At 47.9% G+C, this 57,671-nt stretch carries 54 protein-coding genes and 1 pseudogene (2 of these 55 running past the window's edge); 33 read left to right on the top strand and 22 right to left on the bottom strand.

The genetic code is table 11. The features are described from left to right. From V3C10_21125 to V3C10_21110, 4 genes are all read left to right on the top strand, one after another. A protein-coding gene (locus tag V3C10_21125; protein WVP61777.1) for a hypothetical protein crosses the window boundary here: on the top strand, positions 1-88 show its final stretch. Its footprint begins 212 nt before the window's first position; the window shows 88 of its 300 coding nt (coding positions 213-300); the start codon falls outside the window, past its left edge; its stop codon occupies positions 86-88. A 622-nt stretch (positions 89-710) separates the two neighbouring features. Further along, the gene (locus tag V3C10_21120; GenBank protein WVP61776.1) at positions 711-944 is read left to right on the top strand and encodes a permease of phosphate ABC transporter; all 234 of its coding nucleotides are present in this window, start codon (positions 711-713) and stop codon (positions 942-944) included. Positions 945-1,323: 379 nt separating this feature from the next. Continuing rightward, entirely contained in the window at positions 1,324-1,785 is a 462-nt protein-coding gene (locus tag V3C10_21115) for a MaoC/PaaZ C-terminal domain-containing protein (protein WVP61775.1), read from the top strand. Beyond that, positions 1,782-3,059, top strand: coding sequence for a CoA transferase (locus V3C10_21110; protein ID WVP61774.1), 1,278 nt, complete (start codon positions 1,782-1,784; stop codon positions 3,057-3,059). Before V3C10_21115 ends, V3C10_21110 begins: the two co-directional genes overlap by 4 nt. Here the strand turns inward: V3C10_21110 and V3C10_21105 are convergent. Then, positions 3,054-3,959 (bottom strand): LysR family transcriptional regulator, encoded by a 906-nt coding sequence (locus V3C10_21105; protein WVP61773.1) that lies wholly within the window; start codon positions 3,957-3,959, stop codon positions 3,054-3,056. The two genes, V3C10_21110 and V3C10_21105, sit on opposite strands and share 6 nt — an antisense overlap. 177 nt (positions 3,960-4,136) lie before the next feature. On the opposite strand from V3C10_21105, the gene V3C10_21100 reads away from it, so the two are divergent. Further along, positions 4,137-5,441: a citrate:proton symporter gene (locus V3C10_21100; protein WVP61772.1), complete on the top strand. Its 1,305-nt coding sequence runs from the start codon at positions 4,137-4,139 to the stop codon at positions 5,439-5,441. Between the two features lie 861 nt (positions 5,442-6,302). Here V3C10_21100 and trpA read toward each other — a convergent pair. From trpA to V3C10_21050, 10 genes are all read right to left on the bottom strand, one after another. Beyond that, the gene (trpA, locus tag V3C10_21095; GenBank protein WVP61771.1) at positions 6,303-7,088 is read right to left on the bottom strand and encodes a tryptophan synthase subunit alpha; all 786 of its coding nucleotides are present in this window, start codon (positions 7,086-7,088) and stop codon (positions 6,303-6,305) included. Beyond that, on the bottom strand, positions 7,081-8,265 hold the full coding sequence (gene trpB, locus V3C10_21090; protein WVP61770.1) for a tryptophan synthase subunit beta: 1,185 nt from the start codon (positions 8,263-8,265) through the stop codon (positions 7,081-7,083). The genes trpA and trpB overlap by 8 nt, the downstream gene beginning before the upstream one ends. Next, positions 8,262-8,873, bottom strand: coding sequence for a phosphoribosylanthranilate isomerase (locus V3C10_21085; GenBank protein ID WVP61769.1), 612 nt, complete (start codon positions 8,871-8,873; stop codon positions 8,262-8,264). Before V3C10_21085 ends, trpB begins: the two co-directional genes overlap by 4 nt. Then, a complete protein-coding gene (gene trpC, locus V3C10_21080; GenBank protein WVP61768.1) occupies positions 8,870-9,679 on the bottom strand; it encodes an indole-3-glycerol phosphate synthase TrpC in 810 nt (269 codons plus the stop codon). Before trpC ends, V3C10_21085 begins: the two co-directional genes overlap by 4 nt. Positions 9,680-9,707: 28 nt before the next feature. Further along, positions 9,708-10,718, bottom strand: a complete 1,011-nt coding sequence (gene trpD / locus V3C10_21075) for an anthranilate phosphoribosyltransferase (GenBank protein ID WVP61767.1) — start codon at positions 10,716-10,718, stop codon at positions 9,708-9,710. Positions 10,719-10,760: 42 nt separating this feature from the next. Further along, a complete protein-coding gene (locus V3C10_21070) occupies positions 10,761-11,330 on the bottom strand; it encodes an aminodeoxychorismate/anthranilate synthase component II (GenBank protein ID WVP61766.1) in 570 nt (189 codons plus the stop codon). Continuing rightward, entirely contained in the window at positions 11,327-12,814 is a 1,488-nt protein-coding gene (gene trpE, locus V3C10_21065; GenBank protein WVP61765.1) for an anthranilate synthase component I, read from the bottom strand. The genes V3C10_21070 and trpE overlap by 4 nt, the downstream gene beginning before the upstream one ends. 623 nt (positions 12,815-13,437) lie before the next feature. After that, complete coding sequence (locus tag V3C10_21060) at positions 13,438-13,839, bottom strand: DUF2752 domain-containing protein (protein ID WVP61764.1); 402 nt, start codon at positions 13,837-13,839, stop codon at positions 13,438-13,440. Beyond that, complete coding sequence (locus tag V3C10_21055; GenBank protein WVP61763.1) at positions 13,832-14,176, bottom strand: DUF4234 domain-containing protein; 345 nt, start codon at positions 14,174-14,176, stop codon at positions 13,832-13,834. Before V3C10_21055 ends, V3C10_21060 begins: the two co-directional genes overlap by 8 nt. Before the next feature lie 120 nt (positions 14,177-14,296). Next, positions 14,297-14,761 (bottom strand): methylglyoxal synthase, encoded by a 465-nt coding sequence (locus V3C10_21050; protein ID WVP61762.1) that lies wholly within the window; start codon positions 14,759-14,761, stop codon positions 14,297-14,299. 412 nt (positions 14,762-15,173) lie between these two features. On the opposite strand from V3C10_21050, the gene V3C10_21045 reads away from it, so the two are divergent. Next, positions 15,174-17,336, top strand: coding sequence for an ATP-binding protein (locus tag V3C10_21045; GenBank protein WVP61761.1), 2,163 nt, complete (start codon positions 15,174-15,176; stop codon positions 17,334-17,336). Between the two features lie 97 nt (positions 17,337-17,433). Here V3C10_21045 and V3C10_21040 read toward each other — a convergent pair whose 3' ends face one another. Continuing rightward, positions 17,434-17,859 (bottom strand): zinc ribbon domain-containing protein, encoded by a 426-nt coding sequence (locus tag V3C10_21040; protein ID WVP61760.1) that lies wholly within the window; start codon positions 17,857-17,859, stop codon positions 17,434-17,436. A 414-nt stretch (positions 17,860-18,273) separates the two neighbouring features. Here V3C10_21040 and V3C10_21035 point away from each other — a divergent pair, with 414 nt between their 5' ends. The 13 genes from V3C10_21035 to V3C10_20975 all read left to right on the top strand — a co-directional run bounded on the left by V3C10_21035 (position 18,274) and on the right by V3C10_20975 (position 33,827). Further along, the gene (locus tag V3C10_21035; GenBank protein ID WVP61759.1) at positions 18,274-19,629 is read left to right on the top strand and encodes an ABC transporter ATP-binding protein; all 1,356 of its coding nucleotides are present in this window, start codon (positions 18,274-18,276) and stop codon (positions 19,627-19,629) included. A gap of 13 nt (positions 19,630-19,642) precedes the next feature. Beyond that, entirely contained in the window at positions 19,643-20,569 is a 927-nt protein-coding gene (locus V3C10_21030) for a class I SAM-dependent methyltransferase (GenBank protein ID WVP61758.1), read from the top strand. Positions 20,570-20,574: 5 nt separating this feature from the next. Then, positions 20,575-23,709: a glycosyltransferase gene (locus V3C10_21025; protein WVP61757.1), complete on the top strand. Its 3,135-nt coding sequence runs from the start codon at positions 20,575-20,577 to the stop codon at positions 23,707-23,709. Positions 23,710-23,726: 17 nt separating this feature from the next. Further along, positions 23,727-24,182: an Lrp/AsnC family transcriptional regulator gene (locus V3C10_21020; GenBank protein WVP61756.1), complete on the top strand. Its 456-nt coding sequence runs from the start codon at positions 23,727-23,729 to the stop codon at positions 24,180-24,182. 302 nt (positions 24,183-24,484) lie between these two features. Next, positions 24,485-26,062 (top strand): ABC transporter substrate-binding protein, encoded by a 1,578-nt coding sequence (locus tag V3C10_21015; protein ID WVP61755.1) that lies wholly within the window; start codon positions 24,485-24,487, stop codon positions 26,060-26,062. A 52-nt stretch (positions 26,063-26,114) separates the two neighbouring features. Further along, complete coding sequence (locus tag V3C10_21010; GenBank protein ID WVP61754.1) at positions 26,115-27,056, top strand: ABC transporter permease; 942 nt, start codon at positions 26,115-26,117, stop codon at positions 27,054-27,056. A 12-nt stretch (positions 27,057-27,068) separates the two neighbouring features. Next, complete coding sequence (locus tag V3C10_21005; protein ID WVP61753.1) at positions 27,069-27,908, top strand: ABC transporter permease; 840 nt, start codon at positions 27,069-27,071, stop codon at positions 27,906-27,908. Positions 27,909-27,926: 18 nt separating this feature from the next. Next, the gene (locus V3C10_21000) at positions 27,927-28,907 is read left to right on the top strand and encodes an ABC transporter ATP-binding protein (protein WVP61752.1); all 981 of its coding nucleotides are present in this window, start codon (positions 27,927-27,929) and stop codon (positions 28,905-28,907) included. After that, complete coding sequence (locus tag V3C10_20995) at positions 28,897-29,844, top strand: oligopeptide/dipeptide ABC transporter ATP-binding protein (protein ID WVP61751.1); 948 nt, start codon at positions 28,897-28,899, stop codon at positions 29,842-29,844. Before V3C10_21000 ends, V3C10_20995 begins: the two co-directional genes overlap by 11 nt. A 19-nt stretch (positions 29,845-29,863) precedes the next feature. Beyond that, complete coding sequence (locus V3C10_20990; protein WVP61750.1) at positions 29,864-30,532, top strand: DUF1028 domain-containing protein; 669 nt, start codon at positions 29,864-29,866, stop codon at positions 30,530-30,532. Positions 30,533-30,566: 34 nt separating this feature from the next. Next, entirely contained in the window at positions 30,567-31,748 is a 1,182-nt protein-coding gene (locus tag V3C10_20985; GenBank protein WVP61749.1) for an amidohydrolase, read from the top strand. Between the two features lie 73 nt (positions 31,749-31,821). Beyond that, the gene (locus tag V3C10_20980) at positions 31,822-32,691 is read left to right on the top strand and encodes an AraC family transcriptional regulator (protein WVP61748.1); all 870 of its coding nucleotides are present in this window, start codon (positions 31,822-31,824) and stop codon (positions 32,689-32,691) included. A gap of 941 nt (positions 32,692-33,632) precedes the next feature. Next, the gene (locus V3C10_20975; protein WVP61747.1) at positions 33,633-33,827 is read left to right on the top strand and encodes a hypothetical protein; all 195 of its coding nucleotides are present in this window, start codon (positions 33,633-33,635) and stop codon (positions 33,825-33,827) included. A gap of 142 nt (positions 33,828-33,969) precedes the next feature. Here the strand turns inward: V3C10_20975 and V3C10_20970 are convergent, their stop codons facing one another. From V3C10_20970 to V3C10_20955, 4 genes are all read right to left on the bottom strand, one after another. Next, a complete protein-coding gene (locus tag V3C10_20970) occupies positions 33,970-35,838 on the bottom strand; it encodes a M56 family metallopeptidase (GenBank protein ID WVP61746.1) in 1,869 nt (622 codons plus the stop codon). Further along, positions 35,835-36,194 carry a BlaI/MecI/CopY family transcriptional regulator gene (locus tag V3C10_20965; GenBank protein ID WVP61745.1) on the bottom strand — a complete coding sequence of 120 codons (360 nt, stop codon included), beginning with the start codon at positions 36,192-36,194 and terminating at the stop codon, positions 35,835-35,837. The genes V3C10_20970 and V3C10_20965 overlap by 4 nt, the downstream gene beginning before the upstream one ends. Before the next feature lie 240 nt (positions 36,195-36,434). Then, positions 36,435-37,598, bottom strand: a complete 1,164-nt coding sequence (locus V3C10_20960) for an FprA family A-type flavoprotein (GenBank protein ID WVP64679.1) — start codon at positions 37,596-37,598, stop codon at positions 36,435-36,437. 259 nt (positions 37,599-37,857) lie between these two features. After that, complete coding sequence (locus V3C10_20955; protein WVP61744.1) at positions 37,858-38,754, bottom strand: LysR family transcriptional regulator; 897 nt, start codon at positions 38,752-38,754, stop codon at positions 37,858-37,860. A gap of 201 nt (positions 38,755-38,955) precedes the next feature. On the opposite strand from V3C10_20955, the gene V3C10_20950 reads away from it, so the two are divergent. The 6 genes from V3C10_20950 (at position 38,956) to V3C10_20925 (ending at position 46,788) form a co-directional block, all read left to right on the top strand. Continuing rightward, positions 38,956-39,780 (top strand): enoyl-CoA hydratase-related protein, encoded by an 825-nt coding sequence (locus V3C10_20950; protein ID WVP61743.1) that lies wholly within the window; start codon positions 38,956-38,958, stop codon positions 39,778-39,780. Between the two features lie 28 nt (positions 39,781-39,808). Next, positions 39,809-41,107 carry an acetyl-CoA hydrolase/transferase C-terminal domain-containing protein gene (locus tag V3C10_20945; protein WVP61742.1) on the top strand — a complete coding sequence of 433 codons (1,299 nt, stop codon included), beginning with the start codon at positions 39,809-39,811 and terminating at the stop codon, positions 41,105-41,107. Between the two features lie 33 nt (positions 41,108-41,140). Then, positions 41,141-42,574, top strand: coding sequence for an aldehyde dehydrogenase family protein (locus tag V3C10_20940; GenBank protein ID WVP61741.1), 1,434 nt, complete (start codon positions 41,141-41,143; stop codon positions 42,572-42,574). Positions 42,575-42,587: 13 nt separating this feature from the next. Continuing rightward, a complete protein-coding gene (locus tag V3C10_20935; protein WVP61740.1) occupies positions 42,588-43,766 on the top strand; it encodes an iron-containing alcohol dehydrogenase in 1,179 nt (392 codons plus the stop codon). Between the two features lie 40 nt (positions 43,767-43,806). Further along, positions 43,807-45,177: a sodium:solute symporter family protein gene (locus V3C10_20930; protein WVP61739.1), complete on the top strand. Its 1,371-nt coding sequence runs from the start codon at positions 43,807-43,809 to the stop codon at positions 45,175-45,177. 501 nt (positions 45,178-45,678) lie between these two features. Continuing rightward, positions 45,679-46,788, top strand: a complete 1,110-nt coding sequence (locus V3C10_20925) for a hypothetical protein (protein ID WVP61738.1) — start codon at positions 45,679-45,681, stop codon at positions 46,786-46,788. A 211-nt stretch (positions 46,789-46,999) separates the two neighbouring features. Here V3C10_20925 and V3C10_20920 read toward each other — a convergent pair whose 3' ends face one another. Beyond that, positions 47,000-47,551, bottom strand: a complete 552-nt coding sequence (locus V3C10_20920; protein WVP61737.1) for an XRE family transcriptional regulator — start codon at positions 47,549-47,551, stop codon at positions 47,000-47,002. Between the two features lie 167 nt (positions 47,552-47,718). Here V3C10_20920 and V3C10_20915 point away from each other — a divergent pair, with 167 nt between their 5' ends. From V3C10_20915 to V3C10_20895, 5 genes are all read left to right on the top strand, one after another. Next, entirely contained in the window at positions 47,719-48,405 is a 687-nt protein-coding gene (locus V3C10_20915) for an AzlC family ABC transporter permease (protein ID WVP64678.1), read from the top strand. Then, the gene (locus V3C10_20910) at positions 48,402-48,728 is read left to right on the top strand and encodes an AzlD domain-containing protein (protein WVP61736.1); all 327 of its coding nucleotides are present in this window, start codon (positions 48,402-48,404) and stop codon (positions 48,726-48,728) included. Before V3C10_20915 ends, V3C10_20910 begins: the two co-directional genes overlap by 4 nt. A gap of 47 nt (positions 48,729-48,775) precedes the next feature. Next, positions 48,776-49,189: a GNAT family N-acetyltransferase gene (locus tag V3C10_20905; protein ID WVP61735.1), complete on the top strand. Its 414-nt coding sequence runs from the start codon at positions 48,776-48,778 to the stop codon at positions 49,187-49,189. 154 nt (positions 49,190-49,343) lie between these two features. After that, positions 49,344-49,661, top strand: coding sequence for a CD3324 family protein (locus V3C10_20900; protein ID WVP61734.1), 318 nt, complete (start codon positions 49,344-49,346; stop codon positions 49,659-49,661). Between the two features lie 78 nt (positions 49,662-49,739). Next, complete coding sequence (locus V3C10_20895; protein ID WVP61733.1) at positions 49,740-50,498, top strand: alpha/beta hydrolase; 759 nt, start codon at positions 49,740-49,742, stop codon at positions 50,496-50,498. 221 nt (positions 50,499-50,719) lie between these two features. On the opposite strand, the gene V3C10_20890 is transcribed toward V3C10_20895, so the two are convergent. The 3 genes from V3C10_20890 to V3C10_20880 all read right to left on the bottom strand — a co-directional run bounded on the left by V3C10_20890 (position 50,720) and on the right by V3C10_20880 (position 52,905). Beyond that, entirely contained in the window at positions 50,720-51,805 is a 1,086-nt protein-coding gene (locus tag V3C10_20890) for a DUF4179 domain-containing protein (GenBank protein ID WVP61732.1), read from the bottom strand. Continuing rightward, positions 51,798-52,352: a sigma-70 family RNA polymerase sigma factor gene (locus V3C10_20885; GenBank protein WVP61731.1), complete on the bottom strand. Its 555-nt coding sequence runs from the start codon at positions 52,350-52,352 to the stop codon at positions 51,798-51,800. The genes V3C10_20890 and V3C10_20885 overlap by 8 nt, the downstream gene beginning before the upstream one ends. A 475-nt stretch (positions 52,353-52,827) precedes the next feature. Further along, the gene (locus tag V3C10_20880; protein ID WVP64677.1) at positions 52,828-52,905 is read right to left on the bottom strand and encodes a putative holin-like toxin; all 78 of its coding nucleotides are present in this window, start codon (positions 52,903-52,905) and stop codon (positions 52,828-52,830) included. A 173-nt stretch (positions 52,906-53,078) separates the two neighbouring features. Between V3C10_20880 and V3C10_20875 the strand changes: the two genes are divergently transcribed. Next, positions 53,079-53,564 (top strand): low molecular weight protein-tyrosine-phosphatase, encoded by a 486-nt coding sequence (locus V3C10_20875; protein ID WVP61730.1) that lies wholly within the window; start codon positions 53,079-53,081, stop codon positions 53,562-53,564. 90 nt (positions 53,565-53,654) lie between these two features. On the opposite strand, the pseudogene V3C10_20870 reads toward V3C10_20875, so the two are convergent. Both V3C10_20870 and V3C10_20865 read right to left on the bottom strand, forming a co-directional pair. Beyond that, a pseudogene (locus V3C10_20870) lies at positions 53,655-53,939 on the bottom strand (flavodoxin family protein). Between the two features lie 77 nt (positions 53,940-54,016). After that, on the bottom strand, positions 54,017-55,921 hold the full coding sequence (locus V3C10_20865; protein ID WVP61729.1) for a sigma 54-interacting transcriptional regulator: 1,905 nt from the start codon (positions 55,919-55,921) through the stop codon (positions 54,017-54,019). Positions 55,922-56,360: 439 nt separating this feature from the next. Here V3C10_20865 and V3C10_20860 point away from each other — a divergent pair, with 439 nt between their 5' ends. Further along, on the top strand, positions 56,361-57,338 hold the full coding sequence (locus tag V3C10_20860) for a hydroxyacid dehydrogenase (GenBank protein WVP61728.1): 978 nt from the start codon (positions 56,361-56,363) through the stop codon (positions 57,336-57,338). A 29-nt stretch (positions 57,339-57,367) separates the two neighbouring features. Next, positions 57,368-57,671, top strand: partial view of an RraA family protein gene (locus V3C10_20855; GenBank protein ID WVP61727.1) — the 5' portion only. The gene runs 401 nt beyond the window's last position; the window shows 304 of its 705 coding nt (coding positions 1-304); the start codon lies at positions 57,368-57,370; its stop codon lies off the right edge, out of view.

Raw genomic sequence — 57,671 nt, 5'->3', positions numbered from 1 at the left:
CGCCATCCCGAACCCCGGCCTGCGGCCGCTGATTTGTTCTTATTCCTTCAAAGGGGGAGGTATTGTCGCAGCCACTATGTTTCCTTAAATTTCAGGAGAATGCATTCTGTATGGTATTGAATTGATTAGTTTAAACTTTAGCGCCTGACCTATCCTTAAATAACCATTCAATTTTTTGATTCATCATTAAATTTAACTTTGAATTTATCTCTGAATTCAGCCCGAAACACCTTCAAAAGGTAAAAGGTTCACGACAACATAGTGGCTGCGACAATACCTTCCCCGCACTCGACAAAAGAGACAATCAGCCCCTGAAGCCGGCGGACGGGGCAATCACCTTCGCTGAGTCTTCAGTCCCGTCGACAACCTGCCCGGGGAAGGAGGAGAAAAACTTTCCGAAGGGTGACCTTGAAGCCCGCCGGTGCTTGGCGAGGTATTTTCGAGCCTAGCATCCGCTGTGCGCTTCACCAGCGGGAGCGTGTCCCCGTAGGAATTTTTTTCTCCGGATTCCCCTTCACCACACCCTGCAAACCGGGACTGAAGACTCATATCCAACCTCCACCACCCCGTCCGCCGTCTTACAGAGGCGTCCTCGCATCTCAACTAAATCCTCACTTGATATTTCTGAATAATATATGGAAATCTGCACATCATCATGTTACAATGAATTTATAAGAACACGGCGTATTTTGAAGAAGGGAGTCGAATTTATGGAGAAATTGTTTCATGTGGCGGAAGAGTATATAAAAGGAATGAAGTGGCAGGACATGGCTCTTCTTAAAATCTGCCTCTGTGCTGCCGGTATTGTCATCGGGCTTACGGCTCCGAAGCGGTGGAGGAAAGGCCTGCTTCTATTGGCGGCGGCTGCCTTCGTAATCACCTATATTCCGCTGATGGCCAAGTTTGTACCGGCTATGCGCAACCTCGGATGTTGCGAGGAATAGTACAAATGGAAACAGATCAAATGCAAACGGATCAAATGGAAACAAAACAAATTGAAACAGAGCAAATGGAAACAACAAATGTAAACTAAGTGAAGGGTATCCCGAAAGGCTGCAGCATAGCCTGAGGGATACCCTTATTTTGATCGTCCCTGCTCCGTAAAAGAAGACGCTGCCGTTAAAATAATGTATCAATTTAGACGATAAATCTTAACTTCAAAGTTAACGTCCACCCAATAATTTCACGATACCGCCTTTTACTGCATTCTTTTCCCTAAGAGTTTCATTCCAGATTAACCTCCCTTAACTTTGAATGTGATATACAATTAACCGATTCAAATGATATTGTAAATACATAAAAATGAATTGGGAGGGATTTAGAATGAAAAGAGAAGAAACATTGCTGACCTATGAGGATGTGGATGTGGGAGACGAGTTCCTGTCGCCCTCCCGTACGGTCAGCGAATCCGATGTTTTTCAGTTTGCAGGCATCACCGGGGATTATAATGAGCTGCACACGAGTGAGGCTTTTGCTGAGACAACTCCTTACGGGACCAGAATCGTGCATGGGATGTTGACACTCGCCATTGCCAACGGCCTTTACGTCAGAATTGGTATATTCAAAAACTCAATTTTTCTGGGAATTGATAAATGGAGGTTTTTGAAACCGGTCAAAATAGGGGATACGATACGGCTCCGCCTTGTGATTGAAGATAAGAGGGAGACAAAGGAGGGGAGACGGGGAATCATCGGAATGAAATATGAGGTCCTGAACCAGAAGAATGAGCCGGTGGCGGACGGAGTGCTGCGCCGCATGGTGGATAAAAGGAGGCCGGAGGAATGATCAAGCAGGAGCCGGGCAGGGGAGATGGAAAAGTAGAAAAAAGGGAAGGGGAAAAGGAGGGAAAAATAGAAGAAACGAAAGAAACGGGAGCGCTCAGCGATTTGACAATTCTGGATCTGACACGCGTTGTTGCGGGGCCGTTCTGCAGTTCCCTGCTGGGAGATATGGGAGCCAGGGTTATCAAAATTGAGAGACCCGGGACGGGAGATGACAGCAGGGCCTACGGCCCGTACGTAAACGGCGAATCCGCCTATTTTGCAATGCTGAACCGGAGTAAATACGGCATTACGCTGAACCTGAAGGCAGAGGAAGGAAAAGCCATTTTTTTGGAAATGGTGAAAAAAGCCGATGTGGTGCTGGAAAATTACCGGACCGGAGTTATGGAAAAGCTGGGACTCGGCTATGAGGCGCTGAGAAAGGTAAACGACCAGATTATCTATGCCTCGGTGTCTGGATTCGGTTCTTATGGCCCGTACTCAAAGCGGCCTGGTTACGATATCCTGGCGCAGGCCATGGGAGGGCTGATGAGCCTGACCGGCCCGAAGGGCGGGGAACCGACCAGGGCGGGCAATGCCATGGGAGATATCCTGGGAGGAATGAATATGGCGATCGGTGTGCTGGCCGCCGTTCACGCCAGAACGCTGATTGGCCACGGGCAGAAGGTAGATATTGCCCTGGTGGACAGCATAGCGGTGTCACTGGAAAATGCGTTTACCCGCTACTGGGTAACCAACGAGGTTTATAAACGGAATGGAAATGCCTATGCGGCCCTGGCGCCCTATGATTCCTACCAGGCCAGGGACGGACTCTGTATCATTGCCTGCGGAAACCAAAAACTGTTTGAGAGTTTCAGCCGTGAAGTGGCAGGCCATCCGGAATGGATCGACGATCCGAGATTTTTATCAAATGTGCTGCGGGTGGAAAACATGGATGAACTGAAGATACTGATCGAGGGATGGAGCAGGAACTACACGGTGGAGGAGATTGTTTCCATGGCTCTGGACGCCGGAGTTCCGGCAGGTCCCGTTTATGACATCAGCCAGATTGTAAAAGACGAACATATAGCCGCAGCCAGAGATATGTTCCCCGTTGTGGAGCATCCCGTCATTGGGAAAATGCATGTGAACGGGGATGCGGTTAAAATGACGGAGACGGCGCCCCGCATCACAAAACCCGCACCCCTGCTGGGGCAGGACAATGAGAAGATATACGGCGAGTTTCTGGGCATTACCCGGGAACGGCTCGCCGGGTTAAAGGTGGAAGGCGTCTTATAGCGGATACCGTTTCCGGCAGGAATGGCCTGGATAAAAGCTGCAGGCAAAATCCTGGAATTTGGCTGCGGCCGCGTTCATGTATCTTTTTTCGTCGCGGAACAGCGCCTGGACGCGCGGAAAAACCGGCTCCGTGATATCAATGCAGCAGGTTCCGTCATACAGGCGTGCATAGTTTGTATACGCGGTGGCAAGGGCCACGCCGATTTTCTTCATCACCATGTAGGAGCGCATCATATAATCGCATTCGATTGCAATATGCGGAGTGAAACCGGCTCTCTCACACAGATCATCGAAGTATTTGCGGGAGGAAAATCCGGGAGTGAGGGCGACAAAAGGCTCGTCCTTTACCTCGGTCAGGCTGATCTGCCTTCTCTTGGAGAGAGGGTGATCCGGATGGACGAGAAGCACGGGGGAGTCGTCACTATAAAGCAGTTCGCTGTGTTTCCAGTGGGCCGGTACATCGGTGGGACTGGCAATGACAAAATCATATTTATAAAGGCAGCCGGGATTCTGAAGTTCATCCAGGCGGAGTGAGGTGTGGGTGACGCGTATTTCCGGATGTTCAAGCTGGAAAGAAGAAAAAAGTTCAATCCAGACATTGGGGCTGGTGGTGGCGACAGAGAGAAGAATATCGCGCTGCGCCTCCATATCCCGCAGTTCGGACACTGCATTATCCAGCGAAGCGAGCATCTGGTTGACATGTTCCAGAAAGACGTAGCCTCTGGCATTCAGGTGAAGCCTGTTCCCCTGGCGATCAAAAAGCTCCGTCCCCAGTTCCTTCTCAAGACGGGAGATCGTGGAACTTAAGGAAGGAGGGGAAATGTAGAGCTGGTTCGCAGTCTGTGTCAGGTTTTCATTCTCGGCGACTGCCTTAAAATAGCGTAATTGCAATAGTTCCATCAGATTCCTCCATACCGGTGCCGCATACTATTTACTGCTTGTGTTTTATACTGGTTTATGAACGTGAAAACGCGGATTTTCACGCATGATAGGGTGATATATCATCCTGAATTATTATAGCATAGAACAAAAATAATAGAAATACGGGAATAAAGGAAAATATAAGGAGGAAAAGTTATGTTAGCAATAGCGGGGTTACTGACTATATTGGTCGTGATGTTTTTAATCATGACAAAAAAATGCTCGACACTGGTCGCGCTGATCGCAGTGCCTATGATTGCCTGTGTCCTTGTGGGGCAGGGAGCCAGCATGGGAGGATACATAACCGCGGGAATCAAAAGCGTAGCCGCTACCGGAGCCATGTTTATTTTCGCCGTTGCCTTTTTTGGCATTATGGGTGATGTCGGGGCATTTGAAATCGTAGTAAACAGGATTTTAAGAATTATTGGAAAGGATCCCTTAAAAATCTGCATCGGAACACTGATTATCACGCTGATGACCCATTTGGACGGTTCCGGCGCAACCACCTTTTTGATTACGATTCCGGCACTTCTGCCCATCTATGACAAGCTTAAGATGGATCGCCGCGTACTGGCTACGGTAGTGGCGGCGGGAGCGGGAACAATGAACCTGGTTCCCTGGGGAGGACCGACAATCCGTGCGGCAACCGCACTGGAAGTATCCCTGACCGACCTGTACAATCCGATGATTATCCCTCAGCTCTGCGGTATAGCCGCCTGTTTTGCAGTCGCGGTGATGTTTGGCCTGAAGGAGAGAAAACGTTTAAAAGGGACGCTGGAAGCGATCTCGGTTGAGCCTCCCAAGTTCGACGATTTACCGGAGGAGGAGAAAGCCAAACGCCGTCCACGCCTTGTCTGGTTCAATATTCTGCTGATTGTTGTTACCATCGTATCGCTGGTAATGGAAATTCTTCCGCCCGCCGGCTGCTTTATGGCGGCGCTCTGTATCGCCATGCTTGTAAACTACCGTGACCTGAAAGAACAGGGCAAGCGGATGGACGAGCATGCGGTCGCAGCCATGATGATGGCCTCGACGCTGTTTGGAGCCGGCTGTTTTACGGGCATCCTCGGAGGATGCGGTATGCTGGAAGCAATGGCACAGGGCCTTTGTGATATCCTTCCTGTAGCGATTATGGGACACATTGCAATATTCGTGGCAGTATTCTCAATGCCTCTGTCCCTGATGTTCGACCCGGACAGCTTCTACTATGCGGTACTGCCTGTCATCGCGGTAGCAGCCGAGGTAGCCGGTGTTCCGGCACTGGCCGTAGGCCGCGCCGCCATCTGCGGCCAGATCACGGTCGGCTTCCCAATCTCCCCGCTGACCCCATCCACCTTCCTCCTGACCGGCCTGACCGGAGTAGACCTGGGAGACCACCAGAAACACAGTTTTGTGTGGTTGTGGCTGATTTCATTGACAATTGTAATTGTGGCGGTAGTAATGGGAGTAATCCCGGTATAGGAGAGGGCGGACGCCTCTGTAAGACGGCGGACGGGGGAGTGGTAGGTTGTGTATGAGTCTTCAGTCCCAGTTGATAGGTTGCGGTGGGGGGAATCCAGGAAAAAAGATTCCTACGGGGACTCGCTTCCGCTTGTGGAGCGCACAGCGGATGCTAAGACGTCAAAGAACGCCGTCTAAGCACCGGCGGGCTCCAATGTCCCCTTCGGAATCTTTTTTCCTTCCTTCCCCGGGCAGGTTGTCGACGGGACTGAAGACTCGGGGAAGGTGATTGCCCCGTCCGCCGGCTTCAGGGGCTGATTGTCTCTTTCGTTAAGTGCGGAGAGAGGTCTTGTCGCGACCACTACAAGGCTGCGATACTTTTACAGGCTGACGGTATCTTACGATGAATCTAATAGCAAATGCATTCCTATGACGAAAGCTGAATGGTCTGACGTAATGCTCTAAACTGAAAAGGATCAAATTAAACCAGTCAGAGACCGGATAGCAGATATTTTAAAGCATTCGAGGGAACATAGTGGTAGCGACGATCCTCTTCCCCCCTTGAAGGGATAGAACAAATCAGCTGCCGCAGGCCGGAGTTCGGGATGGCGAAAACCTTCGCGTCTTCAGTCCCGGACCATAACCTTCCTGTGGGGAATCCGGGAGAAAAAGATTCCGCAGGGAACCTGAAGTCCATCGGCACTTACCGAGGTTTTTTCGAGGTTAGTACCGTTATGCACTTCGAAGAGCGCAAGCGTTTCCCGGAGGAACTTTTTCTGCCCGGATTCCCCACCCGCGACAACCGAACGCCCGGGACTGAAGACTCACAACCTCCCCCTCACCATCCCGAACCCCGACCGTAACCGGCGGCGTTCTCATTCCTCAATTAATCCCCCTTATGGCGTCCTTCATTCCCTTCACATACTCTTTCACATACGGAACACACTCTTCCCCATACTGTTTACAGAGCTTCACAATCGCGCTTCCCACAATCACGCCGTCCGCCTTGCCAGCCATATTTTTTGCCTGTTCCGGAGTGGAGATTCCGAACCCGATGGCGCAGGGGATATCTTTTGCCTGTTTTACGAGCTTTACCATTGCACCGACATCCGTGGTGATACTGGTGCGGACTCCGGTTACGCCCAGGGAGGAGACGCAGTAGACGAAACCGCTGGCTTCTGCGGCAATTCTGGCGATCCGGGCGTGGGAGGTGGGGGCGATCAGGGAAACCAGCTCCATCCCGTATTTTTTGCAGACCTTGTCAAATTCTTCTTTTTCCTCAAAGGGAACGTCCGGAAGAATGAGGCCGTTCATGCCGATTTCCGAGGCGGTGCGCACGAAACGCTCCGTTCCGTAAGAAAATACCACGTTGGAATAGGTCATGAATAACAGGGGGATGGAAGTCTTCTCACGGATATGTGATACCATTTCAAAGATTTTATCTGTGGTGACGCCTCCGGCCAGGGCGCGTTCGTTGGCGCTCTGAATGACGGGGCCCTCGGCCGTCGGATCGGAGAATGGAATACCCAGCTCGATTAAATCGGCTCCGGCTTCTTCCATTGCGTAAACTAACTGTTCGGTGATGTCGAGCGACGGATCGCCGCAGGTGATAAATGGGATAAATGCTTTTCCGGCTGCAAATGCATCCTTTATGGTAATTTTATTCATGGAGATCCTCCCCTCTGTATCGTGCGATTGCGGCGCAGTCCTTATCGCCGCGGCCTGAAAGTGTGATGACAATAATCTGATCTTTGCCCATGGATGGGGCGATTTTCCTGGCATGGGCGACCGCGTGGGCGCTCTCAATGGCCGGGATGATTCCCTCCAGCCGTGACAGGTATTCAAATGCATCGACCGCCTCGTCGTCGGTGACGGGCACATATTCGGCGCGTCCGAGGTCGTGGAGGTAAGCGTGCTCCGGTCCGATGCCCGGATAGTCCAGGCCGGCGGAAATAGAATAGACCGGTGCGATCTGGCCGTATTCGTCCTGACAGAAATAAGACTTCATGCCGTGGAAGATGCCGAGTCTGCCTGTGGCTATGGTGGCGGCCGTTTCGGCGGTATTTACACCGCGCCCGGCGGCTTCGCAGCCGATGAGACGGACGCTCTCGTCACCAATAAAATTGTAGAATGTACCGATCGCATTGGAGCCGCCCCCGACACAGGCCATAACGGCGTCGGGCAGTTTTCCCTCCAGTTCCATGATCTGTTCCCTGATTTCCTTTGAAATGACTGCCTGGAAATCGCGGACGATGGTGGGGAAGGGGTGAGGTCCCATGCAGGAACCGAGGACGTAATGGGTATCTTCGATCCGGCTGGTCCATTCGCGCATGGTTTCCGACACCGCATCCTTGAGGGTTCCGGTTCCGCTCGTTACGGCATGAACCCTGGCGCCCAGGAGACGCATCCGGTAGACATTCAGTGCCTGGCGTTCCGTATCTTCTTTTCCCATGTAAACTTCGCATTCCAAATCCATCAGAGCGGCCGCGGTGGCGGTGGCAACTCCGTGCTGTCCGGCTCCCGTTTCGGCGATCACCCTTGTTTTACCCATCTTTTTCGCCAGAAGAACCTGGCCCAGCACATTGTTGATTTTGTGGGCGCCGGTGTGGTTTAAATCTTCCCTTTTCAGGTAGATTTTGGCTCCGCCCAGATCCTCCGTCATCCTCCTTGCGTAGTAGAGACGTGACGGCCTGCCCGCATAGTTATTGAGGAGGTCGGTCAGTTCCCGGTTGAACTGGGGATCATCTTTATAATGGTTATAGGCCTCTTCTAATTCGATCACCGCATTCATCAGGGTTTCCGGCATATACTGGCCGCCGTGAATGCCAAATCTTCCGTTTGTCATAGTGTTATTCTCCTTACTGCGGCAACCGCCGCCAGAATTTTTTCTTTGTCCTTTATACCCTCCGTCTCCACGCCGCTGCTCATATCAACGCCCCAGGGACGGACCGTTTTTACTGCTTCCTCTAGGTTGTGCGGGCCAAGCCCTCCTGCGAGAAAGTATGGTCTTTTAATGTTTTTCAGAAGTGTCCAGTCAAAGGTGAGTCCCGTGCCTCCGCCGCCGTTATCGAAAAGGACTAAATCGGCGCTGCTTTTTTCGGCCTGCCGGACTGACTCCGGGGAGGTGACTCTGAATGCCTTGATGACCGGCACATCGATTTCTTTTTTCAGGTTTAATATGTAAGTTTCATCCTCGGAGCCGTGAAGCTGGACGGCTCCCAGTGTATGGTCGCGGACAAGTCTTATAATGGTGTCCTGCGGTTCATCTACAAAGACACCGGCCGGGACAATGGATTTACTGAGCCGGGAACGGAGGCTGCGAAGAGCCGCGGGGGTGATGTTTCTTCTGCTTTTCGGTACATTGATGATAAAACCGCAGTAGTCCGGCTGCGCCTCATTTACCCAGTCGATGTCAATGGGGCGGGTGAGACCGCAAATCTTGATTTTTGTCACCCGGAAACTCCTTTCAGTTCATTTAGCATGGCTTTTTTATTGGGAGAGCGCATCAGCGTTTCACCTATCAGAACGGCATCGGTACCGTTATCGTGGAGTTTTTGAATATCTGCCGCCGTCCGGATGCCGCTCTCGGAGACAAAAAGGATTTCCGGAGGGACGAGGGAACGGAGGCGGATGCTGTTGTTCAGATCCACCTGAAATGTTTTCAAATCCCGGTTATTAACTCCGATGATAGAGGCGCCGGCACGGACGGCTCTTACGACTTCTTCCTCGTCGTGCGCTTCGGTCAGCACATCGAGCCGGAGAGAAGAGGCAAGCTCCATATAGCTTTTAAGCTGCTTATCATCCAGGATGGCGCAGATCAGCAGGATGGCCGACGCGCCGCAAATTCTGGCCTGGTAAATCATGTATTCGTCCACAGTGAAATCTTTTTTCAAAACAGGGATATTTACGGAGCCGGATATCTGACTCAAATACGCGTCACTTCCCTGAAAATAAAAGGGTTCGGTCAGACAGGAAATGGCCGACGCGCCTGCGGCTTCATATTCCTTTGCAATGTCTAAATAAGGGAAGTCCTCTGCAATCACGCCCTTGGAGGGGGAAGCTTTCTTGACTTCACAGATAAACGACATGCCCGGTGCGGCCAGGGCCTGACGGAAGGTGGGACGGTCCGTTTTGGCGGAGCCGAATGCGGCCATGGTCTCGGCTTTACTTCTTATATCGAACAGGGGAAGGCGTTTCCGTTCCTCTTTGATTCGTTCTCTTGTCTTTTCTGCTATGGCAGCAAGAATATTTTCATTCATTTAGTTCTCTCCCGGATACATCTCTTTCTCAGCGGTTGCTTTCACGTATAAATTCTTCCAGTTTTTTAAGCGCGTCCCCGTTGTCAATCAGACGTTCGGCCAGCCGCACTCCGTTTTCAAGTGTTTCCGTCCTTCCCGTCACATAGAGGGCGGCGCCGGCGTTCAGGCAGACGGCACAGCGTTTGGGGCCTCTCTCCTCACCGCTTAAGATGGCTCTGGTGATTGCCGCGTTTTCCTCCGGGGTGCCGCCTGCCAGCTCTTCCTTGGCGCAGCGGGTGTAGCCGAACTGTTCCGGCGTAATCTCGTAGGACTGGAACCAGCCGTCGCGGATTTCGCAGACCGATGTTGCGGAACTCATGGAAATCTCGTCGAGTTTATCCTGTCCGTATACGACCATACCCCTTGAGACGCCCAGCTTTGCCATTACCTGCGCCAGCGGTTCTACCAGCGCCTGCTCGTAGACGCCCATCAGTTCCATGTTGGCTCCAGCCGGGTTGGAGAGGGGGCCGAGGATATTGAATACGGTGCGGACGCTCAGTTCCTTACGGATAGGAGCCACATATTTCATGGCAATGTGATAGTTCTGGGCAAATAGGAAACAGATTCCGATTTTCTTTAAAAGTTCTGCGCTCTGCTCCGGCGTAATGTCGATTTTGACCCCCAGCGCTTCCAGAACGTCGGCCGCGCCGGATTTTGATGATGCGGCCCTGTTGCCGTGTTTTGCCACCGGCACGCCGCCGGCCGCGATGACCAGGGCGGAGGTGGTGGAGATGTTAAAGGAGTTGGCTCCGTCCCCTCCGGTCCCGACGATTTCCAGGACATCCATATCGTGGAGGAGTTTGATGCAGTGGGCGCGCATGCCTGCGGCCGATGCGGTGATTTCGTCAATCGTTTCTCCTTTGATGGAGAGGGCGGTCAGATAAGCGGCCATCTGTACATGGCTGGCCTGGCCTTCCATTATTTCATTCATAACCTGCTTTGCTTCCTCATAGGACAGGTTCTCTTTTGTGGAAAGTTTGATAATTGCTTCGCGGATCATAGTTTTTACCTCCTGAAAATTATGTATTTAAAAATCCCCCGGCTAAAGACTGTATAGGAAGTTCTCTATCATCTTTTTCCCCTGCGGGGTCATGATGGATTCCGGATGGAACTGGACGCCGTAAACGGGATATTTTCTGTGTTCCACGGCCATGATTTCGCCGTCTGTGGTGCGGGCCGTGATGCGCAGGCAGTCGGGAAGATACTTTTCCGATGCGGCCAGGGAATGATATCTGGCCACCTGGACCGGCGGATTCATTCCCCGGAACAGGACGCTGTCCGGAGCTGTGTCTATCATCGATGTCTTTCCGTGCATCAGTTCCTTTGCATAAGTGACAACGCCTCCCAGCGCGCTGCAGATGGCCTGATGGCCGAGGCAGACGCCCAGAATCGGGATTTTCCCGGTGAAATGTTCGATCACGTTCAGGATGATACCGGCATCCTCCGGGCGTCCCGGACCGGGTGAAATGACAATTGCTTCGGGAGCCATTGCTTTTATATCCTCCAAGGTACAGGCATCATTTCTTACCACCTTAATATCGGGGGTGATGCTGCCAATCAACTGGTACAGGTTATAGACAAAACTGTCGTAATTATCTATCAGCAATATCATAAGAGACCTCCTTCCGCCGCTTTCAGTGCATTTACTACTGCCTTTGCTTTATTGCAGCACTCTTCAAATTCACGTTCCGGGACGCTGTCCGCCACGATTCCGGCTCCCGACTGGACACATACGCGTCCATTTTTCTTATAAGCCAGGCGGATGGCAATACAGGTGTCCATATTGCCCGTAAAGTCCAGATAGCCGATGGCGCCGCCGTAGATTCCCCTCTTTCTGCCCTCCAGTTCACCGATAATCTCACAGGCCCGCAGTTTCGGGGCTCCGGATAAAGTGCCTGCCGGTAAAATAGAGTCAATGGCGTCCACGGCGTCTTTATCCTTCCGGATGGTCCCCGATACAGTGGAACCGATGTGCATGACATGGGAGAACCTCTCAATGGTACAGTATTTTAAAACATTTACCGTGCCGAGGCTGCATACCTTGCCGAGGTCATTTCTTCCCAAATCCACGAGCATGTTGTGTTCCGCCAGTTCTTTTGTATCGGACAGAAGTTCGCGTTCGAGAGCCTGATCCTCCACGGCATCCCGGCCGCGGGGGCGCGTTCCGGCCAGCGGGAAGTTAAAGAGCGTTTCATTTTCCAGTTTCGCCAGCGTTTCCGGAGAGGCGCCCGCGATTTCCACGTCGTCACTGGAGAAATAGAACATATACGGGGAAGGATTTGTGGTGCGCAGCACCCGGTAGGTGTCAAAGAGGCTGCCTTCCGCCGCCGCGGTAAGCGGGTCGGAGAGAACTACCTGGAAGATATCGCCTTCGTGGATGTAGTGCCTGGCTTTTTCCACCATCCGGCAGTATTCCTTTTTAGAAAAGGCGGGGGTCAGTTCCTCTTTCAGCTTCAGAGGCTTGAAAACTGCCTTGGCTTCACTGCCCAGCAGTTTTTCTATCTCATCCAGTTTTTCGGAAGCATTCTGATAGGAGTGGTCCGGATCCGAGGGATCGACGCCTGCAATCAGGATCAGCTTTTGTTTATAGTGATCGAAGACGATAACCCGGTCGAAAAGCATCAAATCCACATCGCAGAAATCGTCATTTTTGAGTCCGTTTGTATTCAGGGACGGTTCGGCATACTTGATGTAATCGTAGGAAAAATAACCCACAAGACCGCCGGTAAATGGCGGCATATTTTCTAATTTCGGGCTTTTGTAATCGTCCAGAATGCGGCGGATGGCTTCGCCCGGATGGATGGTGCCGGTCGTGGTTTCCTCAGTCAGTTCGTCCTCCTCCCCGCGCCGAACCCGGAGAACTCCGTTTTTGCAGGTCAGTTCCAGACTGGGTGAGTAGCCAAGAAAGGAATAGCGGCCCCATTTCTGATTGTCCTCAGCGCTTTCCAGAAGATAGCAGTGGCGGCTTGCCGCTCTCAGCGTTCTCATTACTTCCACCGGAGTGAACCGGTCGGAATAAACTTCGCGGGCGACGGGGATGCGGCGGTAGGAGCCGCCTTCAGCGATTTTTTTTAAGTCTTCCAGTGTTGGGTACATATAAAACCTCCTGTCTCATTTACCTGGTGTTCGGTCTCATTTTGGTGTATTGTCTCATTTCAACCGGCTCTGTCGGGAGATTTTTACTGGCACGCTGTACCTTTAAGAAAACAGCAAAAAGCACGCTTTGCGAACGTTTCATTACTACGCAATAAAAAATCCGCCCATGACAGAAGAATGGTTTCTGTCAAGGACGGATATAAGTTCCGCGGTGCCACCTTGATTCATGGATCTCTCCATGCGCTTTGCGAGATACTGACATATCTCCGGCAACTGACGTATGCCCCACGTCACAGAGTACTCGGCGGTATTAAGCCTTTGACTGTGCCCTCGGCGGTCCATTTGGCAATCTGCAGTTCGATCCGGTTCTCAGCATCCCGGACTCTCTGTGCGCGCATAATTACTTTGATCTCCGCTTCATTGGTTTAAGCTAATAAATTAGTGAATTATTTTTGTACAATATACTATGTTTGAAATGATTTGTCAATTACTTTTTTTAACCTCTTAACTGTTCGATTTTATCCTGTGTTACTTTTCACTCCTCTGCCAGAAAGACGGCAGTGTAGCGAAAAGTAACCGCCTCGCGGGATACATACCGGGTGAACAGTAACTTTATCCTCCCTTTACGGAGAGGGGAAAAAACGTGCAGGTCCGGGCAGATTGCGGAGCAGTCCGAAGAGAAGGAGAATTCCAATCATCAAATAGATAACGATGGTCTGGGCGCGCGTCGGAAGGTGCTTTCCTGTTTTCACATACCGGACCGCCATTTGCAGGGCAATGACAAGGCCTGCGGGAAGCAGCAGGAGTATAACCGGATTGGCCCGGAATGCCGCTTTAAAGTCGAGACGGAAGAGGGCGAGGCACATGCGGCTTACACCGCAGCCGGGGCAGTAAAGCCCTGTGACTTCATGGAACAGGCAGGGGATCAGGGGGCGTCCCGCCAGAGTGCATAAGAAGATATAAAACAGGCCGGCTCCGAGGAGCCAGCCGATTCTGATGCACAGTTTCCGCAAACGCTTATGCATTTGGAAGATATTTATTCAGCTCATTCTGTAATAGAGCATAAGCTACAATGCTCAGTCCGAACAGGCTGAGAAGCAGATAAATCACCGGCGCGCTTCCCCTTGGTTCGCCGTGCTGGTCATGAATCATCTCAACGGCATTTCCCATCTGGTACATCCAGTAAAAGGCATAAATTCCGCAGGTCAGCAGGGAAAACAGAAAAACCATTCCTCCGCTCGTCCCCATTCTTCCGGAAAGGGCATTTGTCTCGTCATTCAGTACAATCATCCAGTAAATTCCATAGATGCCGCATGTTACGAACAGCAGTAAAATACATACCGCAATATTGCGCTGTTTCATAGTCCGTGTCCTCCTTTGTGTAGTGTCATGTCCAGAGCGTGTTGATAATTCATTCCCGCCATCAGCACGCTCCGGGCAGTTTTGATTCTACCACAGCGGGGGCGGCCGATCAACAGGAACCTACAATGTTTCCGCCCTCTGCTTGATATTCTGGTGGAAATTGATAATGTCATGCTCATATTCCTGATCCATCAGGCTGGACGTAATCATAAAATCCGCGGTTGCCTTGTTATTGGCGATGGGAATATCATAAACCTGCGCAATTCTGAGCAGTGCTTTGACATCCGGGTCGTGGGGCTGGGCGGTAAGCGGGTCGGAGAAGAAGATGATAAAATCAATCTGTCCCTCAACAATCTTGGCGCCAATCTGCTGATCCCCTCCGAGAGGGCCGCTGTTATAGCCCTTCACCGGCAGGGCGGTATAATCCGTGATCATCCTGGCGGTAGTGCCTGTCCCGCACAGGAAATGTTTTTTCAAGATCTCTTTATTCTCCTCGCACCAGTTGATAAGATCCTTCTTTTTATTGTCATGTGCGATTAAAGCTATATTTTTCTGTTTTCCGATTGTCATTGTTAAAAAATCCATATGAATCACTCTCCTTTTCACTGATTGTATTACAGCATGGCAGTAACCTGATTCTTGCATAAAATGGAAGAAATGTCAAGAAAAGAGAAATTATACAGCATAAATCATCGTATTATCTGTATCCGTACCCCGTTGTGATTACCATGTGAGGAGCATCGAAGAAGATTTCTGACATTACTATCCTATTTTAACATTTTAATGTAAAATTTTCTTCTTCTGTGTGTAAAGGTATGGTATAATGTGCGCGTAGCGGACATGATACCTGCGCATACCGTTTTCTGCGTCAACCGCAGAAATACGGGCGCTAAGTTCCGTCGGAGACACGTATTCACGGAGTGAATATCGTATAATGTGCGCGTAGCGGACATGATACCTGCGGGAACAATCAGATAATATAAAAAGGGGAATTACAGTGGAGAAACCTGGCATCGGCAGAAGAGCAGCCCTGAGAACAATCATATCGGTAGCCTGTATTTTTGTATCGGGATTTCTTCTTTTCTATGCGTATAAAAACATTACAAGAAACATGAGCGCCAGCAACCTGAGGAGAGTGGCGCAGCAAAACTGCATGGTGTATGATATGCGGTTTGCGGATAACAGGAGCATGCTGCGCAATGTCAGTGAGACACTCAGGATGTTTAACCAGATGAGTACGGAGGAACTTTCCGTTTATCTGGGAAGAAACGCGGCCGACAACAACCTGTTTGGAATATACCTGATAGACGGCGAAGGATATGCAACGGGAAAGGGCGGGAAAAGGGAAAAAATCCAGAAGACCGCCGATCTGGAGCTCCTCCTGGAGAAACAGGAAGAAATATTCAGGGTAGGGCTTTTTAATGATTCGGAGGATGCCGTTTTCGTGAGCATTCCGGTGGAACCGTATGAGGTGGCCGGTTTTAAGGTGGCTGCGCTGGCAATGGCTTACAGCAACGCATCGCTATATGACAGCCTGAATAAGGGGCTCTATGACGGGGACGCCACGGTTGTACTCGCAGACGGTAATGGAAATACTTTTATGCATTTTGCGGGGAAAGAGACGGAAGAAAAGAATTACGGTACGGTGGAAGAATACTTTTCGGGTTTGAAGTTTTCCGATCAAAACAAGCTGTCTAAAATGACGGAGTCCGCCATACACGGACACGGTACCACAACTTGGGTGAAGGATGAGCACAGGGAATACTGTCTCAGCGTTCTGCCATTTGAGAGCATGGACGGCTATCAGCTTTTTATGGTGCCGTCGGAGGTGATAGAGGCGTCGGTCAGAGGAAAACTGGACGAAGTGCTCTTGCAGTGCGGTCTGAGCCTGGTTCTGGTGGCTCTGACGCTTATTTATTTCAATCTGTACACCTACAGGCTCGACAAGGCTCAGTATATGAAGATCGTTTCCGCCCGCGACGCCGCCGAGGCTGCAAACCGGGCTAAGAGCAGCTTTCTTTCCAACGTGTCCCATGATATCAGGACGCCGATGAATGCCATCACCGGGATGGCCAGAATCGCCCAGGAAAATATAAATGACAGGAAATGTGTGGCGGACTGCCTGACGAAAATCGATGTGTCTTCCAGGCTGCTTCTGGGAATTATTAACGATGTCCTCGATATGTCCAAGATTGAGGCCCAGAAGATCGAGCTGGCAAGCCAGGCGGTTTCCCTGACGGAGCTGATTGAGTCCAACCGGATGCTGGTGGAAAAAAGGGCGGAAGAAAAGAGGCAGTCCCTGACGGTCCATTATGAAAATATCACCCATGACACCGTTCTGGGGGATCCGGTCCGTATCAGCCAGATTATCATGAACATTCTGAGCAATGCGGTGAAATGCACTCCCGATGGCGGCAGAATCACGGTGGAGGCCTCAGAGCTGCCCTGTGACAGGGAGGGAAAAGGACGGTACCGGTTCGTGATATCCGATACGGGCGTGGGAATGTCGGAAGAGTTCCAGAAACATATTTTCGAGCCGTTTACCCAGGAAAATGATTCCGGCCGTTCCAGCTATAAGGGAACCGGTCTGGGGATGGCCATCACAAAGAACCTGGTGGAATTGATGGGAGGATACATTGGGGTGGAGAGCAGTCCCGGTAAGGGGTCCGTGTTTTGCGTGGAACTTGTGCTGCCCCTGATCTTCCGGACGGCGGTGCTCCGTGAAAAAGAGGAGGGCACCGGTTCCGTATTTAAATCGGAGGAAATCATGAACTGCCTCTGTGGAAAACAGTGTCTGCTGGTGGAGGACAATGAACTAAACGCGGAAATAGCGGAAACGTTTTTATCCATGGCTGGGATGAAAAGCATGAAAGCCGTCAACGGCCGGGAGGCATTGGATCTGTACCTGAAGATGGCTCCGGGATTTTTCGATATAATTCTGATGGATATTCTGATGCCGGTGATGAACGGCTACGACGCCTGCCGGGAGATCCGGGCATCCGGGCGTCCAGACAGCCTGACGGTGCCGATCGTGGCAATGACGGCAAATGCGTTCAGCGAGGATGTTGAACGGGCCGAAGAGTGCGGAATGAACGCCCATATAGCAAAGCCGATTGATGCGGATCGGATGATGCATGTGCTGAAAGAGGCGCTGGAGTGACAATAAAAAGCCGCAGCCGCTTCCCTCGAAAAAATGAGGAAGGCGGCTGCGGCTTTTAGATTGCAGTATAATTCCACATCTGCTGCAAAACATTTATTTATTTATTTTCCTTTGCTTCTGCCAAATAGTGCACAATCAGAAGGCCGACAGCCGCCAGAACGAACATGGCCGTCAAAACAAAAAACGCCGTAGCATAATTGCCGTTGATGATGTAATTATAGGCATCCCCGCCGACATAAGCGTTCACGGGTTCATAGGGGTAATAGTCCCCGTCGTTGTAGCGCATCATTTTGTCAATTCCCTTGTAGAGCGTAAAACAGCCGCATGCCAATGAGGCAATCGCCAGCCAGCACCATACGCTCAATTTGCGGGCGGCCGCTGAAAACTCGTCGTGCCTCTCTTCGCAGACGGTTGGCCGATCTGCCGGTGCGGAAGGATTTTCCGGGATGACCATCTGCTGGCCGCATTGCGGACACGTGCCTGCGCCTTCGGGCAGTTGTGCCCCACATCTTTTACAAAACATAATTACTCCCCCTTTTTCCTGATTCATGCAATTTGCAGTAAATGGCATTGTTCGTGCTCTGCATGTTAGCAGACATGATCATTATAGGTTCATAAATTGCAAATTGTATATACCTATTATGAATCCTACCTCTAATTGTACAACCTTTCAAGCGGATATGACAGAACATTATAAAATAAGACAAAAATTTCCAGAAATCTGTTCCGGTTTTATCATCTGTTTCTCCGGATTCCCCCTTACGATAACCTAAAAATCGGGACTGAAGACTCAGCCCCCCATCCCACTCCCCCGTCCTCCGTCTCACAGAGGCGTCCTCGCATCTCAACTAAATTTTCCTTAAGCTTTTTGACAGTATGAAAAAAGGGAAGAATATGTTATAATACAAACGATTATACGCATTTTTTGGAGGAAGCAATGGCTGCAGAATACGCAATTGAAATAAAAGATGTAACGAAAATCTACCGGCTGTATGAAAAACCCATTGACCGTCTGAAGGAATCGCTGAATATCGGCCATAAGGAGTATCATAAGGACTTCTATGCCCTCAGCAACATTTCTTTTTCTGTGGAAAAGGGACAGACAATCGGAATCATCGGAACGAACGGTTCCGGTAAATCCACGATATTAAAAATTATAACCGGAGTCCTGACGCCGACGTCGGGCCAGGTGAAGGTGGATGGCACAATATCGGCCCTACTGGAACTGGGAGCCGGTTTTAACATGGATTATACCGGAATTGAGAATATCTATATGAACGGAACGATGATGGGATTTTCCAGAAAAGAGATGGAGGCCAAGCTTCAGGATATCCTGGAATTTGCCGACATCGGCGATTTCGTTTACCAGCCGGTAAAGACGTATTCCAGCGGTATGTTCGTGCGGCTGGCTTTTGCACTGGCGATCAACGTGGAACCGGAGATTCTGATTGTGGACGAGGCCCTGTCGGTCGGCGATGTTTTCTTCCAGTCCAAGTGTTACCGGAGGATGGACGAGATCAGGAAAAACGGGACGACAATCGTCATGGTTACCCATGATATGGGCAGTATTATCAAATACTGCGATAAGGTAGTCCTGTTAAACCGAGGTGAATTTATCGCCGAGGGTTCCGCAGGCAAGATGGTGGATATGTACAAGAAAATCCTGGCAGGCCAGATGGAGGCGCTGCGGGAAGAACTTGCACAGATGAGCGATTTTTCCGGAGAAAAGGTTGTGCTGGCCGAGATGGGCGGCGGGAAAGCGGGAGAAGATTCGGCTTCCGCAGACAAGGCGTCCGGCCCTTCTCTGATGCGGAACAAACTGACGGTCAATTTAAACCGCGAGGAATATGGAGACGGAAGGGCGGAAATATTTGATATGGGCCTGATTGACCAGAGAGGCAATATCACAAACCTCCTTTTGAAGGGGGAATCGTTTACAATCAAGGAGAAGATCCGGTTTAACGATGCCATACAGGCTCCTATTTTTACCTATACGATTAAGGACAAAAAGGGCAACGACCTGACCGGCACCAATACCCTGTTTGAAGGAACCGATATAAAGCCGGTCAAAAAAGGCGATGTTTATGAGGTGGCGTTTACGCAGAAGATGACGCTCCAGGGCGGGGAGTATCTGCTGTCCATGAGCTGCACCGGTTTTGAAAATGGGGAGCACGTAGTCTACCACCGGCTTTACGACGTGGTGAACATCACCGTAATTTCCAATAAGAACACGGTTGGAGTCTACGATATGGAACCGGAAGTGGAAGCGGTGCTTGTGGACGCCGATGTGTAAGGAGACCTGTGAGATGGAGAATTTGAACAATAGTGCGAACCTAACGAATAACAGGAAAACGAAAAAGAGCCGGAACGGTGAGATCCTGAGTCTGATCGATAAATATACGACGGATACGGGTTTCGATATAAAGAGGGCTTTAAAAGAAAATAAACGTCTGGATTACCTCTATGCGCTGGCTCCGCTTCGGGAAAACCTTCTGGAATGGTATGATTTTAAAGAGGGCGGACCGCTCCTTCAGGTGGGGGCCGATTTCGGCGCGCTGACCGGGCTGTTTTTAAAGAGGACGGGAAACGTGACGGTACTCGACGAGTCGGAGGAAAGCCTTTCCGTGGTAAAAGCCAGATATCAGGAAAATCCAGGACTCAGGCTGGAATGCGGCAGTCTGGAGTCTTATGCCGAAAATCCCGAGAACCAGGGCAGGTTTTCCTATGTGACGGTAATCGGTTCTCTGCACGCGGAAAGCCGGGTGGGAGAGAAAGATCCGCTTGACGGGCAGATTCGCGCGGCCAGACAGCTTCTGGCGCCGGGCGGAACGCTGATTCTTGCGGCCTGCAACCAGTTTGGCCTCAAGTATTTTGCCGGTGCAGAGAGGGACGCGGTGAGCGTGACGAAGCGGAAGCTGGAGAGGTATCTGGAGGGAGGAAGATTCTATTATCCAATGCCGGATTACCGCCTTCCGTCTTCCATCTATTCCGAACAGTATCTGCCGAAAAAGGGAGACTTGACCGGAATGCTGGCACTCTATGATTATCCGGAATATCTGCTGATGGACGTGGGAGCAGCATACGACGCCGTCTGTGAGGACGGCCAGTTTGAGAATTTCGCGAATTCTTTTCTCGTGATATGGACCGAGGGGAACCGGCAGGCCCCTGTACACGGAGCAGACAGGAACGACGGCAGGATGCCGGGCACCCGTAACAATGAAAAAGGAGAATAGACACCGTGTCAGAGTTAAGGTTTGTTAAATACAACAGGACGAGGCAGGAGAAATTCCAGATCAAGACACAGATTCTGGAAGAGAACAGAACGCGCTTTGTTGAGAAGACCGCCCTCTGTGAGGAGGGAATTCCACATATCCGCTCGTTTGATGAAAAATATAATCTTCTGACCAGCCAGAATGGGAGCATGAAGCTGGTGAAGCCGGAGGTGTCCGAAGACGGATGGACGGCCCGCTTTAATTATCTGCAGGGCAGGACGATGGCGGAGATTCTGGGTGAAGAACTGGCCTCAGGCGATATCGTCGCCGCCGTGAAGAGAGGAATGGAACTGATTTATGATATCAAGCCGGAATTCGTCTCGGATTTCCATGTGACGCCGGAATTTAAAGAGGTGTTCGCATCGGCGGGCGAACCGGTGGAGGTGGAAGAGAAGGGACCGGCCTATGCCGCCTCCAACATTGACGCCCTGTTTGAAAATATGCTGGTGACGGAGGATGGGGTCTATGCCCTTGACTATGAGTGGGTATTTCTGTTTCCGGTCCCGGCCGGTTTTGTGAAGTACAGGACGCTCCACTATTTTTACAGACAGTATCAGAGTATCATTCGTGAAAAATTTGGGGATCAGGCCTCATTTTTAAAAGAATTCGGCATTGATGAGAAACTGCTGCCCCTTTATGAGAAGATGGAGCGCAGCTTCCAGGAGTACGTCCATGGGGAGAACCAGAGGACATACCAGGAAGACTTTATGGTGAAGACGAAGACGCTCACCGAACTTAAGCAGGTGGATGGAGAACTGGAACGCGCCAGGGAACGGTTAAGCCAGCTTCGGGCGGAGATTTCCGAGAAGGACACCGCGCTTAAAAAAGTGCAGGAGGTTCAGCGTCTGACGAATAACCATGTGGCGAACCTGGAAGTGATCATCGCCGATCTGCGCCGTGAGATCGGAGAGATGGGGAAAACCCTGACCTATTTAAACCGCCACGAGGCAGTTATATTCAAAATCAGAAGAAAAATAGGACAGGCATTCAACAGAGCTTACCCAAAGGGGACCAGGAAACGCAAGATTCTGGGATACTGGAAAAATACGCTGCTTCATCCGGTCCGATCCATCGGAATGTATACGTCGGAGGAAGGGAAGAACAGAATTAAGGGAGATTTTGAAATCGGTGAGGAGTACCTTCAGTACGGAAAACTTAATTTTCCTGCGGAGGAAAATCCGGAGGTATCGATTATTATTCCGGTGTACAACCAGATCCACTATACCTATCTCTGTCTGGCCTCCATTCTGGAACATACGAAGGATGTGAGCTATGAAATCCTGATAGCCGATGATGTTTCAAGCGATGCCACGGAGCATCTGGGAGAGTTTGTCTCCAATATCACGGTCTGCAGGAATGAAACCAACCAGGGATTTTTAAGAAACTGCAATAATGCGGCCAAATCGGCAAGAGGCCGTTATGTGATGTTTTTAAATAATGATACGCAGGTGACGGAGGGCTGGCTCAGTTCTCTCGTAAATTTAATTCAGTCGGATCCTTCCATCGGAATGGTCGGCTCCAAGCTGGTTTATCCAGACGGCCGTCTCCAGGAAGCCGGAGGAATTATCTGGAGTGACGGTTCCGGATGGAATTACGGCCGCCTGGACAATCCCGATAAGGCGGAATATAACTATGTGAAAGATGTGGATTATATTTCGGGCGCCGCCATCCTTCTGTCCAATGAACTGTGGAAACAGATTGGCGGTTTTGATGAGCGCTATGCACCGGCCTACTGTGAGGATTCGGATTTGGCCTTTGAGGTCAGAAAAGCAGGATACAGAGTGGTTTATCAGCCGCTCTCAAAGGTAATCCATTTTGAGGGAGTCAGCAATGGAACGGATGTTAACGGCGGGGGCCTGAAGCGGTATCAGGTGGAAAACAGTGAGAAACTGAAAGAAAAGTGGAAAGAGGAGTTTCAAAACCAGTGTGTCAACACTGGCAATCCGAACCCATTCCGCGCACGGGAGAGGAGCATGGGAAAACCCGTCATCCTGGTGGTGGATCACTATGTTCCGACGTTTGACAAGGACGCCGGTTCCAAAACCACGTTCCAGTACCTGAAGATGTTTTTGAAAAAGGGATACGTGGTGAAGTTCGTGGGGGACAATTACCTTCACGAAGAACCTTACACAACGGTTTTACAGCAGATGGGCATCGAGGTCCTTTACGGGCAGGAATATCTGACCGGTATCTGGGACTGGCTGGATAAGAATGGGAAAGAGATAAGTGTCGCCTATCTGAACCGCCCCCATATTGCTGCAAAATATGTGGATTATATTGCGGAACATACCGGGATCAAGATTATTTACTATGGCCACGATCTCCATTTTCTGAGAGAATTCAGGGAATATGAACTGACCGGCGACCTGCAGAAAAAGAGGGATTCTGAATACTGGAAATCCATCGAGTTCACGCTGATGCATAAGGCGGCCGTCTCCTATTACCCGTCGGTTGTGGAGGAAGAGGCCATCCACGACGTGGATGAGACAATTAATGTGAAGGCAATTACGGCTTATGTGTACGATACCTTCCTGGAAAACCTGAATATGGACTTTGCAAAGAGGGAAGGCCTTCTGTTTGTGGGAGGATTTGCCCACCCGCCGAATGCGGATGCGGTGCTGTGGTTTGCAAAAGAGGTTTTCCCGATGATAAGGGAAAAACTGGACGTGAATTTCTACGTTGTAGGCTCCCGGGTGACCGAGGAGATAAAGGCGCTGGAACAGCCGGGCAGCGGAATTATCGTTAAGGGATTTGTTTCCGAGGAAGAGCTGTCCGAGCTTTACCGGAACTGCCGGATCGTCGTTGTGCCGCTCCGGTACGGCGCGGGAGTGAAGGGCAAGGTGGTCGAGGCCATTTATAACGGCGCCCCCATTGTGACTACTTCCGTGGGCAGTGAGGGCATTCCGGGCGTGGAGGACGTGCTGCTTGTGGAAGACAAACCGGAGGATTTTGCGAGGGCGGTGACAGAGCTTTACAGCGATGAGAAGCGGCTTTGTGAACTCTGCGCGCGGACACAGGAATACATTAAGGATCATTTCAGCGTGGATGCGGCGTGGGAAGTGGTTCGGGAAGATTTTGAAGAGCCATATAACGGCATTTAAATCCAGGAGGCAGATGTGTGGATCAGATAGATAAAAAGATAGTGTTTCTTCTTGAAAAAAACGCCAGATATCCATTGAAAAAAATAGCGGAGGCTGTTGGACTTACATCACCGGCGGTCTCCACCAGGATTAACAGACTGGAACAGTCGGGCATCCTGGCCGGTTATCATGCCCAGCTGAGCAGGGAAAAGCTCGGCTATGAAGTGATGGCATTCATCAGCCTGGAGCTTACGCCCGGATGCGAGGAAGAGTTTCAGAATAAAGTCAGGGAGTCGGAATTTGTTATGGAATGCCACAATCTGACCGGGCAGTATGGGATGCTTTTAAAGGCCGTATTCAGAGGGACAATGGAATTGGACACATTTATCGGTGAGATGCAGCGGTTCGGAAAAACCAGCACTCAGATTGTGTACTCTACCCTGGTGGAGAAGTGTAACGTGCTGCCGAAACTGGACGAGCCGCTTATTATCTAAGGGGATAACGGCTGCTTCTCTCAGGGCCGTCAATGGTAAAAAGTAAAAGAACAGAATATATAAAAAATCTTGACAAATTGACTGAATTTTGATAATCTAGCATTAGGTTATTAAAATTCAGTTTTTTAATTATTTTACTTAATATTATAAAGTTAAATTCTAAAAGCACTTAATAAAATAAAGTTAACTATAGGGCAAAAGTGCTTGGATAAATTCACCGGGTAAGTTTGCCTTTTTTATTATGGCAATGAGAAGTTTATGGGCTTACTTTTCACTGCTTAGCAAAAAAGAGGAGGTACAAAATGAGAAGAGGAAAATTATTTCTGGCAGTATTGGCGGCAGCGGCATTGACACTTACGGCCTGTGGCGGTAAGACGGCGCAGACGGGTACATCTTCCCCCGGGGAAGGAGGGAGCGCGGCAGCAGCAGAGGCTCAGGCAGAAGCAAAAGACAGCCTGATTATTGCAAAACAGTCTGATCCCAGCGGCCTGGATCCCCATACAGTAACGGACGAGGCGGCCATTGTCTGTATTGAGAACATGTACGACAGGCTGTTTGAGTACACAAAGACCTATGGTGAGGTAGAGAAGGCTCTTGTGGATGATTATACAGTGGAGGGGGACACGCACTATATTTTCAAGCTGAAACAGGGGGTAAAGTTCCATAGCGGCCGTGAACTGAAGGCGGAAGACGTAGTTTATTCGCTTCAGAGAATTATAGATCAGGGAGTCAGGGCATCTCATTTTGAACAGATTGAATCCATGAAGGCAGCCGATGATTATACGGTAGAAATCACGTTAAACGAACCGTTCGCACCATTTTTAACTTATCTTGCCAATCCGATGAATGTTATCGTGGATAAAGACGTAGTGGAAGAAAACGGCGGAAACCTGAATAAAGCAGACGCAGGTTCAGGTCTTTATCAGCTTGAGAAATGGACTCCAGGAACCGAGATGACAGTTGTGAAGTTTGACGGCCACCGTAATGCAGGCAATGCGAAGGTCCGTAAGGTTATCTACAAAACCATAGAGGATGCAACGGCCAGGGCAACAGCTCTGCGTAACGGAGAAGTTGATATGATACTGGATGTGACCGAACAGGAAGTTGCGGTTATGAAGAGTTCTCCGGATGTGAACATTGAGTCTGTACCGGGCACATTCTGGGAGTATCTCGGCATGAATTGTGAGAACCAGTATCTGAGCAATGCAAAGGTGCGCGAGGCGGTGGCTTATGCCATAGACCGTGAGATGATTAATAAGGCGGTAAAATTGGGCAATGCTACAATTCTTGCTGACGCGAATATTCCACCGACACATTCGGCTTATCTTGGTAATAATAAATACGCGAAGCGTGATGTTGAAAAGGCGAAAAGTCTGCTTGCAGAGGCGGGCTACCAGGCCGGAGATATATCGGTGACGATTAAGGCCGGTTCCGACTGGCAGTATCAGGTGGATGCGGCGCAGATGATTAAACAGCAGTTAGCGGAAGCCGGCATTAATGCGGAGGTTTCTGCCATGGAATCGGGCCTGTTTTTTGATGATCTGAACAACGGCCGGTTTGATATGAGTGTCGTTGGCTGGTCTGGATTTGTAGATGAAGATGAGTATGTTTACAATCTCTTCAAGACGGGGGGAGCCTATAATCAGCAGCTGTACTCCAATCCGGAACTTGATAAGCTTCTGGAGGAGGGCCGCCGGACAATTGATCAGAATGCACGTATCACTATTTACAAAGAAATACAGACCATTTTGGAAAATGATTCCCCAATGGCTTTCCTTTATATGAACAATTATTCCGTGGCCATGAGAAACAATGTGAAGGGTTACACGGTTCACCCTACGGGAACAACGTTATTTATCAGAGACATCTATTTTGAATAAGAGTCCTGAGATTTACCGGACACAAGCAGAATGAAGAAGGGAGGAGGATCCCATGGCTCGTTACATAATTAAGCGTTTATTGAGTATCATCCCCGTGCTGATAGGGATATCGCTGGTCGTATTCTTTTCGGTGCGTTTGATCCCGGGTGACTTCGCTACAATAGCGCTGGGAACGCAATATACGGAGGAAGCGGCGGAGGCGCTTCGGGTACAGTACGGCCTGAACCGGCCGTTATTCGAGCAATATTTTATCTGGCTTTCACAGCTCCTTACCGGTAACATGGGGTATTCCTATGCATCGGGAGCTGCTGTGGCAGAACTGCTGGGTAACGCGCTTCCGATAACCCTGGAACTTACATTTCTAAGCCTTTTGGTAGCTGTATTCGTAGGCATACCAATGGGCTACTGGGCCGGGTGCAAACGGAATAAGCTGCCTGATTCCATCGTGACGGTGATTGGGCTTCTGGGCATCTCGATTCCCGGTTTCTGGCTTGGAACAATGATGATCCTTCTGCTGTCCCTGAAAATGGGTTTATTTGCATCCGGCGGATTTGTCCCGCTGTCGCAGGGACTGGGGGCGAATCTGAAGTCTATGGTGATGCCGGTTTTGGCTTTGGGAAGCGCGGTCAGTGCAGTGGTGATGCGTTCCTCCCGCTCCGCGATGATTGAAGTGATTGATCAGGAGTATATAAAAATGGTCCGGGCCAAAGGGGCCTCCGGGCCGCGCCTGATATTTAAGCATGCAGTGAGAAACACGCTGGTCAATGTACTGACAATATTAGGTCTTCAGACTGGCTCCCTGTTGGGAGGCTCGGTTGTCATTGAAAAAATCTTTTCCCTCCCGGGAATTGGTTCCCTGGCCCTTAAAGCGATTAACAGCAGGGATTATCTGCTACTCCAGGGAACTGTGCTGTTTGTAGCGCTGATGTTTGTGCTGATTAACTTAATTGTCGATTTGCTATATTGTGTGGTGAACCCTCAGATTAAATATTAGGAGATGGAAGGTATGAAGGATTTTTTTAACCGCTATATACATAACCGGCTGGCCGTAATAGGATCTGCGATTCTGCTTATCTTTATTCTCCTGGCGATATTTGCTCCCCTTATCGCTCCCTATGACCCATATTTCATGGACGGAACAGCAGTGCTCCAGGCGCCGGGAGGAGCCCACCCGCTGGGTACGGACAATATGGGCCGCGATATTTTATCAAGGGTAATTTACGGAAGCCGGATTTCTCTCTGGGTATCCATTGTCTCTGTCTCAATCGCTACTGTTCTGGGACTGATTCTGGGTGTGGCAGCAGGATATTTTGGCGGGGTGCTGGACACGCTTTTATCGCGTTTGACGGATATTATGTTTTCATTTCCGGAGGTGCTCCTGGCTCTGCTCATTATGTCTATTCTGGGTGCCAGCCTGAACAATATTGTAATTGCCATCGGCATCGTGTACACGCCGATTTTTGCGAGAATCGCCAGGGGTGCGGTTCTGTCTATCCGGGGTTCCCTGTATATTGAAGCTTCACGTTCTATCGGAGTGCCAAACAGGACGATCATTTTCCAGCATATCATTCCCAATATACTGTCGCCGGTTATTGTGCAAGTGACCCTGTCCCTGGCGTTTGCGATACTGGCAGAGGCATCCCTGAGCTTTCTTGGGATTGGCGTGGAGCCGGATATTCCATCATGGGGCGTGATGTTGAGCAACGGAAAGGAATGGCTGGAGCTGGCATGGTGGTCCGCAGTATTTCCAGGTGTTTTTATCTGCCTGGCGGTGCTCGGATTTAATATATTGGGAGACGGCCTCAGAGATATTTTAGATCCCAGACTGCGCAACGTTCAGAATTAAATTTAAGGAGAGACTCATATGGAACAAGATAAACTGCTGGATGTCAGAGAACTCAGCGTGAGATTCCATACCAGGGAGGGCGTGGTTCATGCGGTGAACAACGTTAATTTTACCCTGAACAGGGGAGAAATTCTGGCGCTCGTGGGGGAATCAGGCTGTGGAAAGTCCGTGACGGCTAATACGATAATGGGGCTAATCGGTAAGAAGAAACATGAAGAGGTAAAGGGGACCGTTACATTTCACGGAGAAGAATTGCTGGAAAAGACGGAACGCCAGATGCAGAAAATCAGAGGCAATCGGATTGCAATGATTTTTCAGGATCCCATGACCTCCCTGGATCCCGTGATGCAGGTGGGAATCCAGGTGGGGGAGGTACTGGAGATTCATAAACATTTGAAGAAACAGGCGGCTCTCCGGCAGGCCGTGGAAATGCTGTCAAAGGTGGGAATTCCGTCGGCGGGAGAACGCGCCAAAGATTATCCCTACCAGTTTTCCGGAGGCATGCGCCAGAGAAGTATTATTGCCTCTTCACTGATGTGCAGCCCGGAACTTTTGATTGCGGACGAGCCGACAACGGCGCTTGATGTGACGATACAGGCGCAGATTCTTAAGCTGCTGGCCGAGTTGAGAACGCAGATGAACGTAACAATTCTTCTGATTACCCATGATTTAGGCGTAGTAGCTGAGGTTTGTGACAGGGTTGCTGTTATGTATGCAGGGGAGATTGTGGAATCGGCTCCGGTAGAGACACTATTTAAGAAACCATGTCATCCATATACCAGGGGTCTCCTCAAATGTCTTCCCATTCTGGGGAGCAGGGAGCGTCTGGAACCCATACCTGGACAGCCGCCGAAACTGGTGAATCCGCCGAAGGGATGCAAGTTCAAAGAGCGGTGTAAATATGCCTGCGGGGGCTGTGATAAGGCACAGTGCCTTTCAGAAGCGGAACCCGGCCATATGGTAGCCTGCTGGAAATGGAGGGAATGCGATGGACAATAAACTGCTGCTTGTGGAGCACTTATCAAAGGAATTTCCTGTCAAGGGCAAAAAGGCAGTCCTGAAAGCAGTAGAGGATGTATCGTTTTCCCTTGAAAAAGGCGAGACACTGGGAATTGTCGGGGAATCAGGCTGTGGAAAGTCAACACTGGGCCGCCTGATTCTGAGGCTCATAGAACCCACAAGGGGAAAGGTGGTTTTCTGTGGGGAAGATCTTACGGCCCTGAGCCAGAAAGAACTGCGTAGTAAGAGACGGGAATTTCAGATGATTTTTCAGGATTCATATGCATCTTTTGATCCCAGGAAGACGGTTCGAAGAATTCTGGAAGAACCGCTTTCAACTCATGGTCTTCCAAGAGAGCAGTGGCAGCCGGCCATAGATAAGATTTTATCGGTTACCGGCCTTCCTCCGGATGCGCTGGGACGTTATCCTCATGAGTTTTCCGGAGGACAGCGCCAGAGAATTGGAATCGCCAGAGCGTTGATCTTAAACCCCAAGCTGATTATCGCGGATGAACCGGTAGCGGCGCTGGATGTTTCTATACAGGCACAGATTTTAAATCTGCTCATGGATTTGCAAAAAGAGTTCGGCCTGTCCATGATTTTTATTGCACATAATCTGGCAACGGTACAGTATATCAGCCGGAGAATTATTGTTATGTATCTGGGCCGCGTGATGGAAATTGCGGATGCAGATATTCTCTATGATCGGCCGCTGCATCCTTATACGCAGGCGCTTACCTCATCGATTCCGATTCCCGATCCCGACAGAAAGACGGAGATGAAGGGGATCGAGGGGGAGATTCCAAGCCCTATAGACCCGCCCAGCGGCTGTGTTTTCAGAACCAGATGTCCCTATGCCGTACAGGACTGTGCAAAGAAAGTTCCTGAACTTAAGGAGAAAGAACCGGGTCATTTTGTGGCCTGTGATAACTTATAAGAAAGTCGGAGGACATTCAATGAATTTCAATACATATTCCATTATAGCCAGATGTGAAACATCGGGATGCATCGGCGGAGCTGCGGCTTCCTATTATCCGGGACTGGGAGCATTTTCGCCATATATCAGGCAAAACTACGGCGTAATAGCTTCACAGGGCTGGGTAAATCCCTTTTTAAACGAGAGTGTTATGAGGAGCATTATGAAGGGGGCAGATGCGGAGGAGGCGCTGCATAAGGCGCTTTTAGAAGATCCGGGTAAGGATCTCAGGCAGATTTCCGTAGTAGACTGCCGGGGGAATTCGGCGGCCTTTACCGGGGAGGGAAATGATCCGATTCGGATGCATCTGCGCGGAAAAGGCTATGTAATTGCCGGAAACCTGCTTACATCAAAAGATGTGCTGTACGCCGCGGAGGAGGCATTTTTAAAAAGCGAAAAAGAACCGCTGCCGGATCGGATTATGAAAGCCATGCTGGCTGCCGATGCCGTAGGCGGGGACAAGAGAGGGAAGATGGCTGCGGTTATCCGGGTGGAGAAGATTGTGGGATTTCCGTATATCGATTTTCGTATCGATGATCATCCGCAGGCCGTACATGAGCTGAACCTGCTGTATGAAAAGCATAAACAACATATCTTCGACACCTATGACGAATGGGTGGAGCGGGTAAAGAAGGGAATAAAAGATTAGAATAGAATGAGACAAGAAATGGGGAAACTGTGTTATGGGCATTTATGAAGACGCCGTGGAAAATAAGGAACTTTTGGTTGAGATCAGGAGGCATCTGCACCGCCACCCGGAACCGGGAATGAAGGAGTTTGAGACGGCAGCCTATATCAGAAAGCGGCTGGATGAATGGGGAATCCCATGGATTCCGGCCGGTGAAACAGGGACGGCAGCCGTTATCATAGGAAGGGCGGAGAAACCGGTATTAGGCTTAAGGGGAGATATTGACGCTCTTGAGATGGATGAATTGAATGAGAATAGCTATAAATCATGTAATCCCGGACTGATGCACGCCTGCGGACACGATGGCCATACGGCTTCACTTTTGGCTGCAGCCAGATATTTGTATGAGAGGCGGGAAAGAATCCCGGGATGTGTAAAATGCGTATTCCAGCCGGGGGAAGAATGTGGTGAGGGCGCTGCATCTGTAGTGAAGAGCGGGGCTGTAAATGATGTTCAGGCTTTTTTTGCCCTTCATGTAATGAGCTCGATTCCCATCGGGCAGGTGTCGATTCGGGAGGGCTATATGTCTTCGGCTAACGACAGGTTCGTAATACGGATTACTGGAAAAGGCTGCCACGGTTCCACGCCGCAAAAGGGAGCGGACGCCCTTCTGGCCGGTGCCGAGCTGGCCCATACCCTGCAGACGCTGGTATCCAGGGAGAGCAGCCCGCTTGAACCGACGGTCATTACGATAGGTGTCCTGAACTCGGGAACCGCTTTTAATATTTTACCGGAAAATGCCTATCTGGAGGGAAGCGTGAGGGTGCTGCGTGAGGAACGCAGATACGAAAACCGGGAGATCATCAGGAGAATGGCCAAGTGTGTGGCGGAGGCGTACCGCTGCACGGCGGAAGTGGAGTTCCAATGTACGGCAAGAGCGGTGTACAATGACGAAAAGCTGACCGCCATCGCCCGGAAGGCGGCACGGACATTTCTTCCGGATGAAGCTGTAATGCTTCAGGATGAAAATATGGGGGCTGAGGATTTTGGGGCGTTCCTGGATATTGCTCCGGTAACTTATATGAATATAGGTTCCGGCAATGAAGAGAAAAAGACAACGGCGCCTCATCATCATGGACTGTTTGATATTGATGAAGACAGCCTGCCGATTTGTATGGCGATGTACGTGACATTTACAGCGGAGTATTTTAACTGTTCTCTTAATGAAACGGATTAAGCGGCCTGTGCAAAAAAGGTCGAGAGCTTTCCTTTCATATATTCTATAATGCACAGGTAAGGAGGTGAGAGACATGCAGGAACAGATTGAAGCGGTCCAGAGAATGCAGGATTATATCGGGGAGCATCTGACGGAAAATATCACATTGGCGGAGTTATCCCGTGTTTCCCTGTTTTCGCCGTGGTATTCCTACCGCCTGTTTACACAGCAGGTTGGAATCACACCGGCCGATTACATCCGCAGGATGCGTCTGTCGAGGTCGGCGCTGAAGCTCCGGGATGACTCATGCCGGATTGCAGATGTGGCTTTTGAGATGGGATTTGGCAGCGTGGACGGGTACCAGAGGGCATTTCTGCGGGAGTTCGGCTGCAATCCGCGGGAATATGCATTAAATCCGGTTCCTTTGTATCTCTTCACTCCATATGGTGTGAAGTTCAGGAATATTGAAAGGAGAACGGATATGGAAAACTTAAAAAACGTATTCATCCAGGTAATTGAGAAACCGGCCCGTAAGGTCATCATTAAGAGGGGCGTCAAGGCAAATGATTATTTTGCCTACTGTGAGGAGGTTGGCTGTGATGTCTGGGGGCTGCTCCAGAGTATCAAATCCATCAGCGGAGAGCCTGTCTGCATGTGGCTGCCGCATCGGTTTATAAAGCCGGGAACTTCGGAGTATGTACAGGGTGTGGAAGTGTCTTACGATTATGATGGCATCGTTCCGGAGGGGTTTGAGGTACTTGATCTGCCCGCGGCAAAGTATATGATGTTCCAGGGCGAACCGTTTGCAGAGGAAGACTACTGCGTGGCCATCGATGAGGTCAAGGAGGCAATCAGAAGATATAATCTCTCTATGACCGGATATGCGTGGGATGAAGAAAATCCCAGAATCCAGCTGGAACCGATCGGCAGCAGGGGATATATTGAGATGCTGGCGGTTAAATAAAATCGGCTGTTATACAGATGTGGGGATTTAACTGAGGTGAGGAGGACGCGTCCGGAACGGACCATGTCCGGTGTGGTGAGTGGGCTGGCTGAGTCTTTTGTCCCCTATTGGAGGTTGTCGTGAGGGGGGGAATCCGGCCGGAATGAATTGTTACGGGGACCGCTCGCGCTTTTTGGAGTGCGCAGCGGTGCCAGGCTCGAAAAGACCTCGCCAGGCACCGGCGGACTCCCATATCCCCTGCACAATTGATTCCGCCTCCTTCCCCCGTCAGGTTATCGCCGGGGACAAAAGACTCAGGCGGAGGTTTTCGCGGCACCGGACATGGTCCGCTCCGGACGCTGATTGTCTCTAACCTTAAATGGGGAGGACCCTGTCGCGGCCACTACGAAGCTGCGATACTTTTACGGTCTGACGGTATCTCACCAAACCAGTCAGAGACCGGATAGCAGATATTTTAAAGCATTCGGAGGAACATAGTGGTTGCGACGATCCTCCTCCCCCTTTGAAGGAATAAGAACAGATCAGCGGCCGCAGGCCCGGATTCGGGATGGAGAAAACCTCGGCGTCTTCAGTCCCGGGCCATAACCTTCCTGTGGGGAAGAAGGGAGAAAAAGATTCCGCAGGGAACCTGGAGTCCATCGGCACTTACCGAGGTTTTTCACGAGGTTAGTGTCCGTTATGTACTCCGAAGAGCGCAAGCGTTTCCCGAAGGAACTTTTTCTGCCCGGATTCCCCACCCGCGACAACCTGCAAGCCGGGACTGAAGACTCACAACCTCCCTCTCACCATCCCGCCCCCCGACCGTCCCGGCGGCGTTCTCATTCCTCAATTAAATCCTTATTTAAAAAAGAAAAGGTAAGCGGAATAAAATAAAGAGGATGTGGTAAAAGCTTATGTAGCAGAGAAAAATACGCTAACCGGAAGTCATTGAGGAGGTTTTTATGAATAAAAAATTTCTTTCGTCTCTTGTGATTTGGCTTTTTTTTGCGGCTGTAATAACCATTACTGGTGTAAGAACTGCGATAACATGTGATTTGAATGGCCCTTATTTGGGGCTCTTTGCCATTGTAACTCTTTTTGCTTCTTATATATTAATAGCGAGCCTTATTAAAATATTAAAAAACCGAGGAGAGTAATTTTTTTTAGATGAATGAGTAGCAAAGCCCCATTGAGAATCAAATCTTCAGCGGGGCTTTTTAGGCGTTAGAACCGAGTGAATTATTTCTATTTCTTCTCCGCTGCTTTCCTGAATTCTGTTCCGTTCCTTCAGGCAGTATTCTAACGGAATTCTATCTCAATTCCGTCCAGATACAGACTGATTTCCGAATCGTCCTCCGTAGTAGTAAGGCGCATCAGAAAATAGCCGTCCTTTGTCACCAGATCGCTCTCGCTGTACATATTGACAGTGATTTTCCGGCTGTCCCCGTCGTCCATTTCCATGCTCCAGGGATAGCGTCCTCCTCCGTTATAATAGACATAGACGGTGTTACCGTGCGATGACGGAACCTTCATCAGATAGGCGCCCTGGTTTTTATCACACTGTTGTATCCAGTTTTTGACATTTTCACCAACGCTGTCTTTTTTTATATCGCTTCCTCTGATTCCGGCCGCGTCAAATATTTGCGTGCCGTCCATTGTAATATAGGGAATTCCTTTACCGGGGCGTCCCGGGTAACCCGTATCTTCTTTCTCCCATCCCTTTTTGTCCCATCTCTTTTTGTCCCATCCGGGGGTGATGTCCTCCATATTGTCCAGCAGTTCATCTGCAATTGTTTTATCCAGTTCCCTTATTCCTGTAAGATTGCCGTTCTGGTCCCGGACGGCTTCGAGATAAAGCATGCTGTCGGTGCCGCGATCGTGGTAGCATAAATCAAAGGAATAGGAATTCTTTTCATTTCCATGATCCTGGAATGATACGAAAAGCTTTACCCTCCGGCCATTATAGTAAACGGCGTCCTGCTCCGGGTCATAGGTCACGCCGTAGGAGGCATACTGCCTGAAATTTTCTATCAGGCTGTCCGTGCGGCTATTGTAGTTAGAAGATGCCTGTTTCACATGTTCTCCAGGTTTCAGTTTTTCTAATGGAAGTGCGGTGTTGTCGGCGGTTCCCGGATTTCGGGCCTGGTTTTCGAGAAAAATGTTACCAGACGGATTACCGGGAGCCGGGGGCAGCGCAGCGCTGACCGGGCTTGTGACAAAGCCTGCGGTAAAGAGCGCTGCCGCCAGGGTATAGGCTGCGGCAGCCATACGGGATGTCTTTTTAAAATTTAACACGTTCTTTATCCTCTCTTTCATATAGCGGATACTGCCGCCTCCAAAGGCAAGAGGACTTAAAAGTTCCCGCTTACGGGCGTACAGGCTGACGAGTGAAGTGGAGTAGATCCGGCGGATATCGCTGTCCGCCGTGCGCAGGACAGCCTCGTCACATGACATTTCCATATCTTCTGACATGAGCCGGTAACTGACCCATACGAGAGGGTTAAACCAGTGGACGGTGAGTGCCAGAAAGGCAAGAAACTTAAACACGTAATCCCGCCGCCTGATATGCACCCGCTCATGCGCCAGGACACAGTCCAACTGTTCCTGCCTAAGTTCCGAGGGGACGTAGATTCTGGGGTGGATTAATCCAAGCACAAAGGCAGTGGATATCTTATCCGTTTCAAAGATATTGTCATATAAAAGGGTTGCATCGTAGATCCTGCGTTTCAGGCGGATATAGGCGGCTGCCGAATAGACCAGAATCACGGCAGTGCCAAAGAGCCAGACATATGCGGCTCCCGTAAGAGCAGCCTGCAGAGGTAAAATAGCTCTGTCTGCGTCAGGCACATTGGGAGCATCCCCGGATTCAGGCGTGGGATGTCCAAGCAGCCGGTTTACCGTAGAGTCAATGGCCGTAAGTCCGCTGTTAATCTGTGGATTCCCATCTGTGACCGTCGCCGGCGGTATCAATTCACGGTTGACCGGCATGAAACTGGCCGCGCTCTCAAAACTGAAGGGACAGATGAGGCGCAGAAATACGACGGCCCACAGGCAATAGGAAAACAGTTTCGGGGCATTTTTCAGGAGAATCCGAACCAGCATGACGGCGATTGCAGCAATTCCGGCCGTAATACTCATGTTGAGTACGGTAATCAGAAGATGATTCATTCCTTCGCCTCCTCTATCATTTTTAAAAGAACCTCCGTCTCCTCATCGTTCAGGGATTTATCTTTCAGGAACGCCGCGATAAAAGAGGGAAGGGAGCCGCCAAACGCCTTTTCAAGCAGCATCTCGGCCTCGTATTTCTGCACCTGTTCCCTTTTAACAAGAGCTGTCACCGTGGTATTTTCATTTTTGATAAAACCGCGTTCGGAGAGTTTACGGATGACCGTGTAGGTAGTCGGACGCTTCCACCCCAGGCGATCCCCACAGATAACGGAGAGCTCCTTGGAGTTAATAGGCTCCACCTCCCACACAATGTTCATAAACTTAAATTCTGCATCGTACAGTTTCAAATCAGTCATATCCGGCCTCCTCAGTTTATTGCAATAAACTATCATAGCCTTAGTTTACTGCAATAAACTGAATAAGTCAATGAGAACTCGACGGAAAGATAAAATTTTAGCAGGGATAAGGAATGCATAATTAGTAAAATGCCGCTCCGCCTGTAAAACTTCTGTGTTTTACGGGTGAAGCGGCATTTTGATAATTGGAAATAAGAATGTATCTGAAAAGGTGTTTTATATAAAACGGGACTGTTCTGCTTAGTCCAGACTCTTTATCTTCTCATCGATTTCTTTTAACTGTTCCTCCGAGGGAATATACTGAATTTTCAGCGTATCAAGGCAGAGTTCGAATCCGCATTTTTTGAGTTCCTCATCGATCTGTGCGTTGGCCTGTCCGCCCCAGCCGTAGGAGCCGAAGGAGAATGCCCTGCGGTTCTTTGGGGAGAGGCCCTTCATGTAGCAGAGGAAAGCTGCCACGGTCGGCAGCATATTGTTGTTGAGGGTCGGTGAACCGACGGCTACATATTTGCAGTCCAGAAGATTTACGATGATGTCCGAGAGGTGGGACTGCTTTAAATCGTAAAGCTTCACCGGAACGCCCTGCCCGGTAAATGCCTCGGCAATCGTCTGTGCCATGGTCTCCGTGGAATGCCACATGCTGTCGAAGACCACAAGCGCCCCAGTCTCCGGTTCGTGGGTGCTCCATTTTTCATAGCCATCCAGAATATCGTCCACATGGCTTCTCCAGATGACGCCATGGCTAGGGGCGATCATCTCGGGAGCCAGTTCCTTGACGGTTTTCCAGGCCCCTGCGGCCTGTTTCCCGTAGCACATAATAATATTGGCATAATATTTCTTTGCCTCCTGCATAGTCTCACAGAAGTCGGAATCATCATCAAAGCGGGTGTTGGTGCAGTAATGCTGTCCGAATGCGTCGTTGGAGAAAAGCAGTTTTTCCTCCGGGCACCAGGTGATCATATTGTCCGGCCAGTGGAGCATTGGGGTGGCGACAAAGGAGAGCGTGCGTTTTCCGAGGCTTAAGGTGCTGCCGCTCTTCACCGGCATGTAATTGAGCTGTCCGTAATGGGCGGTCAGTCCCTTCACTCCGCTGGGAGCGCTGGTGACGATTGTGGCGTTCGGGCAGGCCTTGGCCATGGCAGGAAGAGCGCCGGAGTGATCCATCTCCACATGGTTTGAGATTATGTAATCAATTTTAGAAGGGTCGATGACACTGCTGATCCGCTCCAGCAGTTCTTTGGAAAACGGCGCCTTTACCGCATCGATCAATGCAACCTTCTCGTCAATAATCAAATAGGCATTGTAGGTTGCGCCCCGGTTCGTCGTGTATCCGTGAAAATTGCGCAGGTGCCAGTCCAGCGCCCCCACCCAGTATATGCCTTCTTTAACCTGAATTGCGTTCATCATTTGCATCCTCCTTGTTGACTTTAAACTGATCATTTTTTATTAAGTTTCGTATCATTACATTCAAAAGAAGTGTAGTATATTTGAGCCGGAAATGCAAGACTTATAACGTTAAAATTTTATCATGAAGAGAAAGTTACTGTTTACAGAAAAATTCCGTGTGGAGTTTTCAAGTGGAAGGAGAGCAGTAACAAAAATACCGCAGTAGTTACACCGGCTCACCGCGTATAGGCTGGATACGTAACTGCTGCGATTTTTTTTATGATTTATCTCTCAGATATTCTTTCAGGTAGGAGGCCAGAGACATAATCAGCGCCAGGTTCGGGTGGTTCTTCTGCGCCATTAGGGTGATGGTGTAGGGAAAAAGGTTACCAGACAATGGAAGTGTCTGTAAATCAGGAAATTGTGATAAAAAAATATCTGTGAAATATCCATCTATTGTAATACCTGCACAGCGGTCACGGTTACATGCCTCAAACATATAAAGAGTGTCACTAACACGCAGAATTTCTTTGGGAAGACAGTTGTTTTTATCACAATAATCAATGAAATGTTCATATGCCAGATCGTTTATAGATAACACAAAGGTTTCCTCCTTTAGTGCTTCAATTCCGACACTTTCTTTTTGACAAAGCTTATGCCCTCTGGGAAGGATAAGGACACGTCTTAATGTTTTGAGCTCTGCTTGATAATAATTTTTGCCGGGCGAATAATCGGAACAAATCAATATATCGATTTCTCTTTTATCAAAAAGTTCAATACACTTTTTATAAGTATATTCTTCTACATCAAAAGAAACATTGGGATAATATATTAAAAAATTTTTCCATACTGTTTTAGAGTTAAAATATCGACAACCGGCAGCAAGTCCTATTTTTAAGTGCCCATAATTTTCACGAATGAATTTCAGAATGTGTTTTTCAAGCTTGTTCATTTCGTGAAGTGCAGGCTGACAGGAGATATATAATTCTTTTCCTAACGGGGTAGGGATTACACCTTTATGTTCTCTATAGAAAAGAGGTGCGTTTAATTCCTTTTCTAAGGTGGCGAGTGCCTGACTTAACGCCTGCTGTGATATAAATAAAGATTCAGCGGCCCCTAGAAAACTTCCGGATTCATAAACTTTTATAAAGTACTCCAATTGACGGATATTCATCTTAAATACCTCCTTTTTTGTGGATGTTTCTCCTGCTGTGGGGCTATTTGTTCTATTATACAACAAAAGATTGTATATATACAAATAAAATAGTGTTTTTAATAAATAAAATAATTTGTTACAATAAAAATAAATAAAAAACAGAATAAGGATAATATATAAACAAGTAAACGGAAAATAATAGAACAAAGGGAGGATAAAATGGAACAGAACAGTGTACTCTTATATGAAAGAAAGGAGAAAATAGGATTTTTAATCATTAACAGGCCGAAAGCAAGAAATGCTTTTAATCAGGAACTTGTAGAAAAACTGGGACGTTTTATTAGGATGGCAGATCAGGATCCTGATACAAATGTAATTGTTATTTCGGCCGTAGGAGATAAGGCATTTAGTGCGGGATTTGATATTAAAGAAAGTATTGGAGAACCAATTGTCGAAGTGACTCCGAGAAGGGAGAATACTAAATTTGAACTGGAAACATGGAGAGAGGTCTGGAAATGTAAAAAACCAGTAATAGCTTCTGTGCAGGGGTTTTGTATTGGTGGCGGATTGCATCTGGCGTTTATGAGTGATTTAATTATCGCATCTGAGGATGCTGTATTTGGTGAACCGGAAGTAGCTTTTTCCTATGTCCCGGATATTTTAATAGAACCATGGAAATTGCCGATGAATAAAGTGAGACAATTGTTGTACTTGGGAGAATATCTTACCGCGGAGGAACTTAGGGAGTGCGGAGTTGTTAATAAAGTTGTTGCTCGTGAAAAGTTGGGAGAAGAGACAGAAAGGATGGCAAAGAAAATAGCAGATATGCCTGCGGACACAATGGCGATGCTGAAATATCAGGTAAATAAAACATATGAAATTCAGGGGATGAATAACGCTATGGATTTTGCCGCAGAAATATTCAATTTGTGCCGTATTAATCAGGCTCAGACGCAAAAAGAATTTAATGACATAGTCACCTCACAAGGATTAAAAGCGGCATTGGACTGGAAAACAGCAGATAAGAATCATACCGCCGGATAGATTCGGTTAAGAAAAGTCGGGTGAAGAGATGAGCGAATTTTGGAAGGAAATTTATAAACAGAAATTAATTACTGCGGCTCAAGCGGCCGGAATGCTTAGAAATGGAGACAGAGTTTGTTCTATAACACGGGAACCCAAAACAATATTATGTGAAATAGGCAAACGTAAAGAATTAAAGGATATTACTTATTTTTGTTCCCAGACTAATTTCCTTGGAGAATTAGAGGATTTAGGAAAAGATATTCACATTTATCTGAGCTTTATGGATGGTGTAAATCGGGAATATGTTTACGCTGGTGAGGCAGAATTCATCCCTTCTAATTTTTCAGGATATGAAAAATTAGCAATGAAGGAGCTTAGGTGCAGAGTGGCATTACCATGTGTATCTAGTCCTAACAAAGACGGTTTTGTATCAATGGGCAACGCTGCGGATATTATGCCACGTATTTTGGACAGCACAGACTTGGTTATTGCAGAAATTAACAATAAATTGCCATTTGTTTATGGAGAAAATATAAAGCATATTTCGGAATTTGATTTTATCGTCGAGGGCGAAGGATATCCTTTGAATATTAGTCAAATCGATAATGCTGAAGAGTACAGAGAAATTTATCGGGCTATAGGCGGCTACTTATCAGAATTAATTGAAGATGGGGCGACTTTGGAAGTAGGGCTTGGAAGGCTTAATTCTTCATCTATGATGTATATGGAAACAAAAAGGGATTTAGGAGTCCACACGGAAATATATGGGGATCTCTTAATGGAATTGACACAGAAAGGGATGGTTACAAACGCTAAAAAAACGGTATGTCCTGGTACGTCGGTTTGTACTCAAGTAGTTGGAACAAAGGAACTTTTTGATTACGTTAATGAAAACCTAGAAATTAGGATGGATAGCTGCCAATTCGTTTTGAATCCGGGAACCATTGCTCAGAATTCAAAAATGACTGCGATTAATAACGCAATACAGATAGATCTTTTGGGGCAGGCTAATGCTGAATATTTGAAAGGAAGGCAATATTCGGGACTAGGAGGAATTGCTGATTTTGCAATGGGGGCTACTCTTTGCCAGGATGGAAAATCAATAGTGGTAATAGAATCAACAACCCATAATGGGGAAATTTCGAAGATAATACCTGGTTTTGCCCAGGGTACGCCAATTTCATTGCCAAGGACAATAACAGAATATGTTGTAACAGAATACGGGGTAGCTAGGCTGGCAGGACGGACTGTGCAAGAGAAAGCAAAAGAGTTAATACGTGTGTCTCATCCTAAATTTAGAGAGGAACTGGAATTTTCTGGAAGAAAATTGGGGATTCTGGGATAAAAAACAAAGTAAGCGATTAGGAGGTAAAGTAAAATGAAAATGATTTTAAATGGAAAAGATCTGGATTCGTCATCGGGAGCGCAACTTGAAATCAAAAATCCTTATGATGGAAGTGTAATTGATACCGTGCCGATCGCTACGGAGGAAGAGGTAGATCAAGCAGTGTCGGGAGCGGTTTCTGCTCAGAAGGAGTGGAATAAAATTCCGGTCTTTGAGCGCAGTGAGGTTATAAAAAAATTTATTACTTTGGTAGATGAGAATAAAGAAAAATTGGCACAATCACTGAGTAGAGAAATGGGAAAGCCTATTAATGAAGCAAGAGGTGAAATTCAATGTGCGAGAGATACATTTTTATCCTTTTCTGAAAAAGCGCGTCATGTTTATGGACAGATAATTCCTGCCGGTTGTGAGCCTGGAACGGATAAAACAGTTTTGTTGACTGTACGGGAGCCTTTAGGTGTTATTGCATGTATTATACCATTTAATTTTCCATGTTGGTCATTTTCAGTAAAGGTGGCACCAGCAATTATTGCCGGAAATGCTGCTATTGTTAAGCCATCTTCGGATGCTCCGTTAACAATACTAATGCTGGGTGGATTAATGAGGGAGGCAGGCTTGCCCTCAGGTGTTCTCCAGATAATAACAGGTGGAGGTTCTTCAGTAGGAGCAAGATTGTGTAGAAATAAAGATGTGCATGGGATTACGCTGACAGGTTCTACATCTGTTGGAATAGAAACTGCGAGAGCAGGAGCGGAACATCTGGCTCATGTGACACTTGAATTAGGTGGAAATGATGCATTTATCGTCTTAGAAGATGCGGATCTTGAACTGGCGGCAGAGCAGGTAATTGGGGGGCGGATGTCTAATAATGGTCAGGTCTGCTGTTCCCCAAAGAGATATCTGGTCCAGGAAAATGTTAAGGACGAATTTATAAATAAAGTTTCTGAAAAGATTGAGAAATTGAGAAGAGGAGACCCAAGAGAAGAGGACTCCCAAATTTCCTGTTTAGTCAGCATCAAAGCAGCTAAAGAAGTAGAAAATCAGGTAAATCTCACTGTCGGTCAAGGGGCTAAAATTATCAGAGGTGGGAAGAGAGAAGATGCCTACTATGAACCTACAATTTTGACAGATGTAACGAGAGAGATGGATGTTGCAAATGATATGGAAATTTTCGGTCCGGTTGTGCCGGTTATTAGTGTAAAGGATTTGGATGAGGCAATTGAGATTGCAAATCAGTCAGTATATGGATTGGGGGGATGCATTTTTACAAGAGATATGGGAAAAGCGGTTAAAGCTGCCAGAGAACTTCAAGCTGGCGGGATTATAATTAATGGTTCCAGCTATTTTAGTACAATTGAAATGGCATTTGGCGGATATAAGTATTCCGGAATAGGCAGAGAAGGTGTCAGCGTGAGCTACGATGATGTTACGCAGGTAAAAACTATTGTTTTAAAAAATATATTATAAGCGGGGTGGAAAAATGATTAATTTTAGTTTAAAAAGGCAGACGGATATCATTTTTGGAAAAGGGGCAGAGAACGAATGCGGTGTACTTCTTAAAGAATTAGGTGGAACCAGGGTGTTGCTTCACCATTCGGGAGAAGCATTTGTACTTCCTTTAATAGAAAAGGTAAAAGCTATTTTGAAGAAAGAGGGACTTGAAATCATAGAATTAGATGGTGTAGTTCCCAATCCAAGGCTTTCATTAGTATATAAAGGAATTGAAATTTGCCGAAAGGAAAAAGTAGACTGTATTTTAGCGGTTGGCGGGGGAAGTGTAATTGACAGTGCCAAGGGAATTGGAATTGGGACAGTATATGATGGAGATGTATGGGATTTTTATAATGGAAAATATCCGGACAAGTCTCTTCCAGTGGGGGTTATTTCAACATTTGCAGGTACAGGCAGCGAAACTACCCGGGCTTCCGTTATTACACGTGAAGAAGATCAACTGAAACGTTCTGCTGATGATGCTGATGTGATTAAACCCAGATTTGCTATTATGAATCCAGAGTTGACATACTCTGTTCCCAGATTTCAGACAGCCTCAGGAATCGCGGATATTATGTCTCATCTTATGGAGAATTTCTTTTCTGCCACGGAGTATGCAGATTTTTCGGACAAACTTGTAACAGCCGGATTGAAAACGATTATTAAAAATGGACCAGTTGCAATTGAGGAGCCAAATAATTATGAAGCTCGTGCTGAAGTAATGATGGTAAGTCCGTTTGCAATAAATGGAATATTAAAAGTAGGACGTCAGGGGGATTGGGCCAGTCACTTTATTGAACATGAGATGTCTGCGGAATGGGATATTGCCCATGGTGCAGGTTTAGCAGTAGTAACACCATCATGGATGCGTTATGTTTATAAGGATAATATAAAATTATTTGCCAAATTTGCTGTAAATGTTTTTAACATTGATTATGATTTTGATAATCCAGAAAAAACGGCATTACAGGGTATTGCAGCATTGGAGGATTTTTTCCATAAAATAGGTCTTGCAACTAAATTGGGCGGTTTAGGCGTTGGAGAAATTACAGAGGAGGTTCTTCGTAAAATTTCTTCTAGAATACCATACGGATCGGATGGCACGATAGGGACAATTTATCCGCTAAAAGAGGAAGACTGTTACAATATCTGTAAGGCTTGTTTATAAGAGAGTGGGATGCTGTGATGGATGAAATGGAGGGGAGTTTATGCAGATTATTATTGTGTTGGGGTGTTATCTATTACTAATGCTGGGAATTGGTATTTATGGCAAAAGGTATGCATCTAATTTCAGTGAGTATTTAACAGCCAGTAAACAATCAACAATTATAATGATTATTGGCACTGGAATCGGTGCCCATATCGGTAGTGGGTTTGTAATAGGAGGGGCAGAAAGTGCGGTAACAAGTGGGTTTGGCGGAGTATGGTATGGTGTGGGTTGTGCACTTTCTTATCTCCTTTTTGCAACAACAGTGGCGAGATTAATTCATAGGAAGGGTTATGTCACTTTGTCTGACTATTATTTGGAAAGGTACAAAGATAAAGGAACGCGCTTAATATATAGTGTTTCGACAGCATTTGCCTATCTGGGGATTTTAGGAGCACAGATTATGGCAGGAAAGGCAATTTTTGAAGGATTTGGTTATAGCGGTACAATAGGAGCAGTCATTACGACCGTTGTTGTTCTAATTTATGCATCTATGTCGGGACTTTGGGGAGCCTATATGACATCGGTTATCCAGACTTTGATCATAGGGATTGGTCTTATTGCAGCTACTGCTTTTATCTTATTAAAAGGCGGCTGGGGGATTATTACCAGTACATTGCCGGCTAGCCAGTTTGAATTGATACCATTTGATGTGTCTACTTGGCTCATGTTGTTTGTACCGGTGGCGTTGGCAAATTTTACGGATCAGGGAAATTTTCAGCGTGCTTCATCAGCAAAAACAGATGCTATCGCTGTAAAAGGACATTTGCTTGCAGGATTACTGATTCTTCCATTGGCTTGTATGCCTGTTGTTATAGGTATGTATGGGGCGGCAGCTTTTCCGGATGCGCCGGCATCTTCTATCTTTTTTAAGGTTGTTTTGGCAGAATTTCCGCCAATTCTTGGTGCCATTTTAATTGCATCCGTCTTATCGGCGGTAATGTCCACTGCTGATATGAGTTTTTTGGCCATATCTGCAACAGTGGTTCATGATATTTATGCAGGGATGATAAAAAAGGACGCAAAGGAAGCGGAACTTAAAAAGATGGCTAATATTTTAAATATTGTTGTTTGTGCTGTAGCGCTTATGATGGCATTGATGTTTACAAATATTATTTCATTACTTTCACTTACATATTCATTTATGGTAGCCGGATGTATGGTACCATTTCTTGGTGGGCTTCTGTGGAAGAGGGGAAATGCAAAAGGAGCAATAGCCAGTGCAATTGTAGGTATTGGACTTACCCTTTTGGATGCAAGTAAAATTTTACCTTTACCATATGCAAGCGTACTACCTGTACTTCCTGCTGCAATTGCTTATGTTCTTGTAAGTCTATGCACAAAAGAAACATACAAAGCAGAGGAGGCATAAATATAACAAACAGATAAATTTAAACAGAGGAGACAGATCAAAAGGGCAATAGAGATTTATCGCACACTCGCTGGAAATGTCAGTACCATATCGTTTTCCTGCATCCAAAAGCATATGGAGCGGGCCAGGTAACTGATCCGTGTTTCACATCCAAACTTCAGAGAAGAACTTACCTTCCAGGCAAAAGAACTAGGTCTAATTTAAAAGAGAAATATATAAAAAAGATACAGATTGCTTACATCCCACATGCTACAGGGTGTAAATACACTGCCGGTTTTCACTCCCCTTTCAAGAGAAAACCGGCAGGCTTTTTTAATTCATAAGAAATTACGTCCTATGAACAAAAAACGCTCCGCGAGGATACATATGCCGCTAAACCTGATACCCTGTAATAGTTTTCAGGTGGTTGTTGGAAGTATCGAAATATGATAAATTAGTTATAGAAGAATGGCCGCGGTGTGTAACCGACAACCAATACAGAACTACAGGGAGGAATTTATCATGTCATTTCAATTAAAAACGTATCAGCCCCCGGATTTTACTCTGCCCCGGTTTACGGAGGCGCCGGAAGCCAAGTTTGAGCCGGCTCCGTTTGACAGAGTCGCTCCGGACGGATATCATGCAACCACAATTTTCCCGGAGTATTTTAAGGTGGGGGGCCGCTGGCTGCTGGCTGAAGAGAGCCGGATGGACTGTGTTGCAGTCTATGAGAATGAGAAAATTTTCGTCCGCGAATTCAGGAACCTGAAACAGGGCGATATGGTATTCACGGGCAGGACGGAAAATGGAGAAGACGGGATTTATGTGTACCCGGACGGTTTCAATGAGTTTTCTGGAAACGCTGCAAACGGGGCAGACAGCCAGGAATCGTTTGCCTTCCGCCAGAGCCGTTCCAGGGAGACCGCTTTTTCCAGGGACTATGACAATATCTACGAGCTGTTGGAATATGAGAAGGAACACGGCTATGTGGCCTGGGTACTCGGCCCGGCCTGTGCGTTTGATGCCGATTCCCGGGCGGCGTTCTCAAAGCTGGTGATGAACGGCTATGTAGACGCGCTGCTGGCCGGAAATGCTCTGGCGACTCATGATCTGGAAGGAGCTTATTTGAAAACGGCGCTCGGGCAGGATATTTATACGCAGCAGAGCTACCAGGGAGGCCATTACAATCATATTGATACGATTAATAAGGTAAAATACCACGGCTCCATTCCTGCTTTTATTGAGAAAGAGGGAATTGACAACGGCATTATTTACAGCTGCGTTAAGAAGGAAGTTCCGTTTGTGCTGGTCGGCTCCATCCGCGACGACGGGCCTCTTCCCGAGGTTCACGCCAACGTTTATGAGGGCCAGGACGCCATGAGAAAATGCATCAGCAAGGCAACTACGGTCATCTGTATGGCGACCACGCTTCATTCCGTTGCAACGGGTAACATGACGCCGTCCTTCCGCGTGATGCCGGACGGAACAATTCGGCAGGTCTATTTCTATACCGTAGATATCTCGGAGTTCGCGGTGAATAAGCTGGGTGATCGAGGCAGCCTGTCGGCAAAGGGAATCGTAACCAATGTGCAGGATTTTGTTGTGAATGTGAGTAAGGGGCTGAAGCTGTAAGGGAGTTAAGGCTGTAAGAGAGTTAAGGCAGTAAAAGCGTTAAGGCAGTAAAAGAGTTAAAGCAGTAAAAGAATTAAAGCAGTAAATGCGTTAAAGCTTCTGTAGATGAAACACCCCCTGTATGGATTAAATGATCCGTACAGGGGGGGTTGACATCCGTATTCCAATACCGGTGTTTTTATATCAGTGCTGGTTATATCTTCATACCTTCCTAGTTTGGATAGAAGTTTACCACCATAAAGGTAAGGAGCGTATTTCTGCGGTTGATGTAGGTGTGCGCAATGGAGGAATCAAACACAAGGGAATCCCCCTCGTTCAGTGTATAATCTTCTGTTTCCGTGTGAAGCACCAGCTCCCCCTGGATAACATAAATATACTCCTCTGCCTTTTCGGAATGTCCGATCGAGGCATTGGACGATTCGGCGTCCAGTTCTACATAGAATAACTCGAAATTGCGGACCGGGGTGCTTGTAAAATAACAGTACACCCGGTAATGTTTCGTCTCATCGGTCTGCATCATGGAGTCGGATTTCCGGATTACGGTCGCTTTTTTCTCTATTTCTTCCATTAATCTGGTATATGGCACATTCAGGCCGTTGGCAATTTTCCAGATGGTATTGATGGTCGGATTGCTGCCTCCCTTTTCAATATCCGAAAGCATGGCCTTACTGATACCCGATATTTTTGATAACTGTCCCAGCGTCAGGTTGCGTTCGGTGCGGAGCAGCTTTAAGTTGAGTGCAATAATTTTTCCAAGATCCATGTAATACCCCTCTCTTGACTTGACAGATATAACGAACGATTGTATGATATATAAAACGATTTGTTCGCTGAATCAAACGAGTGTTCAATATTTTATAAACATATAGAACAGTATAAAAAAACTTTGATAAAAGATCAAGAAAAACAGGGAGAAATGAAGTTATGAAAATGAAAGCATTCAGAGCCGCCTTGCCTTACACAATACCAATTTGTGTGGGTTTCCTATTTATCGGAATGTCTTATGGGTTCCTGATGAGAAGCAAAGGATTTTCTTTTGTTTATCCGATGCTTATGAGTTTCTTTATCTATGCGGGCTCAATGGAGTTCGTCACCGTGAATCTGCTGCTGTCGGCGTTTAACCCGTTTTACGCGTTCTGTCTGACACTGATGGTCAACGCCCGTCATCTGTTTTATGGGATTTCCATGCTGGATAAATATAAGAATATGGGCTGGAAAAAGCCGTATCTGATTTTCGGGATGTGCGATGAAGCGTTCATGATTAACTGCACGGCAACGATGCTGCCGGGGGTAGACAGGGGATGGTTTATGTTTTTTGTAACCATGCTCAATCAAATCTACTGGGTTGCCGGGGCCACCCTGGGAGCGCTGCTGGGATATGTCATACATATTGATACAACGGGCATTGAATTTGTGATGGTTGCCCTGTTTGTTGTGATGTTCATCAACCAGTGGGAGGAGACAAAAGATCACCGTTCCGCCCTCACGGGACTCGCGTGTTCTCTGCTCTGCCTGTTGGTTTTCGGAAGCCGGAGCTTCATCATACCGGCCATGGCGCTGATTATCCTGTGTTTTACACTGGACAGAAAGAAAATAAGTAAGGAGGCGGCACAATGACTACTATTCAAAGTGTGATTACGATTTTCGTTGTCGTACTGGGGACGATGCTCACAAGATTTCTTCCATTCCTCATATTCCCGGAGGGCAAGACACCTCCGCCCTATATTGCCTACCTTGGAACGGTGCTGCCCTATGCCGTGATTGGACTGCTGGTGGTTTACAGTCTGAAAGACGCTTTTTATACGCCGTATCACGGAGCGCCCGAGGGAATAGCCGTTCTTTTTATTTACATCCTTCATAAGTGGAAAAAGAATACGCTTTTGAGCATCGGCGGAGGAACCGTTTTGTATATGGTTCTGGTGCAGACGTGTTTTCGGTGATATAATAAAGACAAATATAAATTTAAATCCGTCGGGGGATAACGCTTATGGAGATTGTTTATACGGAAGAGAAGAAATTTACCCAGGAACAGGTGCAGGAATTATTCTTGTCCGTGGGATGGATATCAGGTCAGTATCCGAGCCGGTTATATAAGGCTCTGATGAACTCCTCTACCGTAATCACGGCATGGGACGGAGACAGGCTGGCCGGTCTTGTCAGGCTGCTGGACGATGGCGAACTGCTTGCCTATCTGCATTATGTACTGGTCAATCCGCACTACCAGGGGCATGGCATTGCAGGAACGATGGTCCGGATGGTCAAGGAAAAGTACAGGGACTATCTCTACATTGAAATCATGCCGGAGGAGAGCAAAAACGCCGCTTTTTACAAAAAGTTCGGTTTTGAAGTAATGGAAGACGGAGTGTCCATGCAGATTTGTAATTTCAGTAATAAGATTTAAAATACGGATGTAATGAGTAAAGGAGGCGCCTGAATGGGTTGTGGAGTAAGTGGCTGTGCATAGCAAAGGCTATGACACACTAAAATTTAAAAATTTAACATAATCGTGGATAATAGCCTTTGCAATCCTGAAATTATAAATTAGGAGGCGCAGAGTGAGCTATCGAAATGTATACGATTTACTGCCGGAAGAGATTGTGGCGCAGATACAGGAGTACATAGACGGCCAGGCAATCTACATCCCCAAAAAAGAATCCAATAAAAAGTGCTGGGGAGAAAATACGGATACAAGACAGGTACTGGCAGCCCGCAACAACGGGATATACCGGGATTACCAAAGTGGGATGAGTACCGTGATGCTGTCGGAAAAATACTATCTGGCCGAAAAGAGCATCCGGCGGATACTTAAAAAAGAGAAAGAACAGAATATAGATTTTTGTATGACGCCTGAACCGCAGAACATAATCATTTGATAAACAAACAGGAAGTTTAACCGCCATGCCTGTGCTGGTATAATAGGATTATAAATTGATTTTATGGAGGTGGCGGAGATGGCATTTTTCAAATATGCGGATAAAAATGTTTATTATGAAGAAGCTGGTTCCGGTCAGCCGCTGTTTTTGCTGCACGGCAACAGTGTTTCGTCAAAGATGTTCGGCGGGGTGGCTGACCTGTACAAGAATGACTTTAACGTGATTCTGGTAGATTTCCTGGGGCATGGAAACTCCGACCGGCTCAAAGAATTCCCGGTGGATTTCTGGTATGATGAGGCGATGCAGATTATTGAACTGATATTACTTAAGGGGTATGAAAAGGTGAACCTGATCGGGACAAGCGGAGGGGCGCTGGCCGCCCTGAATGTGGCGTTGGAACGTGAGGATCTGGTTGACAAAGTAATTGCAGACAGTTTTGAGGGGGAAAGCGTCCTCAGCTCCTGGGCTGATACCGTCCGGGAAGAACGCGGACAGGCTAAGACCCTTGAACAAATGCGTCTGCTTTGGGAATACTGCCATGGCAGCGACTGGGAAAGTGTCGTTGACAATGATACGGACGTTATCATCAGGCATGAGAAGTCCGTAAAAAGATTCTTCCACAAAGATCTGGCGAAGTTAAACGTACCGGTTCTTCTGACGGCAAGCATGGAAGATGATGAGTTTGCGGGGAGAATGGACATAGAAAGAACATTCAGGGATATGGCGGATAAAATACCTGGTGCAAAGCTGCACCTCTTTCCTTCCGGCGGACATCCGGCCATGCTGACAAATGCGGAGGAATTTTCAGAGCTTGCAAAAGAATTCTTTGGAGTTTAGAAAAATAGGGGATCAGAACATCAAGACATCAGGCTCTTTAAAGATCAGGATTCTGGAATAGCAGGCTCTTGACATATCAGGCTCTTAGAATATCAGGATCTTAGGGAGCATTTAAAGAATGAATAAGCAGGGAAAAATTCCATGATTTTGGAGTCCTTCCCTGCTTTTTTAATTTGCATTTGCTTTTGTCTTTTTTAGAAATTCAATAAAGAACGGTCCTATTAATTAACCGGATATGCGGTTCCGTTTACAGTAATGGACTGTACCTCTGTTATCTGAATAATCCGCCCGAATTCCCCTGCAATGGCAAGTTTTCCGCTTGGATTTCTCTGTCCGTACGTTGCGACCACAAGCGGCCCTGTCATTGGGTCTTCTCCGACAACAACGCCGCCGCCACCGGTTACGGTTTCTCCGTCCCCGGAGTCAAAGGAACTTGGGGTGATCAGTTCTTCCTGAGTCCCATCCTTAAAGATGAGGCTGACAGAGGGGGTGGGAAGCCCGCCGGAGGCATTGCCTTCATTTCCAATAACCAGAATGCCCAGAGGGGATATCTGGAGTGTTTCAATGGTCAGGCTGTCGTCGATAACCTGATTGATAGTGAGTTCGGTAGCCGCCGCCGACCCCTTTATATCTGATTCCAGGGACAATCCGCCCAGATCGTCGGACAGGGAGACTTTCATGTTCCAGCCCGTGCAGTCGGTCAGAGAATCCATCTGGATATGATATAAATGCCGGCCTTTGGTTGAAAACTCCGTCAGTTCATTACAGGTAAACGACATGGCATTTTCCTGGCGGCCGGAATCAGAGGCAGAGGGCTGAAGAGTTACATCGAACAGGTCGAAAGGCTCTTTTTTTTCAACATCGCCGTCCGCCTTGCCGGATATGGTTTTCAGTGACACGATCAGGTTAAGTTTATAACCGTCCGTCAGCATGCTTTCCAGGGACATCTGGCGGGAGCTGTCGGATACGGTAATCTGGGGCGTCAAAATATCCTGCTTTGCATTGTCCACGGTATCCCCGAAGATGGAGCGGAAGTAGTCAAAACCTCCGGCCATGGCAAATGCGGTCGTTGAAAACAGGCATAGGACGGCTGCGATCAATAATATTTTCCATGATTTCTTTTTCATTGTTCCTCTTTTCCCGGCCGGTGCGGCCGTTTCCTGTTCTGTGCGGAGCTTTTGGAATACAATATCTTCAATCCGCTGTTCAGAAGGTTTTAATTCTGTCATATTTTCCACATCCAAATCTTCAATGTACTGCGGATCCAGCCGGGAACATAAATCGCTGATTTTTATCTTTTTACTCATACTGGTATCCCCTTTCTTCAAAGATCCCTTTTAACCGCTTACGGCATCGGTGCAGTTTGGTCCGGATCGTTGCCTGATTCAGGGTTAACCGTCTTCCGATGGCCTCAATACGTTCTCCCAGGAAATAGAATCGGATGAATATTTCCCGGTCCGGCTCGCCAAAATCCTCCACCGCCGAGTTAATAATCCGCGTCTGTTCACGCTGGACAGCCAGCTCATCCGGATTTTCTCCGGCATGCAGTGTTATGATGTCCTCGTCAAAGGGGAGGGGAACATCCTTTCTCTTCCGCAGTCTGCTGATTGCCGCATTGCGTGCGGCCTGCGCCAGATAAGGGCGCAGCGGCCTGTCCTCTCTCAAACCGTCCGCATGGTTCCAGACAGACAGAAACACGTCGGCAGACAGCTCCTCCACATCCTCCACCAGCAAAATGCCCTGGGAGATGTTGCAGATGATGGCGGTCACATAGTTTGTATACTGCTTCATCAGAAGACGCAGCCCTTCTTCCTCTCGGCGTTTCATTTTCTGGATGATTTCGTAATCATTCATGGCATCCTCCTTTTTAAGTATCTCACCTAACAGTACGCAGTCCGTCGGAAAAAGTTTCAGTATAATCGGGAATATTTTAAAATATGTAGAAGCATGGACCGTGACAATGGTAATGATAGGGAAAGTGCTGGAAAACTTGACAGACAAGGGAGTAGAAGCCACCCGGCGGCAGGAGCCTGAATGGGATCATTATGCGAATTTACAGCAGACTTTAATCATTAAAACAAATGGAGACAGAAACGATGATGAAGTACAATGGAAGTAGGATTAGTATTCTTTTCATTTGTCATGGCTATATGCTCCGAAGTATTCCGGCGAGGGGGATTGTAAATATAGAAAGTAGAAAAATGATGATTGACACACAAATTAGAATTAGATTATAATAAAGGTACAAAAAGGCAGTTCACTCCAGCGAGTGGCTTCCAAAACGTTAAGTTTCTATAAAATAGTCACCATTGCTTTGGAGGGCGGGTGACTATTTTTTTGTACCTATAATCATAACAACAAGTACTCCAAACGCAATCATTAAAGAAAGTGTCTCATATGTACTCATGTTATACCACCCCCCCCTTTCGGAGATGGAAGTCACCCAGCAGTAGGAACTGCCTGTACTAATTATACTAGACGGTAAAACGACTGTAAATAGAAGAATAAAAAAGTAACACTTGTTCAAAATATAATGCTGTAGTAAACTTGAACTATCAAAAATGAATGAGGAAATGGTATATGGATAAGCAATATCAGAATCACATCAAAATACTTTTCATCTGCCTCGGCAATATTTGCCGCTCTCCCCTCGCGGAATACATCTTCCGCGACATGGTAACCAATCAGGGGCGCGGCGCAGATTTTTACATTGCATCCGCCGCCACCAGCACGGAGGAGATTGGCAACCCGGTTTACCCGCCGGCCAGGCGGAAACTTCAGGAACACGGGATTTCCTGTGAGGGTAAGAGGGCTGTTCAGCTTAAAAAGAGCGATTACGACAAATATGATTATCTTTTAGGGATGGAAGAGCGCAACCTTATTAATATGAAACGGATTCTGGGCGGAGATCCGGACGGTAAGGTATTTCGGCTTCTCGATTTTTCAGACCGCCCCCGCAACATTTCGGATCCCTGGTACACCGGTGATTTTGACACGGCGTATGAGGATATCAGAGAGGGATGTGAGGCATTTCTGGATTTTTTGAATGAAAGAAAAGGGCGATAATAAACGAAGTCCTGTAAAAAGTACATATGGCAGGAAAAATACAGGAGATTCATGAAGGCAGTGAATCTCCTGTATTTGGCCTTTCCGCCATCAATTATGAGGCTTATAAAAGCTCGTTTTCATACGGTTTTCACGCACCGGCGGCTGGATTCCGGCGTTTCTTCCTGCTTTGATCGACTTTAATATCCAGGCCATATTGTCGGCTACAACCCGCATGGTCTGCAAACCTTCCAGAGCTTCTTTCACCTCGTCCGGATGGTCACCGTGCACGCTGTTCCAGTACTGGGAGGAGATAACCGGCATCGATGAAATGAAAAAATACTTATTAATCTGATCAAACGCAGTGCTGACGCCGTCCCGCTGGACATCGCAGCTTCGTTAGGCACCCCAATCCCATCCAACATCCCGATCCTGTCATAGATAACCAATCCGCCGTATAGAAATACAGATTCTCAATACAAATCTATATGATATTTCTTCATTTTCCTCCACAAAGTGGCAGTGCTGATATTCAATTCTGCGGCTGTTTTTCCCCTGTTACCGCTGTTATTGCGGAGGCATTCCTCGATTCGTTTCTGCTCGGAATCCTGAATTGTCTGGCTCAGTACAGAAGTGTTTCCCTTTTCCTCCGTGAGTTCCGGTTCTGCTTTCCCATAGTTTACAAAAAAGTTCCTTTTCCCGGGTATCATCCCATTCAAATCCTCCGGCAGTATTTCAGACGTTTCTGTCAGGGTGACTATCCGTTCCAGAAGGTTGAAAAGCTGACGGACATTGCCCGGATAGTCTCCTTCACTGAGGAGCTTTATGGCTTTTTCAGTGAAATGGATCTGCGCCTTTGTTTTCTTTAAATAGGAGCGGATTAACAGGGGGATATCCTCCCGCCTTTCCCGGAGCGGGGGCAGGTGGAGTTCCAGAACATTTAACCGGTACAGCAGATCCTCACGGAATCCGCCCGTATGGACCAGTTCCGACAGATCTTTATTGGTGGCGCTTATGATGCGGATATCCACAGGGATGATTCTGTCGTCGCCGAGACGGCAGACTTCCTTTTCCTGCAGGACGCGCAGAAGCTTTGCCTGTACGCTCAAATCCATTTCTCCAATTTCATCCAGAAAAACGGTTCCCTTATGGGCCATTTCGAAGATTCCCATTTTCCCCTCTCTGTTTGCTCCGGTAAATGCCCCTTTTACATAGCCGAACAATTCACTTTCCAACAGTGACTGTGGCAGGGCGGCGCAGTTGATGGCCACAAATGGTTCCTGTGCCCGGGAACTCTGGTTGTGTATGCTCTGGGCAAATATTTCCTTGCCGGTGCCTGTCTCACCGGTAATCAGGACCGCGCTGCCCGAGCGGGCATATTTTTCGGCAAGACGGATTGTGCTTTTAATTGCCATGCTTTTCCCTACTATATGATAAAATGTGTTCTTTGCCTGATATCCTTTCCGGTTCCTGTTTAGCCGGAGCTGTATTTCCGCAGACTGGATGCTGTTTTCACTGGATACGATAACTACGATGCTCCTGATCTTTCTGTTGACGATCACGGGAAGATATTCCGCCATATAATTATCGGATTCATACGTGATAATCCGTTCCTGCCTGGTCGTGCAGGTTTCCGCTTCGTCTGGAAAAAGCAGTTTCCGAACCTGCTCTGTGTCTGCCGAATGAAACAGCAGCCGGGCTTTTTCATTGGAGAACAGCAGCCGGCCCGCGGCGTCGTAATTCAGCACGGCGCTGGATATACGGTTGACGGTTGCGGATATGACGCTGAGATATTCGTCTTTGTGATCCATGGCCGTCAGGATATTAAGGGCGCTGTCGATTGCCAGTGAGACGTTTTCCGGTTCCACCATAAGGGGGATGCTTTTCAGGTTCAGCAGCCCCGAGGCCTGCTTTACGGAAAAGCCGCCTATCAGGGCTTTTACACCCGGACGTAGTTCACGGGAAACATCGCGCTCCGTGGTTGCCGGAGAGTCGGGACAGATGATTTGGATGTCCTGGCCGGAGATGGCTTTGTATTTGTTCATGATTTGAAATGCCTTGTCAAACCCGACTAAGGCAACTTCCCGGGGAGAGCAGCCGGTGGCCTTGACGGAGTGATATATTTCTTCATAAAGGTAAGGCACATCGATGACCGGAACCGTGATGTTTTTCTGGAGCAGGCTCGTGTTTCTTCCGCGTGAAATAAAAATGCGGCTGCCGGCTCTTACCAGTTCTTCTGCATACTTGAGAGTCCGGCTGCCGGTTGCTTCTACGAGACAGACGTGATTGGACAGGGCGCGTTCTTCAATAAGTGCTGCGGCCACAGATGCAAAGGCCTCGGAAGGAGCAAATATAACAATGTCTTTTGCTGGATCCATATGATATCCTTTCTGAATAAACGGTTACAGTTCACAGTTGATATTCCGCATTCTTTCACAGATGAAATATCTGCGTGAAATATTTATTTCAAAATTGAAATGCGATATATATCAGTATAAAAGCTGGCCGTACCGGAGTAAATTAAGAATCCGTTAAGAGTTGGAGCTGCTTTTTTACACCGCACGACTTCTGTCTGTTACGATTCACAGCCCTGCAAAAACCGCAGATCGGTAAAAAACAACACGTTTTGCGATGCACAGAAACGGTAAACAGCACCGTTTCGCGCCGTACAACTCGGGATTTTCCCGGGTAAAATGCGGATATGGAACCGGACAGGAAAAAGTTGGCACGTTCTTTGCTTATTATATAGTCATGAAAAATGTAAAGGCCTTACATAGTGAAAGAAAAATGCAGTGAAAGAAACAGGAGGAAAGAGATATGAGCTATAAGATATTGCTTCCGCAGCCGATTTTGGAATCCGGCAGGGAATACCTGCTGGGACGGGGGTATGAACTGGTGGACGGCAGCGGCTTTGAGGAGGATGACATGATCCGTGATATAAAGGGCTGTGACGCAATGATCGTCAGGACGGCTAAAATCACAAAACGGGTGATTGAAGCGGCGGACCGGCTGAAAGTGATTGCAAGACATGGAGCAGGGTTTGACGGAGTGGACTTAGATGCGGCCGCAGAAAAAAAGATTATGGTTTTATATGCCCCCCGTTCTAACAGTGAATCGGTGGCAGAACTGGCAATTTTCTATATGCTTTACTGCTCCAGAAACTTTAAACTCGTTCAGAAACTGTATAAGGACGATTACCGTTTTGCTAAGTTTAATGTGGAAAAGCATGAGCTGAACGGAAAAGTCCTCGGACTGGTGGGCGTCGGAAATATAGGCGGCCTGGTGGCCAGAAAGGCGGCGCTGGGATTTGATATGAAGGTTTTGGCCTATGATCCCTATGCGGCCTGTCTGCCTGATTACATAACGCCAGCGGCCTGCCGGGAGGAGATATTTGCAAAGTCGGACTATGTTTCCCTCCATGTGCCGGCAACTCCGGATACGGTGAACAGTGTCGGGGAAAAAGAGCTGGCCATGATGAAAAACACCGCTTTTCTCATTAATACGTCCCGGGGAACCATCGTGGACGAGGAAGCCCTCATCCGGGCGCTGCAGGAGAAACAGATTGCCGGAGCCGCCCTGGATGTGCTGCGCCAGGAGCCGATTGATCCGGCAAATCCGCTTCTTAATATGGACAATGTGCTGACGGCGCCTCACATAGGGGCTGCAACCAGGGAAGCGTCTTCGCGTTCCTCCCTGACCTGCGCCGTGGGTATAGATGACTTCCTTTCCGGCAGACGCCCCGAGTTTCCGGTGCCTCCGATGAAGAAAATGCTGGATGAGATGGGATTGTCATGAATTAGAAAAAATGGAAAAGGAGAATGATTATGAGTGTAGGAAACAGAGTATTTTTAAAAAGGAATCTTCCTGATGTAAAGATAGTGGAGGAATTTAAAAATCTTCCGGCGGCCAATGTGGCGGATACAATGGGACGTTCCTGTGCCCTGAGTTCGGAAATCAGGCTGATTGGTTCGCCAAAACAGCCGATCATGGCCGGGGCCGCCCTGACGGTAAAGGCCAGGCCGGGAGACAACCTGATGCTCCACAAGGCGCTTGATATGGCCGGCGAGGGCGATGTAATCGTAGTGTCTAATGACGGAGACAGAACCCATTCCCTGATGGGGGAAATCA

It is taken from the genome of [Clostridium] symbiosum, assembly GCA_036419695.1.
Lineage (GTDB): Bacteria > Bacillota > Clostridia > Lachnospirales > Lachnospiraceae > Otoolea > Otoolea symbiosa_A.
The sequence above is the reverse complement of the archived record's forward strand: the minus strand, read 5'-3'. Positions and strand labels throughout refer to the sequence as shown.

Excerpts from the sequence above, each read along its gene's own strand:
- V3C10_20860 (WVP61728.1), top strand. The coding sequence starts at position 56,361 with ATGAGCTATAAGATATTGCTTCCGCAGCCGATTTTGGAATCCGGCAGG.
- V3C10_21015 (WVP61755.1), top strand. The coding sequence starts at position 24,485 with ATGAGAAGAGGAAAATTATTTCTGGCAGTATTGGCGGCAGCGGCATTG.
- V3C10_20955 (WVP61744.1), bottom strand. The coding sequence starts at position 38,754 with ATGAATATCCGTCAATTGGAGTACTTTATAAAAGTTTATGAATCCGGA.
- V3C10_20875 (WVP61730.1), top strand. The coding sequence starts at position 53,079 with ATGGATAAGCAATATCAGAATCACATCAAAATACTTTTCATCTGCCTC.
- V3C10_20885 (WVP61731.1), bottom strand. The coding sequence starts at position 52,352 with ATGAATGATTACGAAATCATCCAGAAAATGAAACGCCGAGAGGAAGAA.
- V3C10_20960 (WVP64679.1), bottom strand. The coding sequence starts at position 37,598 with ATGAACGCAATTCAGGTTAAAGAAGGCATATACTGGGTGGGGGCGCTG.
- V3C10_20910 (WVP61736.1), top strand. The coding sequence starts at position 48,402 with ATGACTACTATTCAAAGTGTGATTACGATTTTCGTTGTCGTACTGGGG.
- V3C10_20895 (WVP61733.1), top strand. The coding sequence starts at position 49,740 with ATGGCATTTTTCAAATATGCGGATAAAAATGTTTATTATGAAGAAGCT.
- V3C10_20915 (WVP64678.1), top strand. The coding sequence starts at position 47,719 with ATGAAAGCATTCAGAGCCGCCTTGCCTTACACAATACCAATTTGTGTG.
- V3C10_20920 (WVP61737.1), bottom strand. The coding sequence starts at position 47,551 with ATGGATCTTGGAAAAATTATTGCACTCAACTTAAAGCTGCTCCGCACC.
- V3C10_21050 (WVP61762.1), bottom strand. The coding sequence starts at position 14,761 with ATGGATTTTTTAACAATGACAATCGGAAAACAGAAAAATATAGCTTTA.
- V3C10_20925 (WVP61738.1), top strand. The coding sequence starts at position 45,679 with ATGTCATTTCAATTAAAAACGTATCAGCCCCCGGATTTTACTCTGCCC.
- V3C10_20980 (WVP61748.1), top strand. The coding sequence starts at position 31,822 with ATGCAGGAACAGATTGAAGCGGTCCAGAGAATGCAGGATTATATCGGG.
- V3C10_21035 (WVP61759.1), top strand. The coding sequence starts at position 18,274 with ATGGCTGCAGAATACGCAATTGAAATAAAAGATGTAACGAAAATCTAC.
- V3C10_20935 (WVP61740.1), top strand. The coding sequence starts at position 42,588 with ATGATTAATTTTAGTTTAAAAAGGCAGACGGATATCATTTTTGGAAAA.
- V3C10_20965 (WVP61745.1), bottom strand. The coding sequence starts at position 36,194 with ATGACTGATTTGAAACTGTACGATGCAGAATTTAAGTTTATGAACATT.
- V3C10_20940 (WVP61741.1), top strand. The coding sequence starts at position 41,141 with ATGAAAATGATTTTAAATGGAAAAGATCTGGATTCGTCATCGGGAGCG.
- V3C10_21120 (WVP61776.1), top strand. The coding sequence starts at position 711 with ATGGAGAAATTGTTTCATGTGGCGGAAGAGTATATAAAAGGAATGAAG.
- V3C10_21000 (WVP61752.1), top strand. The coding sequence starts at position 27,927 with ATGGAACAAGATAAACTGCTGGATGTCAGAGAACTCAGCGTGAGATTC.
- trpE (WVP61765.1), bottom strand. The coding sequence starts at position 12,814 with ATGTACCCAACACTGGAAGACTTAAAAAAAATCGCTGAAGGCGGCTCC.
- V3C10_20880 (WVP64677.1), bottom strand. The coding sequence starts at position 52,905 with ATGAGTACATATGAGACACTTTCTTTAATGATTGCGTTTGGAGTACTT.
- V3C10_20865 (WVP61729.1), bottom strand. The coding sequence starts at position 55,921 with ATGGATCCAGCAAAAGACATTGTTATATTTGCTCCTTCCGAGGCCTTT.
- trpB (WVP61770.1), bottom strand. The coding sequence starts at position 8,265 with ATGACAAACGGAAGATTTGGCATTCACGGCGGCCAGTATATGCCGGAA.
- V3C10_20950 (WVP61743.1), top strand. The coding sequence starts at position 38,956 with ATGGAACAGAACAGTGTACTCTTATATGAAAGAAAGGAGAAAATAGGA.
- V3C10_21010 (WVP61754.1), top strand. The coding sequence starts at position 26,115 with ATGGCTCGTTACATAATTAAGCGTTTATTGAGTATCATCCCCGTGCTG.
- V3C10_21105 (WVP61773.1), bottom strand. The coding sequence starts at position 3,959 with ATGGAACTATTGCAATTACGCTATTTTAAGGCAGTCGCCGAGAATGAA.
- V3C10_20985 (WVP61749.1), top strand. The coding sequence starts at position 30,567 with ATGGGCATTTATGAAGACGCCGTGGAAAATAAGGAACTTTTGGTTGAG.
- V3C10_21100 (WVP61772.1), top strand. The coding sequence starts at position 4,137 with ATGTTAGCAATAGCGGGGTTACTGACTATATTGGTCGTGATGTTTTTA.
- V3C10_20970 (WVP61746.1), bottom strand. The coding sequence starts at position 35,838 with ATGAATCATCTTCTGATTACCGTACTCAACATGAGTATTACGGCCGGA.
- V3C10_21005 (WVP61753.1), top strand. The coding sequence starts at position 27,069 with ATGAAGGATTTTTTTAACCGCTATATACATAACCGGCTGGCCGTAATA.
- trpD (WVP61767.1), bottom strand. The coding sequence starts at position 10,718 with ATGATCCGCGAAGCAATTATCAAACTTTCCACAAAAGAGAACCTGTCC.
- V3C10_20975 (WVP61747.1), top strand. The coding sequence starts at position 33,633 with ATGAATAAAAAATTTCTTTCGTCTCTTGTGATTTGGCTTTTTTTTGCG.
- V3C10_21055 (WVP61763.1), bottom strand. The coding sequence starts at position 14,176 with ATGAAACAGCGCAATATTGCGGTATGTATTTTACTGCTGTTCGTAACA.
- V3C10_20890 (WVP61732.1), bottom strand. The coding sequence starts at position 51,805 with ATGAGTAAAAAGATAAAAATCAGCGATTTATGTTCCCGGCTGGATCCG.
- trpA (WVP61771.1), bottom strand. The coding sequence starts at position 7,088 with ATGAATAAAATTACCATAAAGGATGCATTTGCAGCCGGAAAAGCATTT.
- V3C10_21110 (WVP61774.1), top strand. The coding sequence starts at position 1,782 with ATGATCAAGCAGGAGCCGGGCAGGGGAGATGGAAAAGTAGAAAAAAGG.
- V3C10_20905 (WVP61735.1), top strand. The coding sequence starts at position 48,776 with ATGGAGATTGTTTATACGGAAGAGAAGAAATTTACCCAGGAACAGGTG.
- trpC (WVP61768.1), bottom strand. The coding sequence starts at position 9,679 with ATGAATGAAAATATTCTTGCTGCCATAGCAGAAAAGACAAGAGAACGA.
- V3C10_21030 (WVP61758.1), top strand. The coding sequence starts at position 19,643 with ATGGAGAATTTGAACAATAGTGCGAACCTAACGAATAACAGGAAAACG.
- V3C10_20995 (WVP61751.1), top strand. The coding sequence starts at position 28,897 with ATGGACAATAAACTGCTGCTTGTGGAGCACTTATCAAAGGAATTTCCT.
- V3C10_20945 (WVP61742.1), top strand. The coding sequence starts at position 39,809 with ATGAGCGAATTTTGGAAGGAAATTTATAAACAGAAATTAATTACTGCG.
- V3C10_21115 (WVP61775.1), top strand. The coding sequence starts at position 1,324 with ATGAAAAGAGAAGAAACATTGCTGACCTATGAGGATGTGGATGTGGGA.
- V3C10_20990 (WVP61750.1), top strand. The coding sequence starts at position 29,864 with ATGAATTTCAATACATATTCCATTATAGCCAGATGTGAAACATCGGGA.
- V3C10_21060 (WVP61764.1), bottom strand. The coding sequence starts at position 13,839 with ATGCATAAGCGTTTGCGGAAACTGTGCATCAGAATCGGCTGGCTCCTC.
- V3C10_21040 (WVP61760.1), bottom strand. The coding sequence starts at position 17,859 with ATGTTTTGTAAAAGATGTGGGGCACAACTGCCCGAAGGCGCAGGCACG.
- V3C10_21070 (WVP61766.1), bottom strand. The coding sequence starts at position 11,330 with ATGATATTGCTGATAGATAATTACGACAGTTTTGTCTATAACCTGTAC.
- V3C10_20930 (WVP61739.1), top strand. The coding sequence starts at position 43,807 with ATGCAGATTATTATTGTGTTGGGGTGTTATCTATTACTAATGCTGGGA.